This is a genomic window from Streptomyces sp. NPDC060000, from assembly GCF_042737375.1.
Taxonomy (GTDB): Bacteria; Actinomycetota; Actinomycetes; order Streptomycetales; family Streptomycetaceae; genus Streptomyces.
In genome coordinates this window covers 1-57,671 of record NZ_JBHWUU010000038.1, presented here as the reverse complement: position 1 = coordinate 57,671, position 57,671 = coordinate 1, and the positions used below count along the sequence as shown (strand labels likewise).

The window sequence follows — 57,671 nt, the reverse complement described above, 5'->3', positions numbered from 1 at the left end:
CAGTCCCAGTGCCCGCCCGGGTCGGTGTGGTCCGTACCCGGCACCTCCACGTGCCCGATGATGTGCTCGCGGTCGACGGGTATGTCGTACCGCCGGCAGATCGCGGCGGTCAGCCGGGCGGAGGTGGCGTACATCGCGTCGGTGAAGTCCTTGGGCCGGTCCACGAAGCCCTCGTGCTCGATGCCGACACTGCGCTCGTTGTACGCGCGGTTGCCCGCGTGGTACGCCACGTCCAGCTCCCGGACCATCTGCGTGACGTGCCCGTCCTTGCCGACGATGTAGTGCGCGGCCGCACGGTGGCCCGGGTCCTCGAACGCCTTCACCGCGCTGCCGAGGTCGCCCTGCGTGACATGGATGACGACCATGTCGATCCCGTAGTCGTCCGGCCGGTCCGCCCAGCGGAAGTTCGCCTCCGACGCCGCCACCCACCGCGCGCCCCGGAAGTCCACCGCCCCCTCCACCCGCTGCCTGCGCACGCCCGGCAGTCGCCAGTACAGCCGCGCCAGCTGGTCACGCGCCAGCACCCCGGTGCCGACGGCGGCCGCCGCCCCGCCGATCAGCAGGGCGCGCCGCCCGATCCGCCGGTCGGAGTCGCTCTTCTTCTCCCCCATGTCCGTGCCCTTCCTCGCCCCTCGTGATCGTCAACGGATACTCGCGGGCTCCGGTTCCCGGAGACCCGTACCCTGGAACGGTTATGACTGAGACCTCGCAGCGCTCCCGCCCCCTTCGCGTACTCGCCGCCATGTCCGGAGGCGTCGACTCCGCCGTCGCCGCCGCCCGCGCCGCCGAAGCCGGCCACGACGTGACCGGTGTCCACCTCGCACTCTCCGCGAACCCGCAGTCGTTCCGCACCGGGGCGCGAGGCTGTTGCACCATCGAGGACTCCCGCGACGCCCGCCGCGCCGCCGACGTCATCGGCATCCCGTTCTACGTCTGGGACCTGGCCGACCGCTTCCGCGAGGACGTCGTCGACGACTTCGTCGCCGAGTACGAGGCCGGCCGCACCCCCAACCCCTGCCTGCGCTGCAACGAGAAGATCAAGTTCGCCGCGCTGCTCGACAAGGCACTCGCCCTGGGCTTCGACGCGGTGTGCACCGGCCACTACGCGAAGGTCCTGGTCCGCGAGGACGGCACGCGCGAGCTGCACCGCGCCTCCGACATGGCCAAGGACCAGTCGTACGTCCTCGGTGTCCTGGACGACCGGCAGCTGGCACACGCCCTGTTCCCGCTGGGGGACACGCTCACCACGAAGGACGAGATCCGCGCGGAGGCCGAGCGCCGGGGCCTGGCGGTCGCCAAGAAGCCCGACTCCCACGACATCTGCTTCATCGCCGACGGCGACACCCAGGGCTTCCTCGCGAAGCGGCTGGGCAAGGCGGAGGGCGACATAGTCGACGAGTCGGGCGTCACGATCGGCACCCACGAGGGCGCGTACGGCTTCACCATCGGCCAGCGCAAGGGGCTGCGCATCGGCACCCCGGCCGCCGACGGCAAGCCGCGCTACGTCCTCGACATCTCCCCGGTGAACAACACGGTGACGGTCGGCCCGGCCGCCTCCCTCGACGTCGGCGCCCTGACCGCGATCAAGCCCCGCTGGTGCGGCGCCGCCCCGACCGGCCCCGGCACCTACACGGCCCAGCTGCGCGCCCACGGCGGCGAGACCGAGGTGACCGCCGAACTGGTCGACGGCCACCTGGAGGTCACCTTCGCGGAGCCCGTCCGGGGCGTCGCCCCCGGCCAGGCGATCGTGCTGTACGACGACACGCGCGTGGTGGGCTCGGCGACGATCGCGAGCACCGTACGGGTCACGGCCGGGGTGGCCTGACCCGTCGGTCCCGTCGGTCCCGTCAGTCCCGTCGCCCGAAGAACTCCGCCAGCACCGGCGCGAGGACGGTCGGGTCCACCATGTGGGTCTGGCCCGCGAGCGTGCGGTACGTGCCGTCCGGGACCGCGTCCGCGACGGCGCGTGCGGCCTCGCGCAGCCACGGCGGACTCGCCTCGCCGGCCACCGCCAGCACCGGGACGGCGACCGAGGCCAGCCGCTCCCGGGGGACGAGGCCGCCACCCATCACGCTGTCGTCGTGGGCGAGGGTCGGCGCGATGGCCTCCATGCCCGCCCACATCGGTGACTGACGGGCTCCCCGGATCATGTCCTCGGCCAGGCCGGTCAGCCGCAGGAACAGCTCGACGGCGTCGCCGCGCCGTCCCTGCGCGAGCGCCTCGGTGAGGTTCGCGGTGTACTCGGCGCGTCCCCGCGCGTCGTCCTCGTCAACGGCGAACGGCGTCTCGTACACGGCCACCCGCCGCACGGGCAGTCCACTGGCCGCCGCCTCGAGCACCAGCGCGCCGCCCGACGAGATGCCGTACAACGCGGCCTCGCCGCCCGCCGCGTCGATGAGGGCCGCCAGGTCCTCGACCTCGCGTTGCACCGCGTACGGCGCCGTGTCACCGCTCTCGCCACGGCCCCGGCGGTCGTACCGGAACACCGTGCAGCGGTCCGCGAGCAGCCCGGCCAGGGGCGCCATGGTGCCGCCCGTGGACATCGCCCCGCTCACCAGGATGACCGCGGGGCCCTGGCCGGCGCGTGCGTACGCGAGTTCGGTGCCGTCGCGGGAAACAGTCTTCTTGTCCATGCTCATGCAGACTGCCGCACGGCACGGCGGTCATCGGCCTACGACACCTCGGCTTCCGCGACTTCCGCTTCGTAGAAGCAGAGATGGTCCTTGATCTCGGCGACGTCCGGCTTCGGGTCGGGGTAGGCCCAGACGAGGTCCGCCGCGTCGGGCAGCGACCAGTAGGACGCCGTTCCCTTGAAGGGGCAGTACGTATGGGTGTCGGAGGGGGTCAGAAGGTCGAGCCGTACGTCCTCGGCGGGGATGTAGTACCGCACCGGACAGCCGGTCTCGCGCAGGGCGAGCGCCCGGCCGGTCTCGGCCAGCACATGGTCCCCGTGGACGACCCTGAGGCGCCGGTCGTCCCGCTCGATCGTGATCGTGTGTCCGTTGGCCATACCGGAACAGCACGCGCGGGCCCCCGGTTCTTCCCGCGTACCGTGGCTCCATGCGTATCTGCGTCTTCCTCTCCGCCGCCGACCTCGACGACCGCTACACCCGGCCCGCGCGCGAGTTCGCCGAACTCCTCGGCAAGGGCGGCCACACCCTCGTGTGGGGCGGTTCCGACGTCGGCCTGATGAAGGTGGTCGCGGACGGCGTACAGGAGGCGGGCGGCCGGCTGTGCGGGGTGTCGGTGGACTTCCTCGCCGCCACCGCGCGGGTCGGGGCGGACGAGATGGTCGTCGCGCGGGACCTGGCCGAGAGGAAGCGCCTGCTCCTGGAGAAGTCCGACGCCGTTGTGATCATGGTCGGCGGGACCGGGACGCTGGACGAGGCGACCGAGATCCTCGAGCTGAAGAAGCACGGGCACACCGACAAGCCGGTCGTGCTGCTCAACACCGCGGGTTTCTACGACGGCCTCAAGGAGCAGTTCCGGCGCATGGAGGACGAGGGCTTCCTGCCCGTGCCCCTCACCGACCTGGTGTTCTTCGCCGAGGAGCCGGTGGGGGCGCTGGCCTACCTGGAAGCCGTGACATCAGCGGCTACCGCCGTGGGGCAGGGCATCGAGTGACGTGACGGTGATGCGAGCATGGCGGGCATGGCTACTCATGTGATCACCGGAGCCGGTTCCGGCATCGGCGCGGCCGTCGCCCGCCGCCTGCACGCGCGCGGGGACGAACTCGTGCTGCACGCGCGCGACGCGGGCCGCGCGAAGGAACTGGCGGCGGCGTTTCCCGGCGCCCGGACCCTGGTCGGCGACCTGGCCGAGCCCGCCAAGCTGAGCTGGGCCTTCTCCCACCAGACGCTCCCCGACCGGGTGGACTCCCTCCTGCACATCGCCGGCGTGGTCGACCTGGGCCCGGTCGGCGACCTGACCCCGAAGTCCTGGCGCCACCAGCTCGACGTCAACCTGATCGCCCCGGCCGAGCTGACCCGCCACTTCCTGCCCCAGCTCCGCGCCACCCGGGGGCAGGTGCTCTTCGTGAACTCCGGGGCGGGTCTACGGGCGAGCGCCGACTGGTCCGCGTACGCCGCCTCCAAGCACGGCCTGAAGGCGCTGGCGGACGCCCTGCGGGGCGAGGAGCACGGCAACGGAGTCCGCGTCACCTCCGTCTATCCCGGCCGGACCGCCAGCCCGATGCAGGCCAAGGTCCACCAGCAGGAGGGCAAGGAGTACGACCCGGGGGAGTGGATCGACCCCGAGTCGGTCGCGACGACGATCCTGATGGCACTGGACCTGCCCCGGGACGCGGAGGTCAACGATCTGACGGTCCGGCCGGGGCGGTGAGGCGCACCCGGGCTCCGGTGGGGTGCACCGAGGCGCGGTGAGGTCCCCTCGGGGGCGGGACGCGCTCTTGCGCCTACGTAGGCTTCACGTGTGAACGCACACTTCAGTTTCGCCCCCGCCACCGGCATCGGCTCCCTGCCCGGCGGTGACGCCCGCGAGGCCGCCAGGGCCGCCACCGGGTCCTTCGAGAACTTCCCGTTTCTCGCCGAGCTGCCGGCCCGGGGCCCCGGCGCCGACATGATCGGCCGCACCGCCGGGATGCTCGTCGAGCTGTACGCGCGCGTGGAGCCCAGCGGCTGGCGGCTCGGCGACCGCCCGGGACGGGACACCAAGCGGGCCAGGTCCTGGCTGGGGGAGGACCTCGACGCGCTGGAGGAGTTCACCCAGGGCTACGAGGGCCAGGTGAAGGTGCAGGCCGTCGGGCCCTGGACCCTCGCCGCCGCGCTGGAGCTGAGGAACGGCCAGTCGGTGCTCTCCGACCACGGAGCCCGCCGCGACCTCGCCGGCTCCCTCACCGAGGGCCTGCGCCTCCACCTCGACGAGGTGCGGCGCCGCCTGCCCGGCGCGCAACTCGTCCTCCAGCTCGACGAACCCTCCCTGACCGCCGTGCTGCGCGGCCAGGTGCGGACCGCCAGCGGCTACCAGACCCACCGCGCCGTCGACCGGCAGGTCGTGGAGTCCACGCTCCGGGATGTCGTGGGGGTCCACGGTGACAGCCCCGTGGTGGTCCACTCCTGCGCACCGGACGTCCCGTTCGCCCTGCTGCGCCGGGCAGGCGTGGCGGCGGTCTCCTTCGACTTCTCGCTGCTCACCGAGCGTGACGACGACGCGATCGGTGAGGCGGTGGAAGGCGGTACCCGGCTGTTCGCCGGTGTCGTGCCGGGAGTGGACGGCCCATTGTCGGACCCTGCCGGTAGCGTCATGGGTGTCAGGACGCTGTGGAGCAGGCTGGGGCTGCAACCGGGGCTTCTCGCGGAGGCGGTCACGCTCACCCCGTCGTGCGGCCTCGCGGGGGCTTCCCCCGGGTACGCGCGCCAGGCCCTCGCCCACTGCGTCCGGGCGGCGAGATCCCTCGCGGACAACCCAGAGTAACGGGAGGACCACACGGTGGCCGGCGACAGGCAAGCGGAGACGACGGTGCCCAGCGAGGCACGGGAGAAGCACGCGCAGCTGGCTGAGCAGATCGAGGAGCACCGCTTCCGGTACTACGTGAAGGACGCTCCCGTCGTCAGCGACGCCGAGTTCGACAGGCTCCTGCGCGCCGTGGAGGCACTGGAGGAGGAGTATCCCGAACTGCGTACGCCCGACTCGCCGACCCAGAAGGTCGCGGGCGCGTACGCCACGGAGTTCACGGCCGTCCAGCACCGCGAGCGCATGCTCTCCCTCGACAACGCCTTCGACGACCTGGAGCTCGCCGCCTGGGCCGAGCGCGTCCACAAGGACGTGGGCAGCTCCGCGTACCACTTCCTGTGCGAGCTCAAGGTCGACGGCCTCGCCGTCAACCTCACCTACGAGAACGGCCGCCTCACGCGCGCGGCGACCCGTGGCGACGGCCGCACCGGCGAGGACATCACGCCCAACGTGCGCACCATCGCGGAGATCCCCGACCGCCTCACGGGTGACGGAGTCCCGTCGCTGGTGGAGATCCGCGGCGAGGTCTACTTCCCGATGGAGAAGTTCGAGGAGCTCAACGCCCGTCTGGTCGAGGCGGGCGACAAGCCCTTCGCCAACCCGCGCAACGCGGCGGCCGGTTCACTGCGCCAGAAGGACCCGCGCGTCACCGCCTCCCGCCCGCTGCACATGGTCGTGCACGGCATCGGCGCCCTGGAGGGGTACGAGGGCCTCGGCCGGCTGTCCGAGGCCTACGACCTCCTCAAGACCTGGGGCCTGCCCACCTCCCCGCACAACAAGGTGGTCGACGACCTCGACGGTGTACGGGCGTTCATCGCGTACTACGGCGAGAACCGGCACTCGGTGGCGCACGAGATCGACGGAGTGGTCGTCAAGCTCGACGAGATCCGGCTCCAGGGGCGGCTCGGCTCCACCGCCCGGGCCCCCCGGTGGGCGATCGCCTACAAGTACGCGCCGGAGGAGGTCAACACCAAGCTCGTCAACATCCGTGTGGGTGTGGGCCGTACCGGCCGCGTGACGCCGTACGCCCAGGTCGAGCCGGTCACGGTGGCGGGCTCCGAGGTCGAGTTCGCCACCCTGCACAACCAGGAGGTCGTCAAGGCCAAGGGCGTCCTGATCGGCGACACCGTGGTGCTGCGCAAGGCCGGTGACGTGATCCCGGAGATCCTCGGCCCGGTCGTCGACCTGCGTGACGGCAGCGAGCGCGCGTTCGTGATGCCCTCCGAGTGCCCGGCGTGCGGTACGGCGCTGCGGCCGATGAAGGAGGGCGACATCGACCTGCGCTGCCCCAACGCCCGTTCCTGCCCGGCCCAGTTGCGTGAGCGCCTGTTCTACCTGGCCGGCCGCAGGGCGCTGGACATCGAGCACTTCGGCTATGTCGCCGCGGCCGCCCTCACCAATCCGCTGGAGCCGGCCGACCCGCCGCTGCGGGACGAGGGCGACCTGTTCGACCTCACCATCGACCGGCTGCTGCCCATCAAGGCGTATGTCCTCGACCAGGACAGCGGTCTGCCCAAGCGGGACCCGAAGACGGGCGAGGAGAAGATCGCCACGGTCTTCGCCAACCAGCAGGGCGAGCCGAAGAAGAACGCGCTCGCCATGCTGGAGAACATCGCGGCCGCCAGGGAACGCCCGCTGGCGCGCATCCTCACCGGCCTGTCGATCCGTCATGTCGGACCGGTCGCGGCGGAGGCGCTGGCCCGCGAGTTCCGTTCGATCGAGCGGATCGAGCAGGCGTCGCAGGAGGAGCTGGCGGCGACCGACGGGGTCGGTGCCATCATCGCGGCCTCGCTCAAGGAGTGGTTCGCCGAGGAGTGGCACCAGGAGATCCTGCGCAAGTGGAGGGCCGCCGGTGTGCGCATGGAGGAGGAGGGCTCCGGGGAGGACGAGGGGCCGCGTCCCCTCGAAGGGCTGACGGTCGTCGTCACCGGCACCCTCGAACACTTCACCCGCGACGGCGCCAAGGACGCCCTGCAGAGCCGTGGGGCGAAGGTGACCGGTTCGGTTTCGAAGAAGACGTCTTTCGTCGTTGTGGGTGACAGTCCTGGATCGAAATTCGACAAGGCGATGCAGCTCAAGGTGCCGGTTCTGAACGAGGACGGCTTTACCGTGCTGCTGGAACAGGGCCCCGAGGCGGCGGCCGAAGTGGCCCTGCCGACCGAGGAGTAGCGAAGAGTGGCGGTTGAAGGCCACCCGATCGGCGCATACCAGATGCATACGGGTGGCCGGGGCGCATTCGGGCAACCGTCGACGACCGCTGCCCGTGGAAGCCTTCTGCGGCCTACTGTTGAGACGTGCGCCTGCCGTGCCCAGCTGCGGTCGGGGCATCCCCGTGCTCCTGGTGAGCAGGGGAAAGGGTTTTCCAACGCGGCGCCGCCCGGGGTTGTCGGGCAACGGGCCGCGTGGCGTGGGCACCGCCGGCTGTGAGAGGGACGGGAATGGAACCGACCGAGAGCGCCGCCCCGGACGCACGGCTGCGCCGACGCCGGGTCGCCGGCGTCTGGTGGGGAAGCTGGTGGACGGAGCGCTCGGAGCGACAGCCGGGCGCGGAGGCCTACCAGCCGCACAACGCGCCCCACGGTGCGCCCCCCGCCGCGCCCCACAGCGCGCCGCGTTCCGCCCTGGCCACCCGCGTCTCCTCCGGGCCGCATCCGGGGCTGCCCGACACCGAAGCCGACCGGCACCCGACCTGGCCCGCCCTGCCCGCCTCGGTCGTCTCCGCGGCCGCCTTCGCCCTCGGCGCCGGCTTCTACCGCGCCTTCACCGGCCACCACGCGCTCTTCCCGTCCGGCACGGCCGGCTGGGCCCTGGCCGTCCTGGCCGGCGTCATCGTCGGTCACCTGGTCCTGCTCGGCCGCGCCCGCTGGTGGGGCGGCACCGGCTCCGGCGCCGCCCTCACCCTCGCCGTCCTGCTGCTGTACGGCTGGGTGCCGGCCGGTCTGGTCAGCCTCACCGTCGTCGTCCTGGTCGGCATAGCCCGCCGCCACCGCTGGCGGCAGGGCGTCCTGCACGGCGCGGTGGACATCCTCGGCATCGGGGCCGGCGCCCTGCTGCTGGCCGCCTGCGGACGGATACCGTCCGTGGAGCGTCCCTGGACCCCGGACAGCTGGACGGTCTACACCGGTCCCCAGGTGGTCCTGGTGGCCGTCGCCTATCTCGCCGTCACCCGCGTCCTGCTCTGGTACCTGCACGCCCCTCGCGCCGGGGGACTGCCGACCGTCGCCCGTACGGCCCTGGTCAGACAGGGCCTGGTCGCGGTCGCCCTGCTGGGCATCGCCCCACTGGTCTGTGTGGTGGCCGTGGCCAAGCCGATCCTGCTGCCTCTCTTCGCCATCCCGCTCATAGCCCTCGACTCCACCCTGTGGATGGCCCGCGCCCGCGCCGAGGAGCAACTGCGCGACCCGCTGACCGGGCTGCCCAACCGTCAGTGGCTCCTGGAGCGCATCTGGACCGCCCTGGACGACGCCGAGCGCATCGGCGCCCGCGCCGCCCTGATGGTGATCGACCTCGACCGGTTCCGTTCGGTCAACGACACCCTCGGTCATCTCGCCGGTGACCGGCTGCTGCTCCAGATAGCCGAGCGGCTGCGGCTCGCCCTGCCGCGCGGGGCGGAGGTCGCGCGGCTCGGCGGGGACGAGTTCGCCGTCTTACTGCCCGTCGCCGACTCCACCACGTCGGCCTCACGGGTCGCCCGCGGACTGGTCGCCTACCTCAGCTCGCCGCTCGACCTCGACGGGCTCACCCTCGTCCTGGAGGCCAGCGCCGGCGTCGCCGTCTTCCCCGACCACGCCCTCGACGCGGAGGGCATGCTGCGCCGGGCGGACGTGGCGATGTACCAGGCCAAGCGGGACCGTACGGGCGTGGAGGTGTACGAGTCCAAGCGCGACTCCAACACCCCGGACCGGCTCGGACTGCTGGGCGACCTGCGTCGGGCGCTCGACGCGCACGAGGTGCAGCTGCACTACCAGCCGAAGGTCCGCTTCGACGGGCAGGTGGCCGGGCTGGAGGCGCTGGTCCGCTGGGTGCACCCGGAGCGCGGGAGGGTACCGCCGGACGAGTTCATAGCGATCGCCGAGTCGTCCGGGCTGATGCCCCACCTGACGGACTACGTGCTGGAGACGGCGCTCGCCCAGGTCGCGCGATGGCGGGCCCAGGGCCTGTACGTGCCGGTCGCGGTCAACGTCTCCCCCCGCGACGTCCACACCCCGGGCTTCGCCGGCTCCGTCGCGGCCCGGCTGGCCCGGCACGGAGTGCCCGCGGGAGCGCTCCAACTGGAGATAACGGAACACGTCCTCCTGGAGGACCCGCAGCGCGCCGCCGACACCCTCAACGGTCTGACCGGGCACGGCGTGAAGATGTCGCTGGACGACTTCGGAACGGGCTACTCCTCCCTGGTGCACCTGCGCCGGCTGCCGGTGAGCGAGCTGAAGATCGACCGCTCCTTCGTGGCCCGGCTGGCCGTCGACACCGAGGACGCGGAGATCGTGCGCTGCACGGTCGACCTCGCGCATTCCCTGGGCCTCCTGGTCGTCGCCGAGGGCGTCGAGGACGACGAGACCTGGGAACGCCTGCGCGACCTGGGCTGCGACGCCGTCCAGGGCTGGCTGGTGGCCGCGGCGATGCCCCCGGAGGAGACGACCGCCTGGCTACGGGCCCGCGGCTCACGCGGCTGGCAACGCCCCGCGGCGGCCCTCCCGGCGGCGGCGTCCGACGAGTAGCCCGCCCGCCGGTTGCAGCGCGTTTCACGGACATGCCGCCCCGCCCCATAGGATTAGGGCCTGTCGTCACATTCCCGCCTGCCCCGCGACGCCTGGCACGCACGCTCGCCGCGTTGCCGAATCGTCCACGTGGCTCCGCCACGAGGACGCTCCGGCGCCTTGCGATCGCACGCACCGGACGCCGCGGAGCCCGCCCTTCGGGCGGACGACGGGAAAGCGACGACAGGACCTAGGCCCCAACCACACATTCACTCCACCCCAGAGGAACGCTGCATGCCTGGCATCACGCGCGAGGAGGTCGCCCACCTCGCCCGGCTGGCGCGTCTGGAGCTGAAGCCCGAGGAGCTCGAACACTTCGCGGGACAGCTGGACGACATCATCGGCGCGGTCGCCCGCGTCAGCGAGGTCGCCGACCAAGACGTACCGCCGACCTCGCACCCGCTCCCGCTGACGAACGTCATGCGGGCGGACGAGGTCCGTCCGTCGCTCACCCCCGAGCAGGCGCTCTCCGGCGCCCCGGCCCAGGAGCAGCAGCGTTTCAAGGTGCCGCAGATCCTGGGGGAGGACTAACCGCCATGACGGACAACGTCAACATCATCAAGCTCACGGCCGCCGAGACCGCCACGAAGATCGCCTCCGGCGAGCTCACGGCCGTCCAGGTCACCGAGGCGCACCTGGCGCGCATCGAGGCCGTCGACGAGAAGGTCCACGCCTTCCTGCACGTCGACCGCGAGGGTGCCCTCGCGCAGGCGCGCGCCGTCGACGAGAAGCGGGAGCGGGGCGAGAAGCTCGGCCCGCTGGCCGGCGTCCCGCTCGCGCTCAAGGACATCTTCACCACCGAGGGCATCCCGACGACCGTCGGTTCGAAGATCCTCGAGGGCTGGATCCCGCCGTACGACGCGACGCTCACCAAGCGGCTGAAGGCCGCCGACGTCGTCATCCTCGGCAAGACCAACATGGACGAGTTCGCCATGGGGTCGTCCACCGAGAACAGCGCCTACGGGCCGACCGGCAACCCCTGGGACCTCACCAAGATCCCCGGCGGTTCCGGCGGCGGTTCCTCCGCCGCGCTCGCCTCCTTCCAGGCGCCCCTCGCCATCGGCACCGACACCGGCGGCTCCATCCGCCAGCCGGCCTCCGTCACCGGCACGGTAGGCGTGAAGCCGACGTACGGCGCGGTCTCGCGGTACGGCATGGTCGCCTTCTCGTCCTCCCTCGACCAGGGCGGCCCCTGCGCCCGTACGGTCCTGGACGCCGCGCTGCTGCACGAGGTCATCGCCGGGCACGACCCGCTGGACTCGACGTCCATCGACGCGCCCGTCCCGCCGGTCGTCGAGGCGGCCCGCAACGGCAGCGTCGAGGGCATGCGCGTCGGCGTCGTGAAGCAGTTCCGCGGCGAGGGCTACCAGGCCGGCGTCATCCAGCGGTTCGACGAGTCCGTCGCCCTGCTGAAGGAACTGGGCGCCGAGATCGTCGAGCTGGACTGCCCGTCCTTCGACCTCGCGCTGTCGGCGTACTACCTGATCGCGCCGTCCGAGTGCTCGTCCAATCTCGCCCGATTCGACGGTCTGCGCTACGGCCTGCGTACCGGCGACGACGGCAGCCACTCGGCCGAGGAGGTCACCTCCCTCACCCGTGAGGCGGGCTTCGGCCCCGAGGTCAAGCGCCGCATCATGCTCGGCACCTACGCGCTGAGCTCCGGCTACTACGACGCCTACTACGGCTCGGCCCAGAAGGTCCGCACGCTCATCACGCGGGACTTCGAGAAGGCCTTCGAGCAGGTCGACGTGATCGTGTCGCCCACGACGCCGACCACCGCCTTCGCGATCGGCGAGCGCGCCGACGACCCGATGGCGATGTACCTGGCCGACCTGTGCACCATCCCGACCAACCTCGCGGGCAACGCGGCCATGTCGCTGCCCTGCGGTCTCGCCCCGGAGGACAACCTCCCGGTCGGCCTGCAGATCATCGCCCCGGCGCTGAAGGACGACCGGCTGTACAAGGTCGGCGCCGCCGTAGAGGCCGCCTTCGTGGAAAGGTGGGGGCACCCGCTTCTCGAGGAGGCTCCGTCGCTGTGAGCGCACTGAACAAGGCCAAGGGCTTCAAGAAGTCCAAGTCCGGTACGTACCTGTCCATCGCCGGAACCGCGTTCGGCGCGTTCGGCGTCGCCAAGCGGCTCAAGAAGGCCCGCGTCGAGAAGGACACCCTGGTCCTGATCGACGCCACCGTGTCCGCCGTCGCCATCGTCACCGGCCTCGCCATCCTCTACCGCGAGCTGAAGCGGCTGGGCGACGACGACGTCCTGCTGGGCTGAGAGGGAAGTTTCACCGTGACCACCACGACCGACCTGGTGTCGTACGAGGACGCGCTGGCGTCGTACGACCCCGTCATGGGCCTCGAGGTCCATGTCGAACTCGGCACCAGGACGAAGATGTTCTGCGGCTGTTCGACCGAGCTGGGCGCCGAGCCCAACTCGCAGACCTGCCCCACCTGCCTCGGCATGCCCGGCGCGCTTCCGGTCGTCAACGCGATCGGCATCGAGTCGGCGATCAAGATCGGTCTCGCGCTGAACTGCGAGATCGCCGAGTGGTGCCGCTTCGCCCGGAAGAACTACTTCTATCCGGACATGCCGAAGAACTTCCAGACCTCCCAGTACGACGAGCCGATCGCCTTCAACGGCTACCTCGACGTACAGCTGGAGGACGGCGAGACCTTCCGCGTGCAGATCGAGCGCGCCCACATGGAGGAGGACACCGGCAAGTCGACGCACGTCGGCGGCGCCACCGGCCGTATCCACGGCGCGTCCCACTCCCTGCTGGACTACAACCGCGCCGGCATCCCGCTCATCGAGATCGTCACCAAGCCGATCGAGGGAGCCGGCGAGCGCGCCCCGGAGGTCGCGCGGGCGTACGTCCGTGAGCTGCGCGAACTCATCAAGGCGCTCGGCGTCTCCGAGGCCCGGATGGAGATGGGCCAGATGCGCTGCGACGTGAACCTGTCGCTGCGCCCGCACGGCCGCGAGAAGTTCGGCACCCGTTCCGAGACGAAGAACGTGAACTCGCTGCGGTCCGTGGAGCGCGCGGCCCGTTTCGAGATCCAGCGGCACGCCGCCGTGCTGAACGGCGGCGGCACGATCATCCAGGAGACCCGCCACTTCCACGAGGACACCGGGTCGACGACCTCGGGCCGCGTGAAGGAGGAGGCCGAGGACTACCGGTACTTCCCGGAGCCCGACCTGGTGCCGATCGCCCCGTCCCGCGAGTGGGTCGAGGAAATCCGGGGCGGTCTGCCGGAGCTGCCGCTGGCCCGCCGCAACCGGCTGCTCGCCGAGTGGGGCATCTCCGCCGCCGACATGCAGTCGATCACCAACGCCGGTGCGCTGGACCTGATCGTCGCCTCCATCGACGCCGGCGCCGACGCGGCCTCCGCCCGCAAGTGGTGGATGGGCGAACTGGCCCGCAGCGCCAACGAGTCGGGCACCCCGCTCGACGAGCTGGCCATCACGCCGGAGCAGGTCGCCCGGGTCACCGAGCTGGTGAACAAGGGCGATCTGAACGACAAGCTGGCCCGTCAGGTCATCGAGGGCGTCCTCGCGGGCGAGGGCACCCCGGACGAGGTCGTCGAGAAGCGCGGTCTGAAGGTCGTCTCCGACGAGGGCGCGCTCACCACCGCCGTCGAGGAGGCCATCGCCGGCAACCCGGGCATCGCCGACAAGATCCGCGGCGGCAAGGTGGCCGCGGCCGGTGCCCTGGTGGGCGCCGTGATGAAGGCCACGCGCGGACAGGCCGACGCGGCCCGCGTCAAGGAGCTGATCCTGGAGAAGCTGGGCGTCAGCGAGGGCTGAGCTCGAGGTTCTCCCGGCCCAGGGGGGAATGCGTCGCACCGGCGCATTCCCCCCTGGGCGTCTCTCTTCTCAGCCCGACGCGCTACGCTCGCCCGCCATGAGGGCACGAACCGACTCCGACCCGCAGGACGACATACACGACGGCCCGCGCGCCGGAACAACGCGAACGACCGGAACGCTCTGGACGCCCGGAGCGACCGGAACGCCCCGGACGACCGGAACGACCGTGGCCGCGGACGCGGCCGAACCGGTCGACACGGACGCCGACATCGAGGACGCGGACGCCGGCCCCGAGGACAGGGACGCCGACACGGCCGACACGGACGCCGACACGGCCGACAAGGACGCCGACACCGAGGACGCGGACGCCGGCCCCGACGAGGAGCATGGGACCGAGGACGCCCGGCGGGCCCGTTGGACGGCGACCGGCACCGGAGCGCTGCTCACCCTCGCCGGACTCGCGGCGTCCCTCATGCGCCTCACCGGCTCGGCCCCCGCCCTCGTCCCGGCGGCCTACGCCCTCGGCGCCGCGGTCTGCGCCCTCGCCGCCCTTCTCGGCTCCCGCGGCCGTACCCGTCGCGCGCTGTGGCTGCTGATCGCCGGGGTGATGGTGATGGCGATCGGCGACCAGGCGGACTGACACGGGCCAGAGGAGGCCTGACACAGCGGCCGTTACTGTCCTGTGATCTACCTCCCACTCCTGTGAAAAGCCCCACGAACGCGGCAAACGATCAAATTCGCCTGGAAGAGTGACCTCGCATCGCTCATACGTTCTTTGCGGGCTGTTCAGTTCAGGCACGACTGTTCCCGGTCAAAGATCCACAATTCGTCCTCCGGGAGCACGTCAAGTGGCAGCCCTCGCACGCTGGTGTGTTCACAACCGCCTCATGGCGGTCCTGATCTGGCTCCTCGCTCTCGGCGGCACCGCCACCGCCGCGCTCACCGTCGGCTCCGCGTACTCCAACGACTACGAGGTCCCCGGCACCGAGTCCGGCCGCGCCGCCCGGCTGCTCATGGAGGGGTTCCCGGACCTCGGCGGGGACAGCGACACCGTCGTCTGGCACACCACCTCGGGCTCCGTCCGCGCCGCCGACGTCGAACAGACCATGAACGGCGCGCTGGACAGGATCGCCGAGCTGCCGGGCGTGGCCTCCGTGGCCGGCCCCTACGACGGCCGGGGTCGGTCGCGGATCAGCAGGGACGGGCACACCGCGTACGCCACCGTGACCTTCGAGAACCGTGCCGAGGACGTCGGCAGGGGCGAGGCGCAGGCCGTCGTCGACGCGGCGGGAGCCGTCCGGACCGACGGGCTCCAGGTCGAGTTGGGCGGCACCGCGATCGGGCTCAACGAGTCCTCCGGCGGGCATCTCGCCGAGGTCGTCGGCGTGGTCGTCGCGGCGGTCGTGCTGTTCCTCGCGTTCGGCTCGCTCGCCGCCTCGGCCCTGCCCGTCGCCACCGCCCTGGTCGGCGTCGGCACCGCGTACGCCGGCATCGTGCTGCTCGGGCACGCCATGACCGTCGCCGACTTCGCGCCCATGCTCGGCCTGCTCATCGGGCTCGGCGTCGGGATCGACTACGCGCTGTTCATCGTCACCCGGCACCGGCGCGGACTGAAACGGGGGCTCACGGTCACCGAGGCCGCCACCAACGCCGTCGCCACCACCGGACGCGCGGTCGTCTTCGCCGGCGCCACGGTGTGCATGGCCCTGCTCGGCATGCTGATCCTGCGGCTCGGCTTCCTCAACGGCGTGGCGATCGCCGCCTCCCTGACCGTGGTCCTCACCGTCGCCGCGTCCGTGACCCTGCTGCCCGGCCTGCTGTCCTTCATCGGCATGCGCGCCCTCAGCCGCCGCGAACGCCGGCGGCTCGCCGAACACGGCCCCCAGCCGGAACTGCCGACCGGGTTCGCCGCGCGCTGGTCGGCGTTCGTGGAGCGCCACCCCAAGCTGCTCGGCGCGCTCGCCCTCGTCGTCATCGCCGTTCTCGCCCTGCCCGCCTTCTCCCTCCGCCTGGGCAGCTCCGACCAGGGCAACGGCCCGAAGCCGGCCACCACCCGCCAGGCCTACGACCTCCTCGCCGAGGGATTCGGGGCCGGCGTCAACGGTCCGCTGACCCTGGTGACGCGCGTAGAGGGCGGCGAGGACCGGCTCGCCCTCGACAACCTCGACGCCACCCTGCGCATCACCGAAGGCGTGGCCTCGGTGACCCCGGTGACCTTCGGCTCCGGTGGCCGCACCGCCTACCTCACCGTCGTACCGGAGTCCGCCCCGCAGTCGCAGCGGACCAGTGAACTCGTCGACCGGCTGCGCACCGAGGTGCTGCCCCGCGCCGAGGCCGGTACCTCCCTCGATGTGCACGTCGGCGGAGTGACGGCCGGCTACGACGACTTCGCGGACGTCATCGTCGGCAAGCTCCCGCTGTTCGTCGGCGTCGTCATCGGCCTGGGCTGTCTGCTGCTCCTGCTCGCGTTCAGGTCCGTCGGCATACCGCTCAAGGCCGCCGTGATGAACGTGGCCGCCGTCGCCGCCGCCTTCGGGATCGTCGTGGCCGTGTTCCAGTGGGGCTGGGGCAGCGAGCCGCTGGGGCTCGGCCGCGCGGGGCCCATCGAACCCTTCCTCCCCGTGATCATGGTGTCGGTGCTGTTCGGCCTCTCCATGGACTACCAGGTCTTCCTGGTCAGCCGCATGTACGAGGAGTGGCTGGAGACCGGCGACAACCGGCGCGCCGTCCGGGTGGGGCTCGCCGAGACCAGCCGGGTGATCAACTCCGCCGCGGTCATCATGATCTCGGTCTTCCTCGCCTTCGTCCTCAGCGGCGACCGGGTGATCGCCATGTTCGGCATCGCCCTCGCCGCCGCCGTCGCCCTGGACGCCTTCGTCCTGCGCACACTGCTCGTGCCCGCCCTCATGCACCTGCTCGGCAGCGCCAACTGGTGGCTGCCCCGCCGGCTCGACCGGCACCTGCCGCGGATCAGCATCGAGCCGCCCGAGTGCCGTGCCGCCCATGAGAGGCTCACCCGGGTAGTGGAGGCACTGGAGAAGGAGCGGCGGCCGGATGTACGCGATATCGCTGGGTGACGACGGAGCCGAGCTGCGCCCACTGGAGCCCTGGCACGCCGAGGAGTTCCTGGCGCATCTGGAGCGGGGCAGGGAGTTCATCAACCAGTACGTCCCCTTCGGCTCGAAGGCCACCGACGTGACCACCGCGCGGGAGGCGCTGCAGAGATACGCCGACATGCGCGCCGCCGACACCGGTTCACTGCACGGCCTGTGGGTCGACGGCAGGCTCGTGGGCGGCGTGCTCTTCCTGAACTTCGACGCCGAGGACGCGAACTGCGAGGTCGGCTGCTGGCTCGAACCCGCCGGCACCGGGCGCGGTCTGGTCACCCGGGCCATGCGGGTGCTGATCGACTTCGCCGTGGAGCAGCGCGGGATCCAGCGGGTCGAGTGGATCGCCTCCGCGGGGAACACCCCCAGTCTGAACGTCGCCCGGCGGCTGGGGATGACCTGCGACGGCGTGCGTCGGCAGTCGTACCCCTATCGTGGGGTGCGGCACGACCTCGAGGTGTGGTCCGTGCTGGCCCAGGAGTGGCGCGACGCACGCGCGCGCGGCGCTCACAACGATCATTAAGGGACCTCTCAGAGAGCGTCCGTACGGTGCGAGGTATGGGAACCAAGACTGTGGACGAGGCCGGCGCGGAATCCGGTACCGAGCCGAAGCGCGACGAGGAGAAGGTGGACGTCACGAAGACCGGGGCGCCGGACGAAGCGACCGGGACGCAGGCGGATTCCGTCGACGACTCCGTCGACGACGACACCGAGGACGGTGACGAGGTCCTCGCCGAGGAGGGCGTCGGCCGGACGGAAGGTTCCACCGGTGTCGGCCAGGGCGCCGGCGCCGTGGTCTCCGTCGCGCTCGGCGTGGTGTCGCTGACCGGCGGCTGGATCGGTACCGTCGCGGCGGCCCGCGAGACGTTGGTCGGCCAGCTCCAGACCTCGTCGAGCGCCGGCGTCGCCACCCAGATCAAGGAGGTCTACGGCGACGCCTGGCAGACCACCGCGCTGTGGGCCGGCCTGTTCGCGCTGGCCGCGCTGGTCATCGGAGTGGTCGTCCTGGCCCGGCCCGCCTTCGGCGCTCCCGGCAGGCCGCAGGCCCCGTGGATCAAGTCCGTCTCCTGGGCCGGCGTCGCGATCGGCGTCATCGGCCTGCTCCTGGCCGTGCTCAAGTACACCGACGCTCTGCTCGGACTGCCGTCCGCGAGCTGAGTACCCGCAGGTCAACGAGGGGTCTTAGGCGACCGTGAGCCACTTACGGCCGTCCCTAAGGCCCCTCAGGCATGTCTAAGGCCCCCACGGCCCCCGAAGATGCGGAACTCTCCCGATGTGGCGGACCCCCCTGGGAGACGAAGGTTGTGGCATCGCAACGAGCGAAGCCGGAACAACCGATCTCCCAGGGGACACACCATGTACGAGTACGAGCTCCAGCAGGCCCGTTCCGCCGAACTGCGCCGCCGGGCCGATGGCGAGCGACAGGCCCGCGAGGCCGTCCGCGGCCGCCGTGCCGCCCGTCGCGAGGCCGCCGAACGCGCCACCGCCGAACGGTCGGAAGGCGGCGCCGGCAGCGAGTCGCATACCCGCCTCCTCCGCCGGTTCCGGTTCGCCCGGCCGGCGTGAGCGCGGGGGCGGGGGAGGGCGGCCGCACGGGGGTCGGCCGCCCTCCCGCAAGGACCGGGGAGATATCCGCTGTGCCGTCGGCGCACCCGCGTGCGATGCTCGCCTCCGTGGAGACCAGGTCCGTCAGCCCCGTGTTCGTCGGACGCGCCGACGAGTCGGGCACCCTGAACGAGGCGCTCTCCCGTGCCGCCGCGGGAGAGCCACAGGCGCTGCTCATCGGCGGCGAGGCCGGGGTCGGCAAGACCAGGCTCGTCGAGGAGTTCGCCGCGGCCGCCGGCCGCCGGGGCGCCGTCGTCGCACTCGGCGGCTGTGTCGAGATCGGCGCCGACGGACTGCCCTTCGCCCCGTTCTCCACCGCCCTGCGCGCCCTGCGCCGAGCCCTGCCGGACGAAGTGGCCGCCGCCGCGGCCGGCCAGGAGGAGGAACTCGCCCGGCTGCTGCCCGAACTGCGGGAGACCGCCCCCGGACGACGCCACGACGAGGAGGGCATGGCCCGCCTCTTCGAACTCACCGCCCGGCTCCTGGAGCGGGTCGCCGCGGAGCGCACGGTCGTGGTCGTCCTGGAGGACCTGCACTGGGCCGACGCCTCCACCCGCCACCTCCTGTCGTACCTGCTGCGCACCCTGCGCACCGGCCGGCTCGTCGTCCTCGCCACCTACCGCGCCGACGACATCCACCGCCGTCACCCGCTGCGCCCGCTGCTCGCCGAACTCGACCGGCTGCGCACCGTCCGGCGCCTGGAACTGGCCCGCTTCACCCGCGACGAGGTCTGCCGCCAGATCGCCGGCATCCTCGCCGCCGAACCCGACGCCGCCCAGGTCGACGACATCTTCGAACGCTCCGACGGCAACGCCTTCTTCGTCGAGGAACTCGCCGTGGCGGCCCACGAGGGCTGCTGCACCGGCCTCACCGACACCCTGCGCGACCTGCTGCTCGTCCGCGTCGAGGCGCTGCCCGAGAGCACCCAGAAGGTCGCCCGGATCGTCGCCGAGGGCGGCTCCACCGTCGAGTACCGGCTGCTCGACGCCGTCGCCCGGCTCGCCGAGGACGACCTCATCGAGGCCCTGCGCGCCGCCGTCGGCGCCAACATCCTGCTCGCCACCCCCGACGGCGACGGCTACCGCTTCCGCCACTCCCTGGTCCGCGAGGCCGTGAGCGACGACCTGCTGCCCGGCGAACGCTCCCGCCTCAACCGCCGCTACGCCGAGGCCCTCCAGGCCGACCCGAGCCTGGTCCCCGCCGACGAACGGGTCATGCGGCTGGCCAGTTACTGGTACCACGCCCACGACCCGGCGAAGGCCCTCCCCGCCGTACTGGACGCCTCCGTCGAAGCCCGCTCCCGGCACGCCTACAGCGAACAACTGCGGCTCCTGGAAAGGGCGATGGAGCTGTGGGAGGCCGTGCCCGAGGACGTCAGGGCGGCACTGCGCCCCGTCGACTACACGGAGGCCTACCCTCCTCCACTGCCTGAACGGCGTGGGGGGACCCCCAGCGGCTGCGATCCGGCCACCGCTCCGCTGCGCTACCTCGACCTGATGGCCGAGGCCGCCGTCGCCGGCCGCTACTGCGGGGAACGCGAACGCGCACTGAAGATCACCAAACGGGCGCTGCGCCTGCTGCAGGACGAGGACGATCCTCCCCCTGGCTCTCAACTGCGTTCGAGCCGGGGGGACCCCCAGCGCGCCGCCTGGTTCTGGATGCAGCGCTCCCGGCTGACGCACTCCCTGGGCCGGGGCAGCGGCCGAGAGGAACTGGCCACCGCGCAGGAACTGCTGCGCGGTCTGCCGCCCAACGAGGTGCACGCCGAGGTGCTCACCCACATCGCCTGCTGGTCCCTGGTCCATGTGCCGGGCCCCGACGCCTACGGGGCCGCCGAGCGGGCCGTGGAGTACGCCCGCATGGTCGGCGCCCGAGAGACCGAACTCGACGCCCGCCAGGTCCTAGGCGTCCTCATGGTCGACGCCGGCCACATCGAGGCCGGACTCGCGGAACTGCGCGAGGTCAGAGAACGGGCGCTCGCCGAGGGCACCCCCTCCGTCGCGCTGAACGCCTACGTCAACCTCCCCTCCGAACTGGAGGCGGTCGGCCGCTCCCGGGAGGCCGTCCCGATCCTGGAGGAGGGGCTCGCCTTCGCCAAGCGGCACGGGCCGCCCGACACCGAGGCCTGGGTGTGGGGCAACCTCGCCGAGTCCCTGCTCTCCCTCGGCCGCTGGGACGAGGCCGGCCGGGCCTGCGCCGCCGCCGGACGGGTGGGCCGGGGCGTGGCGGTCCGGGGCTGGCACGCCACCCTCCTCGCCGAACTCGCCCTCACCCGCGGCGACCTCACCGAGGCCGACCGCCAACTGGCCGCGGCGCAGGGCTTCTTCGGTTCCCACGAACACGCACCGCAGAACCACCTTCCCGTCACCCGTCTCGCCATCGGACTCGCCGCGGCCCAGGGCCGCCCCCTGGACGCCCGCGCCCACTTCGCCCGCGCCCTCGACCGCGACTTCCAGCCCGGCACCCAGCGCTACGCCTGGCCGCTGCTGCTCGCCGCGGCCTCCGCCGAGGGCGACGCCCGCGCACTGCCCGCCGCCGACCCGGGCCGCGCCGATCTCCTCGACCGGATCCGGGCGGCCGCCCGGAAGCTCGCCACGATCGCCCCCGTCTGGCAGGCCCACGAACGCTGGGTCCGCGCCGAACTCCTGCGCGCCGAGGGCCGGACCGACCCGGACGACTGGTCCGAGGTGGTCGCGGCCTTCGAGTGTCTGGAACGTCCCTACGACCTCGCCCGCACCCGCCACCGCCTGGCCGAGGCGCTCCTCTCCCTCGGCGGCGACGACGAACGCGAGCGGGCCGCCGAGCTCCTCCGCCTCGTCCGCGCGGTCGCCGCCCACCTCGGCGCCCGTCCCCTCACCGAGGCCGTCACCCTTCTCGGCCGGCGCGCCCGTCTGTCCCTGGCCCCCGCCGCGGGCCCGGCGGCCGTACCGGCCGACCCCACCGACCCCCTGGCGACGCTGGGCCTGACCGGCCGGGAGCGCGACGTCCTGCGGCTGGTCTGCGCCGGCCGCACCAACCGCCAGATCGCCGAGGTGCTGTTCATCTCCCCGAAGACGGCGAGCGTCCACGTCTCGAACATCCTGTCCAAGCTCGACGTCTCGGGCCGCGGCGAGGCGGCGGCGGTCGCCCACCGTCTGGGGCTGTTCCCGCCGGGGGCCGAAGAGCGGCTGATCGCGCGACAATGAGGTCGGGCCACAAGGGAGAACGCATGTTCAACGCCTTCGAGGATCTCTTCGCGCCGGGCCGCAAGCACACCCGGGACGAGCAGAACCGGCTGGAACTGACCCGGGAGGACGTCGGCGACGGTGATCCCGGGCGCGGGCCGATAGACCTCGCGTCCGGGAAGGTCGTGGTGCGGCCGTCCGACGCCGAGGCGGAGGCAGAGGCGGCGGAGGGCGCCTGACGCCGCTCAGCTCACCTCCAGCTCCAGGATCCGGTCGTCCCCCTTCTTCGGGTCGCCCCGGCCGTCCGTGTTGCTGGTCGTGACCCACAGCTTGTCGCCGCCCGCCGACACGACCGTGCGCAGCCGGCCGTACTCGCCATCGAGGAAGGCCTGCGGGTCCGCCGAGGCCGCCGTGCCCTTCAGCGGGACGCGCCACAGGCGCTGCCCTTTCAGCCCCGCCATCCAGATCGAGCCCTTGGCGTAGGCGATGCCGCTGGGGGAGGCGTCGTCGGTGTGCCACTGGGCCACCGGATCGCGGAACTTCGAGTCCGTGGACCTGCCCTCGGCCGTCGGCCAGCCGTAGTCGGCGCCCGGCTCGATCGCGTTCAGCTCGTCCCAGGTGTCCTGGCCGAACTCCGAGGCGAACAGGCGTTGCTCGGCATCCCAGGCCAGCCCCTGCACATTGCGATGGCCGTACGAGTACACCGCGGAGTCCGGGAACGGGTTGCCGGCGGCCGGTTCGCCCTCGGGGGTCAGGCGGAGGATCTTGCCGCCCAGGGACTTCTTGTCCTGGGCAAGACCCCGGTCACCGCTCTCGCCCGTGCCCACGTAGAGCATCCGGTCGGGGCCGAAGGCGATCCGGCCACCGTTGTGGATCATGCCTTTCGGGATGCCCCTGAAGACCGTGTCGGGCGCCCCCAGCTGGTCGCCGGCGGGCCGCGCGGGGTCGTAGATCATGCGGACGACGCGGTTGTCCGAGGCCGAGGTGAAGTACGCGTAGACCATGCGGTCCGAGGCGTAGTCGGGGGAGAGCGCGAGGCCCAGCAGGCCGCCCTCGCCGGCCGCCGAGACCCCCGGCACCTCGCCCAGGTCGGTCTTGCCGCCCGTCTTCTCGTCCACCCGAGTGATCGTCCCCTCGTCGCGGGAGGCGACCAGGAGGCCCCCTTCCGGAAGGGGAGCGAGGCCCCAGGGCGTGTTCAGGCCCTCGGCGACCGTGCGCACCACCTTCACCGTGCCCTTCGCGGGCGGGGTCTCCTCGGCGGCCGGGGAGGTCTGCGCCGCCGTACGGCTCGGGGACGCGTCGGCGGAGGCGCGGGGCGACCCCCCGCCGTCGGAGGAGCAGCCGGCGGTCACCAGCAGAACACTCGCGGCCAACACGGCTGAAACAGCTCGACGTTGCACGATCATGGTCCCTTCGGCACGGCGGTTCCCGCGGCGGGCTACACCTGTCCTACGTCGCTCACGCCTCACGGGTTCCCGATCCGGGCCGTCGTGACCCGAAAGCGGTACTGCTCCCAGGGTCCCTGCGGCACTGTTCCCCCGATCCCCGCGGCACTACCCCCACCATCCCCGCGGCACTACTCCCACGATCCCTGGGCCCCCGGCAGCTCCGTGACCTCCGTAAGGTCCCGTGCCGTCAGACGCAGGCCGGACGCCGCCGCGTTCTCCGTCACCCAGCGCTGCTGCTTGGCACCCGGGACCGGGACCACGTGCCGGCCCTGTGCCAGCACCCAGGCCAGGGCCACCTGCGCGGCCGTCACGGTCCCGCCGTGCCGGGCGGCGACCCGGCGCAGACCGGCGACGATCGGCTGGTTCGCGGCCATCATCTCGGCGGTGAAGCGGGGGTGCCGGGCGCGCATGTCGTCCGGCTCGAAGCCCTGGCCGGGGGTCAGTGTGCCGGTGAGGAAGCCGTTGCCGAGCGGCATCGCCGCCAGGAAGCCGACGCCGCGCGACTCGCACCACGGCAGCAGGGTGTCCAGCGCCTCGGGCGACCACACCGACAGCTCCGCCTCCACGGCGCTCACGGGGAAGACCTGCTGGACGCGACGCAACTGACGAATCGTTCCGTCGTACAGGCCACCGGACCGGCGGCCACCCCGGGCCCCCACCGCGCACAGCCCCAGCGCCCGCACCTTGCCCGCCCGGACGAGTTCGGCCATCGCGCCCCAGGTCTCCTCGACCGGGACCTCGGGATCGGCCCGGTGCAGCTGGTAGAGGTCGATGACGTCCGTCTGGAGACGGCGGAGCGAGGCGTCGCAGGCCCGCTTCACATAACCGGGCCGGCCGTTGGCCACGATGTGCTGCTCGCCGACGAGCAGGCCGACCTTCGTCGACACGAACGCGTCCCCGCGCCGCTCCTTCAACGCCCGTCCCACCAGCAGCTCGTTGGTGAACGGGCCGTACATGTCGGCGGTGTCCAGCAGGGACGAACCCGCGTCCAGCGCCCGGTGCACCGCCCTGAGCGACTCGTCGCCCCGCTGCCGCGACCCGCTGTACGCCCAGGTCATCGGCATGCACCCGAGACCGACGGCTCCCACCTCGAGCGCCCCCGCGCCGATCGTCCTGCGCTCCACCTGCTCGTGACCCTTCCTCTTACGACCCCCCAACCTAGCCTCTGCACGCGCGCGTGCCTGACATAGCCTCCTGACCATGAGTGCTGACGTCTGGCTGCCCATCCCGCCGGAAGAGATCGAGGGTCTCCCCCAGGGGCCGAACTACCGCTTCTGGAACGGTGCGGAGGACTTTCCGGCGGACCCGGCCGACTGCGCCTTCTACGTCGTCCCCTACATGAAGCCCGCCGCCCTCGGGCAGCGGCCGCTGCCGGCCATGAGCTCACTGGAGGTCGTCCAGACCCTGTCCGCGGGCATCGACCACGTGGAGCCGGCCCTCGCGTCCCTGCGACCGGGAGTGCGGCTGTGCAACGCGCGTGGGGTGCACGAGGCGAGCACGGCAGAGCTCACGCTCACCCTGATCCTCGCGTCGCTGCGCGGGATCCCCGACTTCGTGCGGGCCCAGGACCGGGGGGAGTGGCTCAGCGGGTTCCGGCCGGCGCTCGCCGACAAGAACGTGCTCATCGTCGGGTACGGCTCCATCGGCTCCGCCGTCGAGGACCGGCTCGTGCCCTTCGAGGTGGCGCGGGTGGCGCGCGTCGCGCGCTCCTGGCGCACGACGGCGCGCGGTCCCGTGCATCCGATCGCCGAACTTCCCGCCCTGCTCCCCGAGGCGGACGTCGTGATCCTCTGCACGCCCCTGAACGAGAGCACGACCGGCCTGGTCGACGCAGGTTTCCTGGCCCGGATGAAGGACGGCGCGCTGCTCGTGAACGTGGCCCGCGGCGCGGTCGTCGACACCAGGGCGCTGCTCGCCGCGGTGGGCGGCGGCCGTCTCACCGCGGCGCTGGATGTCACCGACCCCGAACCCCTGCCCCCGGGGCACCCGTTGTGGAGCGCGCCCGGCGTCCTCGTCAGCCCGCACGTCGGTGGGCCGACCTCCGCCTTCCTGCCCCGGGCCGTGCGCCTGCTGGTGGACCAGTTGGGCCGCTTCGTGAACCGGGAGCCACTGCGCAACGTGATCCTCACGACGGGCGCGGTGAACGGATCGTGACGGCCGGGGCGGTCCGGTAGTCCAATCCGGACACCCTCCGCAGTCCTCCGGATGCGTTCCGTACCTCGTCCGGGCGCATATGCCGATGATCGTCACGCAGCGTAGAGGAACTATGTCCCTGAGTGACGAGACTGGTGTATCGTCCCGACAGGGGCTGCGCCGCGCACGTTCGGCGCCAGGGATGGACATTGCAGACTTGTGAGGGGGGCGACGGGCGATGCACGGCCTATGGACGAACGATCCGACGCGGCGGAACCGTCGGCGGCGACCCTGGCGCTCGGCCGCGCGCCGACCGGGTCACGGCGCCCACCACGGCGCTCACCGTCACAGGTGCGGCGGCCGCGGGAAGCACGCGCCACCGGCGGCCCGGCATCCGAGGCAGCCGGGAGTGACGCGGACCGGGAGGATCCGGTGAGTTCCCCGCCGAGTTCCACGACCCTCCTCGACGGTGCGCTGCGGACGCAGCCGCTGAAGGGGACGCCGCGCATCGCGCCGCCGTCCGCGGGCGGCCCCGGATCGAACCTGGTCCACCAACTGGTGCTCGCACTCCTGTGCGCGGGATACGCCGTCGGCTCCGCACTCGGCTGGGGCTCGGACCGACTGGCGCTGATCATGGGCGACTTCGGGCTGACCGCGGCTGCGGGCATCGCCGCCGTGTCCTGCTTCCTCTACGCGCGCAGCCGGCGCGTCCGCTTTCGACCCGCCTGGCTGCTGTTCTCGCTCTCGTCGGCGATGGCGGCCCTCGGCAACCTGGTCTGGGGGTGGTACGAGGTGGTCCTGGGGCGGCCCGTGCCCAGCCCCAGCTTCGCCGACCTGTTCTTCCTGTGCTTCGCGCCCCCCGCCATCGTGGGGCTGCTCGTGCTCGCCGCCCGCCCCATGACGAAGGCGGGCTGGGTCTGCCTGGCCCTGGACGCCTGGCTGATCGCCGGCTCGCTGCTCACCCTCTCCTGGAGTCTCGCGCTCGCCCAGGCGGCGAAGTTCGACGGGCCGAGCGTGGCGCACGCCGCGCTGTCGCTGGCGTACCCGCTGCTCGACATCGCCCTGGTGAGCATGGTGCTGGTGCTGCACTTCCGGCGCACGCCGGTGAACCGCACGGCGGTCAACACGGCTGTCGGCGCGCTCGCGCTGACCGTGATGTGCGACGCCCTGTTCACCTCGCCGCTGCTGCACAACAACTACCACTCGGGCCAGCTCCTCGACGCGGGCTGGTTCGCGGGCTCGCTGCTCCTGGCGTACGCGCCCTGGGCCGCCTCCCGCAGGCAGAGGTCCGCCGCGGATGGAGGGCACACGCGTGTGGTGCACGAACACGTACCGGGCCAGCGCTCCGGAGGACGCCCCCACGGGCCTGCCCGCCCGGCGGCCACACCGCCCGCGCAGGCATCCGCGCAGCGGCCCGACCAGGCGCCCGCTCAGGTGCCCGCCGAGGCGTCCGCCCAGCCCCCTTCCCAAGGAGGCGACCAGGGCCGGTATCCGGTCACCCGGCCCATCACGGGCTCCCTGGCCGCGCTCACGCCCTATCTCGCCGCCGCCGTCTGCACCCTGGGGATCCTCTACAACGTCCTCAACGGCCGCAGCGTCGACCGCGTGGTCCTGCTGACCGGGGGCACGGTCGTGCTCGCCCTGGTGGTGCGCCAGGGGATCATGCTGCTCGACAACATCACCCTCACCCAGGAACTGGCGCAGAAGGAGAACCACTTCCGCTCCCTGGTACAGGGCTCCAGCGACGTCATCATGATCGCCGCGCCCAGCGGCGTCCTGCGCTACGTGTCCCCGGCCGCCGCCGGGGTCTACGGGCGGTCCGCCGAGGACCTGGTGGGCTCCGAACTGGCGGACCTCATCCACCCCGAGGACCTGGGCTGCGTGGTGCACGAGGTGCGCCGCTTCCTCGCCGCCAGCCCCCAGGAGGAGCCCACCACGCGCATCGAGTGCCGCTTCCGCTCCGGCGATGGGGGCACCTCCCGGCCGGAGGCTGGGGGAGAAACCGGGAGTGGGGGAGGCTGGCTCAACGTGGAGTCGACCGTCAACCGCCATCACGGCGGCCTGATCTTCAACAGCCGGGACGTGACCGAGCGGGTGCGGCTGCAGGCACAGCTCCAGCACAACGCCGAGCACGACCCGCTCACCGACCTGCCCAACCGTGCCCTGTTCACCCGCCGCGTCCAGCAGGCCCTGTCCGGCCGTCGCAGCTCCGACCGGGGCCCCGCGCTGCGCAACACGGCGGTCCTCTTCATCGACCTCGACGGCTTCAAAGCGGTCAACGACACGATCGGCCACGCGGCCGGGGACGCGCTGCTGGTCCAGGCCGCCCGCCGGCTCCAGGACGCGGTCCGCAAGTCCGACACCGCCTCCCGACTGGGCGGCGACGAGTTCGCGGCCCTGATCGTCGGCGACGGCACGCGCGACCGCGCCGCCCGGGAACGCCACATAGTGGAACTCGCCGACCGCCTCAGGCTCACGCTGTCGCAGCCGTATCTCATCGACGGCAACGAGGTCCGCGTCGCCGCGTCCATCGGTGTCGCCTTCGCGGAACCCGGTCTGGGCGCCGGCGAGCTGCTGCGCAACGCCGACCTCGCCATGTATCGCGCCAAGGCGGGGGGCAAGGGCCGGGTCGAGCTGTACAAGCCGCAGATGCAACAGGACGTCGTACGCAAGGCGGAGCTGGCCACGCGACTGCGGGCCGCCCTGCACGACGGAGAGTTCGCGCTGCTGCACCAGCCCGTGGTGCGTCTGGAGGACGGCCGGATCTCGTCGGTCGCCGCGCAGGCCCGCTGGCGCTCCTCGCAAGGGGTGCTCTTCACGCCGGCCGAGTTCCTGCGGGTCGCGGAGGACAGCGACAAGACGGCCGCGCTGGGGCGCTGGGTGCTGGAGGAGGCCGTCGAACAGGCCGCCGACCGGGCCGCGAGCGGGCTCACCCTGCCGGTGGTCGTGCGGGTGGGCGCCCGGCGGCTGCTGGACCGGTCGATGCCGCTGGGCTCCGTGGAAGCGCTGCTGACCCGGCACGGACTGCCGTCGGGCTCGCTGGTGGTCGAGCTGTCCGAAACCGATCCCAGGGTGCCGCTGGACGAGCTGGAGCGCCGCCTGGCGGCTCTGCGGCGCCTCGGGGTGCGGATCGCCCTCGACGGCTTCGGCAGCGGTTACGCGGCCCTCACGGCGCTGCGGCGGCTCCCCGTCGACGTGCTCCGGCTCGACCGCTCGCTGGTCGAGGGGGTCGTCGAGTCCGCGCGGCTGCACAAGATCACCAGCGGGCTGCTGCGGATCGCCACCGATCTCGGGCTGCAGTCCGTCGCCGAGGGCGTGGATCTGCCCGAGCAGGTCGTGGCCCTGCGCGCGATGGGCTGTACGCACGGCCAGGGCATGGCGTTCTCCGGGCCGCTCGACGAGTACCGGCTGCGCCGGGCCCTGGCGACGGGCCGGTATCCGGTGCCGCACGGGCCCGCCGAGCCCGCGTTCGCGGGCGGTGGCGCGGGGGTGTACACCAGTGGTGTCCACGCCGGTGGCGTCGCCGGCGGTGTCACCGCCGTCCTGGGGAGCGGAAGTGCCCTTCGCTCACATAATGAGACTCCCGTCCCACCCACTTGACAGTCGGTGCGCGCCGGGGGGAGGGTCAATGCCATGCGCACCCGAATTCTCGTACTTGGAAAGCGCGTCGGCTGAAGCTGGTGACGCTCCGGATGACCCGGAACTCCCAGCGACCACACCCGGCGCGCTCCCCTCGCTTGCCTTTTGGCACGAGGGGTTTTTTGTTGCACAAAACCCGGCGCGGCTCCCCGCCACACCCGGGAAAACCCCAGTAAGACCCTCAGCCGGACCTTCAGTGAAACCCTCAGTGAAACCCTCAGTATCGAGAAGAGAATGCCGATGACCGAGCAGGCCACCGGGGCCCATCCGCAGCCGCGGCCCCGATCCGGAGGACACTCCGCGACCGTCGAGCACGTGACGGGTGCGCAGTCCCTCATCCGTTCTCTCGAGGAGGTCGGCGCCGACACGGTATTCGGCATTCCCGGCGGTGCGATCCTTCCCGCCTACGACCCGCTGATGGACTCGACGAGGGTCCGCCACGTCCTGGTCAGGCACGAACAGGGCGCGGGCCACGCGGCCACCGGATACGCGCAGGCCACCGGCAGGGTCGGCGTCTGCATGGCCACTTCGGGGCCCGGCGCCACCAACCTGGTGACCCCCATCGCCGACGCCCACATGGACTCGGTGCCGCTCGTGGCGATCACCGGGCAGGTGGCGTCGAAGGCGATCGGCACGGACGCCTTCCAGGAGGCGGACATCGTCGGCATCACCATGCCGATCACCAAGCACAACTTCCTGGTCACCAAGGCCGAGGACATCCCGCGGATCATCGCGCAGGCGTTCCACATCGCCTCCACCGGCCGGCCCGGCCCGGTCCTGGTCGACATCGCCAAGGACGCCCTCCAGGCGAAGACCACGTTCTCCTGGCCGCCCATCATGGACCTGCCCGGCTACCGCCCGGTGACCAAGCCGCACGCCAAGCAGATCCGCGAGGCCGCCAAGCTGATCACCGCCGCCAAGCGGCCGGTCCTGTATGTCGGCGGCGGTGTCCTCAAGGCCGGCGCCACCGCCGAACTTAAGGTCCTCGCGGAGCTGACCGGCGCTCCCGTCACCACCACGCTGATGGCGCTGGGCGCGTTCCCCGACAGCCACCCGCTGCACCTGGGCATGCCCGGTATGCACGGCTCGGTGGCCGCCGTCACCGGTCTGCAGAAGGCCGACCTGATCGTCGCCCTCGGCGCCCGCTTCGACGACCGTGTCACCGGCAAGCTGGACAGCTTCGCCCCGTTCGCCAAGATCGTGCACGCGGACATCGACCCGGCGGAGATCGGCAAGAACCGCACCGCCGACGTGCCGATCGTCGGTGACGCGCGTGAGGTCATCGCCGATCTGGTCCAGGCGGTGCAGAAGGAGCACAGCGAGGGCCAGCGGGGCGACTACACCGCCTGGTGGAAGGACCTGAGCCGCTGGCGCGACACCTACCCGCTCGGCTACGACCAGCCCGCCGACGGTTCGCTTTCCCCGCAGCAGGTCATCGAGCGCATCGGACAGCTCGCCCCCGAGGGCACGATCTTCGCGGCGGGCGTCGGCCAGCACCAGATGTGGGCCGCGCACTTCGTCCAGTACGAGAAGCCCGCCACCTGGCTGAACTCCGGCGGCGCGGGCACGATGGGCTACGCGGTCCCGGCCGCGATGGGCGCCAAGGCGGGTGCCCCGGGCCAGACCGTCTGGGCCATCGACGGTGACGGCTGCTTCCAGATGACCAACCAGGAACTCACCACCTGCGCGCTGAACAACATCCCGATCAAGGTCGCCATCATCAACAACGGCGTCCTCGGAATGGTCCGCCAGTGGCAGACCCTGTTCTACAACCAGCGCTACTCCAACACCGTGCTGCACAGCGGCCCGCAGGCCGCCGCGCCCGACAGTGGCTCCGCCGCGGGCAAGCAGCCCAGCGCCGGCACCCGCGTCCCCGACTTCGTGAAGCTGTCGGAGGCCATGGGCTGCTACGCGATCCGCTGCGAGTCCCCGGACGACCTCGACAAGGTCATCGAGGAGGCGAACTCCATCAACGACCGCCCCGTCGTCGTCGACTTCATCGTCCACGAGGATGCGATGGTGTGGCCGATGGTCGCCGCAGGCACCTCCAACGACGAGATCCTGGCCGCCCGGGACGTCCGCCCCGACTTCGGCGACAACGAAGACGACTGAGCGAGAGAGACGTAGGAAGACATGTCCAAGCACACGCTCTCCGTCCTGGTGGAGAACAAGCCGGGCATCCTGGCCCGGATCGCCGCCCTGTTCTCCCGCCGGGGCTTCAACATCGACTCGCTCGCCGTCGGCGTCACCGAGCACGCCGACATCTCCCGGATCACGATCGTGGTGAGTGTCGACGCCCTGCCGCTGGAGCAGGTCACCAAGCAGCTCAACAAGCTCGTCGAGGTGCTGAAGATCGTCGAGCTGGAGCCGGGACAGGCCGTTCACCGCGAACTCGTTCTGGTGAAGGTGCGCGCCGACAACGAGACGCGCTCGCAGATCGTCGAGATCGTCCAGCTGTTCCGCGCCAAGACCGTCGACGTCTCCCCGGAGGCCGTGACCATCGAGGCCACCGGCAGCAACGACAAGCTGTCCGCCATGCTCAAGATGCTGGAGCCGTACGGCATCAAGGAGCTGGTCCAGTCCGGCACGATCGCCATCGGCCGCGGCGCCCGTTCGATCACGGACCGGTCGCTGCGCGCTCTCGACCGGTCGGCATAAGTACATAACGGGTCTTCGGGACGAACGTATCCGGGCGGCCGGTGATCGCCGACCGCCCGGATACCGAGACCCCGAGACTTCCCTTCCGCCCGCCGTCATACGGTGGGACGCAACACCTGCACCCAAGGAGAGAACCCAAAGTGGCCGAGCTGTTCTACGACGCCGACGCCGACCTGTCCATCATCCAGGGCCGCAAGGTCGCGGTCATCGGTTACGGCAGCCAGGGCCACGCCCACGCGCTGTCGCTCCGTGACTCGGGTGTCGACGTGCGCGTCGGTCTGCACGAGGGCTCCAAGTCCAAGGCGAAGGCCGAGGAGCAGGGCCTGCGGGTGGTGACCCCCGCCGAGGCCGCCGCCGAGGCCGACGTCATCATGATCCTCATCCCGGACCCGATCCAGGCCCAGGTCTACGAGGAGTCCATCGCCCCGAACCTGAAGGACGGCGACGCGCTGTTCTTCGCCCACGGCTTCAACGTGCGCTTCGGCTTCATCAAGGCCCCGGCCGGCGTCGACGTCGCCCTGGTCGCCCCGAAGGGCCCGGGTCACCTGGTGCGCCGCCAGTACGAGGAGGGCCGCGGCGTCCCCGCGATCGCGGCCGTCGAGCAGGACGCGACCGGCAACGCCTTCGCGCTGGCCCTGTCGTACGCCAAGGGCATCGGCGGCACCCGCGCCGGCGTCATCAAGACGACCTTCACCGAGGAGACCGAGACCGACCTGTTCGGTGAGCAGGCCGTCCTCTGCGGTGGCACCTCCGCGCTGGTCAAGGCGGGCTTCGAGACCCTGGTCGAGGCCGGCTACCAGCCGGAGATCGCCTACTTCGAGTGCCTGCACGAGCTGAAGCTGATCGTGGACCTCATGTACGAGGGCGGCCTGGAGAAGATGCGCTGGAGCGTCTCCGAGACCGCCGAGTGGGGCGACTACATCACCGGCCCGCGCATCATCACCGACGCCACCAAGGCCGAGATGAAGCAGGTCCTCGCCGAGATCCAGGACGGCACCTTCGCCCAGAACTGGATGGACGAGTACCACGGCGGTCTGAAGAAGTACAACGAGTACAAGGACGCGGACTCCGAGCACCTGCTGGAGACCACCGGCAAGCAGCTGCGCAAGCTGATGAGCTGGGTGAACGAAGAGGCGTAAGCCTCGTGGACAGGGGCCGGAGCGCGCTGCTCCGGCCCCGTTGTCCATCCCGTCCGACCACGGACGGGTGATCCTTCCGCGGAGGCATGAGGCGACCTTCGTCGCGGCACTACACTGCTGCCTGTATACGCGTTCAGGCCCACAGCGTCGTGCGTCTTCCACGCGGCTAGCCCCTCCCTCCGCCTGCGGCCGTCGGGACGGCCGTCCGCACGCTTTGGACTTGTGAGGACTCACGTGAGCTCGAAACCTGTCGTACTCATCGCTGAAGAGCTGTCGCCCGCGACCGTGGACGCGCTCGGCCCGGACTTCGAGATCCGGCACTGCAACGGAGCGGACCGAGCCGAACTGCTCCCGGCCATCGCCGACGTCGACGCGATCCTGATCCGCTCGGCCACCAAGGTGGACGCCGAGGCGATCGCCGCCGCGAAGAAACTGAAGGTCGTCGCACGAGCCGGCGTCGGCCTGGACAACGTCGACGTTCCCGCCGCCACCAAGGCCGGCGTGATGGTCGTCAACGCCCCCACCTCCAACATCGTGACCGCCGCCGAACTGGCCTGCGGTCTGCTGCTCGCCACCGCCCGCCACATTCCGCAGGCCAACGCCGCGCTGAAGAACGGTGAGTGGAAGCGCAGCAAGTACACGGGCGTCGAGCTGGCCGAGAAGACCCTGGGCGTCGTCGGCCTCGGCCGCATCGGTGCGCTCGTCGCGCAGCGTATGTCCGGCTTCGGCATGAAGGTGGTCGCGTACGACCCCTACATCCAGCCCGCGCGCGCCGCCCAGATGGGCGTCAAGGTGCTGTCGCTCGACGAGCTGCTCGAGGTCTCCGACTTCATCACCGTGCACCTGCCCAAGACCCCCGAGACGGTCGGTCTGATCGGCGACGAGGCGCTGCGCAAGGTCAAGCCGAGCGTGCGCATCGTCAACGCCGCGCGGGGCGGGATCGTCGACGAGGAGGCGCTGTACTCGGCGCTGAAGGAGGGCCGCGTCGCCGGCGCCGGCCTCGACGTGTACGCGAAGGAGCCCTGCACGGACTCCCCGCTGTTCGAGTTCGATCAGGTCGTGGCCACCCCGCACCTCGGCGCCTCGACCGACGAGGCCCAGGAGAAGGCCGGTATCGCGGTCGCGCGTTCCGTGCGGCTCGCCCTCGCCGGTGAGCTGGTGCCGGACGCGGTGAACGTCCAGGGCGGTGTCATCGCCCAGGACGTCAAGCCCGGTCTGCCCCTCGCCGAGCGGCTCGGCCGGATCTTCACCGCGCTGGCCGGTGAGGTCGCGGTCCGCCTCGACGTCGAGGTGTACGGCGAGATCACCCAGCACGACGTGAAGGTGCTGGAGCTGTCGGCTCTCAAGGGTGTCTTCGAGGACGTCGTCGACGAGACCGTCTCGTACGTCAACGCCCCGCTGTTCGCGCAGGAGCGCGGCGTCGAGGTGCGGCTGACCACCAGCTCCGAGTCGGCCGACCACCGTAACGTCGTCACCGTGCGCGGCACGCTCTCGGACGGCGAGGAGGTGTCGGTCTCCGGCACGCTGGCCGGTCCGAAGCACCTCCAGAAGATCGTCGCGGTCGGCGAGTACGACGTCGACCTCGCGCTCGCCGATCACATGGTCGTCCTCAAGTACGAGGACCGGCCGGGCGTTGTCGGCACCGTGGGCCGGGTCTTCGGCGAGGCGGGGATCAACATCGCCGGTATGCAGGTCGCTCGCGCGGTCGCCGGCGGCGAGGCGCTGGCCGTGCTCACCGTCGACGACACCGTGCCCGCGGGGGTGTTGGCGGAGGTTGCCGAGGAGATCGGCGCGACGTCCGCGCGTGCGGTCAACCTCGTCTGAGGTTGCCGCACCTCTGGGGGCTGCCGCCCCCAGGCCCCCGTTTCGGCCCTGAAAGGGGCCTCGTCCTCAAACGCCGGACGGGCTGACTTGGTCAGCCCGCCCGGCGTTTTTGTATGTGGTGTCACTTGCCCTCGACGTGGATCCTCCGCAGCGTCACCGAAGCCGCTGCCGCCGCTCCGGCGAGGAGTACCGCTCCGGCGATCGCCGCGCCGTGCATGCCGTTGGTGAAGGCCTCGCGTGCCGTCGTCGCCAGGGCGTCTCCCGTGCGCCCGGGGAGATGAGCCGCCACCGCCAGGGCGCCGCCGAGGGTCTCGCGGGCCTCGTCCGGGGCCGACGCCGGGATGTCGTGGCGGTAGATCGCCGTACCGATGGAGCCGAGGACGGCCATGCCCAGGGCGCCGCCGAACTCGGTGCCGGTCTCCAGGAGGGCGGACGCGGACCCCGCGCGTTCGACCGGGGCCGCGCTCATCGCCAGGTCCGTCATCTGGGACAGGACCATCACGATCCCACAGGCCAGAACCGCGCAGGCGGTGAGCACCAGCCACATGGAGTCCGTACCGGCGAGGGCAAGAAGCGCGTAGCCGCTCGCCCCGATCGCGAAGCCGGCCGTCACGACGTAGGCCCGGTTGACGCCCTTCTGGACCAGAGAGGTCGCGATCGGGGCAGCCATGCCGATCGGCACCGAGGGGAGCAGGGCCCACAGGGCCGCTTCCAGCGCGCTCTTGCCGAGCACCGACTGGAGGTACTGGGTGGTGAAGAACGCCGAGCCCAGCATGCCGAAGGCGGAGACCATGTTGAGGACGAGCGCGGGGGCGAAACCGGGGCCGCGGAACAGGGCCGGGGAGATCATCGGTGAGGCCGCGGTGCGCTGGCGGTGTACGAAGAGAGCCGCGAAGAGCAGACCGACGGTGACCGGGACGACGTACTCCGCGTGCCAGCCCTCGGAGGGGATCTCCTTCAGGCCGTAGATCACGGGGAGCACGGCGGCCATCGACAGGGGGACGCTCGGCCAGTCGAAGCGGCCGGGAGCGGGGTCGCGGGACTCCGGCAGCAGGATCGGGCCGAGGACGAGCAGCAGGACCATCGCGGGCAGGTTGACCAGGAAGACCGAGCCCCACCAGAAGTACTGGACCAGCAGGCCGCTCACCACCGAGCCGAGCGCGATGCCGGCCGTCATCACCGCGGACCACATGCCGATCGCCTTCGCGCGCTGTCCCGGGTCGGTGAACATCGTGCGGATCAGGGCCATCGTCGAGGGCATCAGGGTCGCGCCGCCGATGCCGAGGACCGCGCGGGCGGCGATCAGGGTCTCGGCGCTGTTCGCGTACGCCGCGATCAGCGAGGCGGCGCCGAAGGCGGCGGCGCCGACCAGCAGCAGCCTGCGGCGGCCGATGCGATCGCCGAGTGAACCCATCGTCATCAGCAGGCCCGCCAGGACGAACGCGTAGATGTCGAAGATCCAGAGCTGCTGGGTTCCGGTCGGCGCCAGGTCCGCGTTGATCGCCGGGATGGCGAAGTAGAGGACGGAGACGTCCATCGAGACCAGGAGCAGCGGCAGCATCAGCACGCCGAGAGCGGTCCATTCACGGCGGCCGGCCCGGGCCGCCGGGGGTGCGGTGGGGCCCGCCGGGTTCGTTGGGTTCGTCGAGTTCGTCGAGTTGGTCATGACGGTGACTGTACGAGCGTATTAAACGCTTGTCTAGAACGAATGTATAAGTCATCCGTGTAAGTCATCCGTATAGGACGGCTGTATGGATCGGAGGTAGGGTGACGGGCATGGGACACCGTGAGGATCTGCTCGAAGGCGCCAAGCGCTGCCTGCTGGAGAAGGGGTTCCTGCGTACGACAGCGCGGGACATCGTCAAGGAGTCGGAGACGAATCTGGCGTCCATCGGCTACCACTACGGTTCGAAGGACGCGCTGATGGCGCAGGCGTACGTCTCGTTGGTCGAGGGCGCGGGCGACGAGTTCGACCCGGGCTGGGGCGCGGAGGGCGACGTGACGGCGCCCGCCGGTTCGCTGGAGCGCTTCCAGGAGGTGTGGGCGAGCATCATCGGCGCGGTGCCGCGGACGCGGGCCATCTGGCTGCTGAGCTTCGAGCTCATCGTCCAGGCGGACCGGCTCCCCGAGGTGCGCAAGCTGCTGGCCGAGGCGCAGGAGGAGGGCCGGTCGGGGATCGTGCCCATGTTCAACGGCGTCCCTGAGGACCAGCTCGACAAGGAGACCGTCGACACGGAGGGCCGGTTCTACCAGACCCTCCTCAACGGGCTCATGGTCCAGTGGCTCTTCGACCCGGACTCCGCGACCGACGCGGCGCAGCTCACCGAGGGGCTGCGGCGGGTGATCGCCGGCGCCGCGAAGGACTGACCCGCCCTGGCCGACCGATGACTACGGCAGCCGGGCCGACGGGACGGCCTTCGGCAGCCGCGCCGCTGGGGCGGCCTACGGCGGTCGGGCGACGGGACGGCCTACGGCAGGCGCGCCGCCTTCAGGGTCATGTGCAGCAGCAGCCGGTCCTCGCCGTCGTCCAGGTCCAGGCCGGTCAGCTGCTCCACCCGGGACAGCCGGTAGTACAGGGTCTGCCGGTGGATCCCCAACTCGGCTGCCGTGCGCCCTGCTTGGCCCGCGCGGTCAAGGTACACCTCGGCCGTGCGGGCGAGTTCGTGGTGGGTGGCGGACAACAGGGTCCGTACGGCGGGGTCCTGGGCGCTCTCGGGGGGCAGGGAGGTCAGCAGCCGGTAGGGGCCGATGGAGGCCCACCGGGCGACCGGGCCGAGGTCCGGCTCCGCCAGCGCCGCCCGCGCCGACGCCGACGCCTCCTGCCAGGCGGCGCCGAGTTCCGCGAGGCCGAGCCGCCCGGCGGCCACTCCCGCCGCGGACCCGTCCGCCCGCTCCAGCAGCCGGGCCGCCGCCGAGGTCGCCGGGGTGAGGGTGTCCGTCGAGCGCAGGCGGACCAGCAGGGCCAGGGACTGGGCTTCCCCCACTGCCTTGAGGGCGCGGGAGGTACCCGCACCCCACGGGACCGTGCAGAGCGCCGTCGCCCCGGGCAGCGTACGGAGGGAGGGCGCGTCGGCCGGGTCGGCGGACGGCCAGGGCGCCACACACACCACCGTGTGCGGGCCGTCCGCGCGGGCGCCGAGCGCGGTCCGCAGCTCCGCCACCGCCATGTCCCGCTGCCAGCCGGGCTGCGCGGTCAGTACCGCCCGCAGCTCCCGGGTGAGATCCGCGCCGTGCTGGGCCTCGTCGGCGAGGAGGGCGCCGATCCGGGCGGTCACCTCCATCGCGGCCGCCAGCTGGGCGTCCGAGGGCCCGGGGTCGTCGTCGAGCAGCCAGACGTAGCCGAGGACGACCCCCCGGTGCCGCACGGGGAGGCAGACGCGTCCCCGGTACACCCCGGCCTCCGGGGTCGGCGGGATCCGGACCGGACCGCTCGCGCGCGTGATGCCGAAACCCTCGAACCAGGTGCGCACGGCGGCGGTGGAGCGCCGGGTCAGGATCGAGCGGGTGCGCACCGGGTCCAGCGCCGACGCGTCGAGTTCGCCCTCGCTGTCGTAGGTGGCGAAGGCGATCAGCTCGAAATCCCGGTTCTCCAGGGTCGCGGGAGCGCCGAGCAGCTCCGAGATGTCGTCCACGAGCTCCTGGTGGTCACCCTGGTAATCGGCTGTCACCCAGGCATTCTCCCGCATTTCCGCACCCCCTTCATACATCTGTCTGAGATCCGCGGCACGGATGCGTGACAGCTGTCGATGGCTCACGATCGGAGGGATCCTTAGGTTTCACGGTGGTTCTCCGTGCCGTTCCCCGATCATCGGGTATCGGCCTCGTATGGGTTGGTATGTGGAGGTTCCCCGTGCTGGGTCCCGTGATTCTCGCCGCGTCGCGCAGCGACCGGATGCGACGCCTGATCTCGGCGGCCCCGGTGACGAAGCAGGTCGTGGACCGCTTCATCCCCGGTGAGGCGGTCGACGACATCGTCCCGATCATCGAGCGGCTCACCGCCGGCGGGCTGGAGCTGACGATGGACGTCGTCGGCGAGGACATCACCACCCCCGAGCAGGCCTTCGCCGCCCGGGACGCCTACCTGGCGCTGGTCGGCCGGCTCGGGGAGCTGGAGCTCGGCGAGCGGGTCGAGATGTCCGTCAAGCTGTCGATGTTCGGTCAAGCCCTCCCGTCGCCCGCCACCGCCCTGCTCGAAGGGCCCTCCGGGCCCGCCCCCGCATTCCGCAACGGTCACGAGTTGGCCCTCGCCAACGTCCGCCCCGTCGTCGAGGCCGCCGCCGCCATCGGCACCACCGTGACCCTCGACGCCGAGGACCACACCACCCTCGACTCGATGTTCGCCATCCACGAGGAGCTGCGGAAGGACTTCCCGCAGACCGGCTGTGTCATCCAGGCCTATCTCTTCCGCACCGAGGCCGACGCCCGCCGCCTCGCCGCGAGCGGCAGCCGGGTACGGCTCGTGAAGGGCGCGTACAAGGAGCCCGCCGAGGTCGCCTACCAGCAGAAGCACGAGATCGACAAGGCGTACGTCCGGATCCTGCGCACGCTGATGGAGGGCGAGGGATACCCGATGATCGGCTCCCACGACCCGCGCCTCATCTCCATCGCGCAGGAGCTCGCCCGCAAGGCCGGACGCAAGCTCGACGAGTACGAGTTCCAGATGCTGTACGGCATCCGCAGCGACGAGCACCTGCGGCTGGCCGCCGAAGGCCACCGCATGCGCGTCTACACCGCCTACGGCACCGACTGGTACGGCTACTTCATGCGCCGCCTCGCGGAGAAGCCGGCCAACCTGCGGTTCTTCGTCCGCTCGATGATCAGCAAGGGCTGAGCCCGCACCCCCCGCTCGAAACACCCGCTCAGAAGGAGTAACGGAAGACATGGACGCGGTAACCCAGGTCCCCACCCCCGTCAACGAGCCGGTGCACGGCTACGCCCCCGGCTCGCCGGAGCGTGCGCGGCTGGAGGCCAAGCTCAAGGAACTGGCCGACAACCCGGTCGACCTGCCCTGCACCATCGGCGGCGAGCACCGGATGGGCGGCGGTGCGCGGTTCGACGTCGTGCAGCCGCACAACCACAAGGCCCGCCTCGGCACCTACGCCAACGCCACCCGGCAGGACGCGCAGGACGCGATCGACGCGGCCCTCGCCGCCGCGCCCGCCTGGCGCGCGATGTCCTTCGACGACCGCGCCGCGATCATCCTGCGCGCGGCCGAGCTGCTCGCCGGCCCCTGGCGCGAGACGCTCGCCGCGTCCACCATGCTCGGCCAGTCGAAGACCGCCCAGCAGGCGGAGATCGACTGTCCCTGTGAACTGGTCGACTTCTGGCGCTTCAACGTCGCCTACGCCCGCCAGATCCTGGCCGAGCAGCCGCCGGCGAACTCCCCGGGCGTCTGGAACCGCCTCGACCACCGTCCGCTCGAGGGCTTCGTCTACGCGATCACGCCGTTCAACTTCACCGCCATCGCCGGCAACCTGCCGACCGCGCCCGCGCTGATGGGCAACGTGGTCGTGTGGAAGCCGTCCCCGACGCAGACCCACGCCGCCGTGCTGCTCATGCGGCTCCTTGAGGAGGCCGGGCTGCCCAAGGGCGTCATCAACCTGGTCACCGGCGACGGCATCGAGGTCTCCGAGGTGGCCCTGGAACACCGTGACCTGGCCGGCATCCACTTCACCGGCTCGACGAAGACCTTCCAGTACCTGTGGAAGACGGTCGGCGCCAACATCGAGAAGTACCGCTCCTACCCGCGTCTGGTCGGCGAGACCGGTGGCAAGGACTTCGTCGTCGCCCACCCGAGCGCGGACCGGGCGGTCCTGAAGACGGCGCTCACCCGCGGCGCCTTCGAGTACCAGGGCCAGAAGTGCAGCGCGACCTCCCGGGCCTACATCCCGGCGTCGATCTGGAACTCCGGCTTCAAGGAGGAGTTCGCGGCCGAGGTCGACTACCTGACCATGGGTGACGTCACCGACCTCGCCAACTTCGTCGGCGCGGTCATCGACGAGCGTTCCTTCGCCAAGAACAAGGCGGCGATCGACCGCGCGAAGGCGGACCCGACCTGCACGATCGTCGCGGGCGGCTCCTACGACGACTCGGTCGGCTACTTCGTCCGCCCGACCGTCGTCGAGTGCACCGACCCGGCGAACGAGGTCTTCACGACCGAGTACTTCGGCCCGTTCCTCGCCGTGTACGTGTACGACGACAGCTCGGCCGACGCGTACGACGCCATGCTGACGCAGATGGAGTCGGTGTCGGACTACGCGCTGACCGGCTCGGTCATCTCGGGCGACCGCGCGGCCGCCGCGTACACGATGGAGAAGCTGCGCTACGCGGCCGGCAACTTCTACATCAACGACAAGTCCACCGGCGCCGTCGTCGGCCAGCAGCCCTTCGGCGGCGGTCGTGCCTCCGGCACCAACGACAAGGCCGGCGCCCCGCAGAACCTGACGCGCTGGACCCTGACCCGCGCCATCAAGGAGACGCTGGTCCCGCCGACCGACTACCCGTACCCGCACATGGGCTGACGCACCGCCGCATGACGTGGAAGGGGGCCGGGCGACTGTCCGGCCCCCTCGCCTATCCCCCTCGGCCGACGAGGTTGCGCTCGAGGAAGTCGCTGATCAGCGCCGCGATCTGGCCCGAATGCGTCTCCAGGGCGAAGTGCCCGGTGGGCAGCAGGTGCACCTCCGCCCGCGGCAGGTCGCGGCGGAACGCGAGCGCACCGGCCGGGACGAAGATCTCGTCACCGGCGCCCCAGACCGCCAGCAGCGGGACCTTGCTGGTGCGGAAGTACTCCTGGAAGGCCGGATAGAGGGCGAAGTTGGAGCCGTAGTCGGAGATCAGGTCGAGCTGGATCTCCGGCTGACCGGGCCGGGCCATGCGGGCGGCGTCGTGTTCGTAGGCGTCGGGGCTCACGAGGTCCTGCTGCTCCGGCGGAACACCGTGCAGGTACTGCCACCTGATCCCCTCCGGGCTGCTGATCTCCCGCACCGGGGCCTCGGTCTGCGGGGTCCGCTCCGCGATCAGCGCCAGTACCGGCGCCCAGGCCTGCGCGCCCAGTCCCTCCTCGTAGGCGTTGCCGTTCTGCGTGATGATCGCGGTCACCCGTTCGGGGTGGGCGAGGGCGAGGCGCAGGCCGATGGGGGAGCCGTAGTCCTGGATGTAGAGCGCGTACTCCTTCAGACCGAGCTGCTCGGTGAACTCCCCGGTGACGGCCGCCAGTTCGTCGAAGGTGTACCGGAAGTCCGCCGGCGCCGCCGACCGGCCGTAGCCGAGGTGGTCGGGGGCGATGACGCGGTTGCGGTCGGCGAGGAGCGGGATCAGGTCGCGGAACATGTGCGAGCTGCTCGGGAAGCCGTGCAGGAGCAGCAGGACCGGTGCGTCGGCCGGGCCCGCCTCCCGGTAGTACACCTCGTGGCCGCGGACGGTGGCGGTGCGGTGACGGACCTGGCGATGGGCTTGGGGGGTCATGGCACGAGTGCACCATGAGACCGCCTAACCGGTCAATAGAGTTTTAGAGGTTAGGTGATCTGGAGGTCGGATGATCGATGTGCCGCGTCGCGAGGGCATGTGAAACCGCAGGTCGGCACCGGGTCGCCCGGTGCGCCGTCTCAGATAGTAGGAAGTCCGAGTAATTGTAGAGACAGGCGCGCGCTCCTCCCTTAGTTTTGTAGGAGCCGAACGTCTCGCTCGATCAAGCGAATGGCGGTCGTGAGCCGGGCCCCCTGCAGGCAACCCCTGCGGCCCCGCTCCCCGCCCCTCCGGCGTCTCGTAACCCTTTCCGCACTCCGTGCTGTTCTCGAAGGAGCCGATTTCCCATGGCCGAGACGACCGTCCGCCGCCGAGTCCGCCACACCTCGCGTACGAGCGAGTCCGACCGCAAGAATGCCGCCGCGGCGCTTCAGCGCGCCCTCGACCGCCGCGACAACGGCGGCGAGACCGGCCACTGAGCCGAGCCGCCCCGCATCCCGGGAGCCGCGCCCGCCCGGGGTGCGGCGTGGGCCCCGAACGGGACTTCGGGCTCCGCGCCGCACCTCGATCCCGCCCGGCTTCCCCACCCGGCTCCATGTCCGCATGGCGGACAGTCCATGTCATCCCATGGGACGGGGAGTAGGGTTCCCGCATGTCTCGCAGCCTCAATCTCGCAGTGATCCCCGGTGACGGCATCGGCCAGGAGGTCGTGGCCGAGGGTCTCAAGATCCTCTCCGCCGTCCTCCCGCAGGATGTGAAGCTGGAGACCAAGGAGTACGACTTCGGCGCCCGGCGCTACCACGCCACCGGTGAGACCCTCACCGACGCGGACGCCGAGGCGCTCAAGCAGCACGACGCCATCCTGCTCGGCGCGATCGGCGACCCGAGCGTCCCCTCCGGTGTCCTGGAGCGGGGTTTCCTGCTCAAGCTGCGTTTCCTCTTCGACCACCACGTCAACCTGCGTCCGTCGAAGCTTCTCCCGGGTGTCGCCACCCCGCTGGCCGGCCAGCCCGAGATCGACTTCATCGTGGTCCGCGAGGGCACCGAGGGCCCGTACACCGGGAACGGCGGCACGATCCGCAAGGGCACCCCGCACGAGGTCGCCACCGAGGTCTCCGTGAACACGGCCTTCGGTGTCGAGCGCGTGGTCCGGGACGCCTTCGCCCGCGCCCAGGCCCGCCCCCGCAAGAAGCTCACGCTGGTCCACAAGAACAATGTGCTGGCCTTCGCCGGTCACCTGTGGACGAACGTCTTCAACCAGGTGGCCGAGGAGTTCCCCGACGTCACCACGGACTACATCCACGTGGACGCCGCGACGATCTACCTCGTCACGGACCCCGCGCGCTTCGATGTCATCGTCACCGACAACCTCTTCGGCGACATCATCACCGACCTCGCCGCGGCCGTCTCCGGCGGCATCGGCGTCGCCGCGAGCGGCAACATCAACCCGTCCGGCGAGTTCCCGTCCATGTTCGAGCCCGTGCACGGCTCGGCCCCGGACATCGCCGGCCAGGGCAAGGCCGACCCCACCGCCACGGTCCTGTCCGTCGCCCTGCTCCTGCGCCACCTCGGCCACGAGGCCGAGGCGGTCCGCATCGAGGACGCCGTCTCCGCCGACCTGGCGGAGCGCGGCTCGCTGCCCGCGCGCAGCACCTCCGAGATCGGTGACGCGCTCTCCGTACGAGTAGCCGGCTGACCCCGCGCTGCGCGAATCCTCTCGAAGCCGCCGGGTCGCATCCGCACCCGGCGGCTTCCGTATGTCCCCCGCCGGGTGTCACCATCAACCCTGGGTCGCATTCCCGCCGTTTTGGTCCTCGTCCGCCGCTTGCGATAATCGAACGCGGAGCCGCGGTATGAGGGAATGCTCGGACGTCCTGGCACCGGCCACCGGCCGTACGGGCGTGAGCGCGGCCCGTCACTACAACCGGTGCTGCATCTTCCGGGGGACAACCCCCGGACCCCCGGCCGAAAGACGCGGGGTGGCCCAGACGCTCGCCAGGAAGCGAAGGACATCTACTCATGACGACGCCCACGATCGAGCTCAAGCCCTCCGCCAGTCCCACCTCCGCCGCCGAGCGGCAGGCGATCCTGGCGAACCCCGGGTTCGGCCGCCACTTCACCGACCACATGGTGACGATCAAGTGGACCGAGGGCCGCGGCTGGCACGACGGCCAGCTCGTTCCGTACGCGCCGATCCCCCTCGACCCGGCCACCATGGTCCTGCACTACGCGCAGGAGATCTTCGAGGGCCTCAAGGCGTACCGCCGTCCCGACGGCTCCGTCGCCACTTTCCGCCCGGACCAGAACGCCAAGCGCTTCCAGCGCTCCGCCCGCCGTCTGGCCATGCCCGAGCTGCCGGTCGAGACGTTCATCGAGGCGTGCGACGCGCTCATCGGCCAGGACAGGGACTGGGTGCCCGCGCACGGCGGCGAGGAGTCCCTCTACCTGCGCCCCTTCATGATCGCGACCGAGGTCGGCCTGGGTGTGAAGCCGGCCAACGAGTACCTGTTCCTCGTCATCGCCTCACCGGCCGGCGCCTACTTCCCCGGCGGAGTGAAGCCGGTCTCCATCTGGGTCTCCGAGGACCACGTCCGCGCCGTGCCCGGCGGCATGGGCGATGCCAAGACGGGCGGCAACTACGCCGCCTCGCTGCTCGCCCAGGCCGAGGCCGCCGCCCAGGGCTGCGCCCAGGTCTGCTACCTCGACGCGGTCGAGCGCAAGTGGGTCGAGGAACTCGGCGGCATGAACCTGTACTTCGTGTACGAGAACAAGATCATCACGCCGTCGCTGACGGGTTCCATCCTGGAAGGCGTCACCCGTGACTCCCTCCTCGCCGTCGCCCGTGACCTGGGCTACGAGGCCGAGGAGGGCCGCGTCTCCGTCGACCAGTGGCAGCGCGACTCCGAGAACGGCACGCTGAAGGAGGTCTTCGCCTGCGGCACCGCCGCCGTGATCACCCCGGTCGGCACGGTCAAGCGCACGGGAGGCGAGTGGCGGCAGGCGGGCGACGAGCCCGGCGAGGTCACCCTCCGGCTCCGTCAGGCCCTGCTGGACATCCAGCGGGGCACGGCCGAGGACAAGCACGGCTGGATGCACGAGCTGGGCTGACCGGCCTGAAGGCCGGCCTGTAGAGGTCGTCCTTTGGCCCGCCCTGTGGTTCGGCTCGGGGCCGCATCGGACTTGAGGTCCGGTGCGGCCCCTTTTGGAGCGAGGGCCGGCTCGGCGCCGAGCGTGCCCGGCTGCTGACCCGCGCGGCCCCGGCCCGCGAGCGCCTCGACGCCTATGTCGAGCTGTACGTCCCCGAGGGCCACCGCGACCCGCACTGGACGCTCTGGCTCGAGGTGTGGAACCGCTCGCAGAACGCCGCCGCCGAGGCGGTGGCCCGGGACCGCCAGGCGGCCATCGAGGGCGCCTGGCACCGCGACCTGGTCGCCCTGCTGGCGGAAGGGGTGTCGCGGGGCGAGTTCCGGCGGGTGGACCCCGACCGGTTCGCCACCCGCCTGCGGGCCCTCCTGCCGTCGGACTGCGCGGCACGGACCGGGAACAGGTCCTCGGGCACGTCCGGGAGTTCCTCGCCGAGACCCTCCTAGCGGACGTGTGAGGACGCGGATCCGTGAGAACGCGGATCCGTGAGAACGCGCTGCTCGCATCCTGAGACACCCGGTGAGCAGACGGACGGTTTGTGCCAGACTGCCGCCGTGCTCTCGTTCGCCACGATTATTGGCAGCAGGCGCGCCGGTCCGCAGTGACCGCTCCGTACGACCAGGTACGAGCGGCCATCGTCGTCCTCGACCCGCGCGCAGACCTCTCGCACCCGCGAGGGGTTTTTCGCTTTTCTGGCCCACCCACAGCCGGGAGCGAGAGCGCGAGGGACCATGGGGGGATGGTGGAGCCGGTCATTCCGGTAACGACCGCGATCCAACACAGGAGCCTTCAGACCATGACCGCAACCAGCGAACTCGACGACTCTTTCCACGTCTTCGACACCACCCTGCGCGACGGCGCGCAGCGTGAGGGCATCAACCTCACCGTCGCCGACAAGCTGGCCATCGCCCGGCACCTGGACGACTTCGGCGTGGGCTTCATCGAGGGCGGCTGGCCCGGCGCCAACCCGCGCGACACCGAGTTCTTCGCCCGCGCCCAGGAGGAGATCGACTTCCGGCACGCCCAGCTGGTCGCCTTCGGCGCGACCCGCCGGGCCGGCGCCAAGGCCGCCGAGGACCCGCAGGTCAGGGCGCTGCTGGAGTCGGGCGCCGCGGTGATCACGCTGGTCGCGAAGTCCCACGACCGGCATGTCGAGCTGGCCCTGCGTACGACGCTGGACGAGAACCTGGCGATGGTGAGCGACACGGTGTCCTTCCTGAAGGAGCAGGGCCGCCGGGTCTTCGTCGACTGCGAGCACTTCTTCGACGGCTACCGGGCCAACCCGGAGTACGCGAAGGCGGTGGTCCGGGCGGCCGCCGAGGCCGGCGCGGACGTGGTCGTCCTCTGCGACACCAACGGCGGCATGCTCCCGGCGCAGATCCAGGCGGTCGTCTCCACGGTCCTCGCCGACACCGGCGCCCGCCTCGGCATCCACACCCAGGACGACACCGGCTGCGCGGTCGCCAACACCCTGGCGGCGGTGGACGCGGGCGCGACGCACGTCCAGTGCACGGCCAACGGCTACGGCGAGCGGGTCGGCAACGCGAACCTGTTCCCGGTGGTCGCGGCCCTGGAGCTGAAGTACGGCAAGAAGGTCCTGCCCGAGGGCCGGCTGCGGGAGATGACCCGGATCTCGCACGCGATCGCCGAGGTCGTCAACCTGACGCCGTCCACGCACCAGCCGTACGTGGGAGTCTCGGCCTTCGCGCACAAGGCCGGCCTGCACGCCTCGGCCATCAAGGTCGACCCGGACCTCTACCAGCACATCGACCCCGAGCAGGTCGGCAACACCATGCGGATGCTGGTGTCCGACATGGCCGGGCGCGCGTCGGTGGAGCTCAAGGGCAAGGAGCTCGGCGTCGACCTGGGCGGCGACCGTGAAGTGGTCGGCCGGGTCGTGGAGCGGGTCAAGGAACGCGAGCTCAAGGGCTACACCTACGAGGCGGCGGACGCCTCCTTCGAACTCCTGCTGCGTGCCGAGGTCGAGGGCAGGCCGCTGAAGTACTTCGAGGTCGAGTCCTGGCGGGCCATCGTCGAGGACCGCCCCGACGGCACCCACGCCAACGAGGCCACGGTCAAGCTGTGGGCCAAGGGCGAGCGCATCGTCGCGACGGCGGAGGGCAACGGTCCGGTCAACGCCCTGGACCGCGCCCTGCGCGTTGCCCTGGAGAAGATCTACCCCCAGCTGGCCAAGCTCGACCTGGTCGACTACAAGGTCCGCATCCTGGAGGGCGTCCACGGCACCCAGTCCACGACCCGCGTCCTGATCTCCACGACCGACGGCACGGGCGAGTGGTCCACGGTGGGGGTCGCGGAGAACGTGATCGCCGCGTCCTGGCAGGCACTGGAGGACGCCTACACGTACGGGCTGCTGCGGGCCAAGGTGGAGCCCGCCGAGTAGGCGGCGCTCGGCAGGGAGTCCTCGGCGAGCAGACTCGCCGAGGATCCCCGCACGGCTCACCGGCAGAGCCGCTCGTCCTACCGCGACTGCCACGTCTCCACGAGATCCGAGCCGCCCATCGGATTGCGCAGGAACGACAGGCCGATGCCCTCGGTCGGCGAGAACAGCTTGCGCAGGGCAGCCTCCCGGGTGGCCGCGGACAGCGCCCGTGATGTTCTCGCCCCTGCCTCTGCTGCCGCCGCTGCCCGTCCGGAAGGCGACGGCGGGCTGGGCCTGGAGACCGCGGACCACGTGCCGCCCGCCGGCGTCGTCCGTGGTGGTGAGCCAGGCCGTGATTTGGAGGTGGGGGACGGGAGGCGTGTCGAGGCGTGAGTGAATGACGGCTTCCGGGGCGCGTCAAGGGGTCGCGCGTTCATCTGTCGAACGAACAACGTCCCTGATCCGGACGGGTGTTACGGCCGTACCAGTTCTGGCGTGAAGTCTTGACGGTGCCACAGGTCACCAGTTAACTCACGACGTGATCCAAGTCTTGAGTGGACCACGAGAGTAGAGGGACGTTCCATGCGAAGAACCGCCCTGCTCGCCTCCGCCGGCCTGCTGGCCGCACTGCTCCCGATGACCACCGCCGCCGGGGCGTCCGGCGCCGACGACCCCGGCCCCGGCCCCGCCCCCGTCCCGGTCGACCGCTTCGAGGGCGAGGTCCCCTTCGCGAGCCCGCCCGCCGAGGGCGTCTTCACCTGGGGCAGCGACACCGACGACCCGCCCGCCCTCCGGCTGACGGCCCGTGCGGACGCCCCCGAGGGCGACAAGGTCCTCACCGGCAGCTACGACATCAGCGGTTACGGCGGCTTCACCCACGACTTCGCCTTCGCGGAGCCCGCCCACGACTGGTCCGCCCACCGGGGCATCCGGTTCTGGTGGGAGGGCCGCGACAACGGCAGGAAGATCGCCTTCGAGATCAAGGACGGCGGGGCGAACGGAGAGGCGTCCGAGCTCTGGACGACCTCCTTCACCGACGACTGGACCGGCTGGAAACAGGTCGAGATCCCCTTCGCCGACTTCACCTACCGCACGGACTACCAGCCCGTCGGCGGCATCGACCAGGTCCTCGGACTGACGCAGATGTGGGGCTACGCCCTCACACTCCCGGCCGGCGCCCAGGGGCAGTTCGCCATGGACGACGTCGAGCTGTACGGCAGGGCCGACCAGTCCTTGCGCGCCTCCGTCACCACCGACGCCGCCGTCCACCCGGTGAAGGAGGGCGGCACCGCCGTGGTGAAGGTCTCCGTCGCCACCACCGGCGCCGCCCCGATCGACGAGCCCGTGACCGTCGGATACGAGAGTGCCGACGGTACCGCCGAGCCGGGCGGGGACTACACCCCGGTCAAGGGCGAGATCACCTTCCCGGCGGGCACGGTGTCCGGCGCGAGCCGCACCATCCGGATCCCGACCCTGCGCGACCGGTCCGCCGAAGCCGCCGAGACGATCCCCCTCGAACTCACGGTGACCGGCGCCAAGGCCCCCGCCGAGACCCCGCAGGTCGTCATCGACGCCCACGGACTGCCGTACCTGAACCCGAAACTGCCCGTGCAGAAGCGGGTCGCCGACCTCGTCTCCCGGATGTCCCTGGAGGAGAAGGCCGGACAGATGACCCAGGCCGAGCGCGGCGCGATCGGCACGGGTGGTGACATCGCCTCGTACGGCCTCGGGTCGCTGCTCTCCGGCGGTGGCTCCACGCCGACGCCCAACACCGCCGGGGCCTGGGCGAAGATGATCGACGGCTACCAGCTCCGGGCGCAGGCCACCCGGTTCCAGATCCCGCTGATCTACGGCGTGGACGCGGTGCACGGTCACAACAACCTCGTCGGCGCGACGGTCATGCCCCACAACATCGGCATCGGCGCCACCCGCGACCCCCGACTGGCCGAGCGCACGGGCGCGGTGACCGCGTCCGAGGTCCGAGCCACCGGAGTCCCGTGGGACTTCGCCCCCTGCCTGTGCGTGACCCGCGACGAACGTTGGGGTCGCTCGTACGAGTCCTTCGGTGAGGACCCGGCGCTCGTCGAGTCCATGGAGACGGTCATCCAGGGCCTGCAGGGCGCCCGCGACGGCCGGGACCTGAAGGACGACGACAAGGTCCTCGCCACCGCCAAGCACTTCGTCGGCGACGGCGGCACCGTGTACGGCTCCTCCACCACCGGCAGCTACACCATCGACCAGGGCGTCACCGAGGTCACCCGGCAGCAGCTGGAGGCCGTCCACCTCGCTCCGTACCGGACAGCCGTGGACCGGGGCGTCGGCTCGGTGATGCCCTCGTACTCGTCGCTCGACATCCTCGGCGACGGCCAGGGCCCGGTGAAGATGCACGCCCGCAGCGACATGATCAACGGTGTGCTGAAGGGCCGGATGGGTTTCGACGGCTTCGTGATCAGCGACTGGAACGCCATCGACCAGCTCCCCGGCGACTACGCCTCCCACGTCCGCACCTCGGTCGGCGCGGGCGTCGACATGATGATGGTGCCGTACTCGTACAGGGACTTCACGTCGACACTGATCGACGAGGCGAAGGCCGGGCGGATCACCGGGCAGCGGATCGACGACGCCGTGTCGCGCATCCTCACGCAGAAGTTCAGGCTGGGCCTCTTCGAGAAGCCGTACGCGGACACGAGCGGCGCGTCGCGGATCGGCTCGGCCGCGCACCGGGCCGTGGCGCGGCAGGCGGCCGCCGAGTCACAGGTGCTGCTGAAGAACTCCGGCGGAGTCCTGCCCCTGAAGAAGAACCAGAAGGTGTACGTCGCGGGCTCGGACGCCGACGACATCGGCAACCAGAGCGGCGGCTGGACCATCACCTGGCAGGGCGCCTCCGGCGACATCACGCAGGGCACGACGATCCTGGAGGGGATGAGGAAGGCCGGCGGCGACGTCACGTACTCCAAGGACGCCTCGGCGCCGACGGGCGGGTACGACGTGGGTGTCGTGGTCGTCGGCGAGACCCCGTACGCCGAGGGCGTCGGCGACGTCGGCAACGGCAACGACCTGGAGCTGACGGCCGCCGACCGGGCTGCCGTCGACAAGGTGTGCGCCGCGATGAGGTGCGCGGTGCTGATCGTCTCCGGACGGCCCCAGCTGATCGGCGACCGGCTCGGCGACATCGACGCGCTGGTGGCCTCCTGGCTGCCGGGCACGGAGGGTGACGGCGTGGCGGACGTCCTGTACGGCAGGCGGCCCTTCACCGGACAGCTTCCGGTGACCTGGCCGAGGTCCGAGGCCCAGCTGCCGGTCAACGTCGGCGACGCGGCGTACGACCCGCAGTTCCCCTACGGCTGGGGCCTGACGACGCTGACCAGGGTGCCGGACGGCGGGGTGGCGACCCTGAAGGGGCTGGCGGCCGCGGCGGCGGCGGCCGAGCGGGCCGGTGCCGACGAACTGGGACGCACACTGGTCGGGAAGGCCCGGCTCATCGTCCAGCGGAAGGTGGGCCAGGCCGTCACAGCGGCGGTCGCGAAGCCCTTCGCCGACGCGGACCACCTGCTGCTGACCGGCCGGTACGGAAAGGCGGTGGAGCGGCTGACGGCGGCGTACCGGGCGGCGCCGTAGCCACGGCGTTCCCAGCCGTCCCACAGGCCTTTCCCGAGGGCTTTCGGGTAGCTTCGAAGTATGAAGGTCGCACTATGGGCCCGAAGCTTCGCAGGACCGCTGATCGCACTGGCGCTCGTCGTCCTGACCGCTCTGGCGGTCCTGACGGCGGGCGTTCCGCGTGCCACCGCGGCCACCGGCGTCTCGGCCGTCGCCGAAGCCCTGCGCGAGAGCCCGGTCTACGTCGACCCGGAGGCGTCCGGCCAGCTCTCCCAGGCGGACGCGCACGCGCTCGAGCAGCAGATCGAGGACGCCGGAAAACCCCTGTTCGTCGCCGTGCTGCCGGCCGGCTACCCCACGGCGGACCTTTTCACGGACCTGCGCACCGCCACCGGTCTCACCGGCCTGTACGCGATCCGCCTCGGTGACCGCTTCGACGCCCGCGCCGACTCCTCGGTCCTGTCCCGCACCGCCGTCCAGAACCTGGTGAGCAGCGTCCGGAACGAGACCGACGCCAACACCCAGCTCACCGACTTCACCGACCGCGCCCTGGTCAACATGGGCGGCTCGGCCCCCGAGAGCTGGGGCTCCTCGGGCGGCGCCGGGGTCTCGTCCACCGCGCTGATCACGGCGGGCGTGGTGCTGGTCGCGGGCGGGGCGGGCGCGTACACCCTCGTACGGCGCAACCGCCGGCGGCGGGCGGAGGAGCAGCGAGCCGCCCTCGACCGGCTGCGGGTCGTCGTGGACGAGGACATCACGGCCTTCGGAGAGGAACTCGACCGCCTGGACTTCCGCCCGTCCGAACCGGGTGCCGACGACGGCATGCGCGCCGACTACGAACGCGCCCTGGACGCCTACGAGCAGGCGAAGTCGTTCATGGCGGCGGCGGGGAAACCCGAGGACGTCCGGGCCGTCACCCGGACTCTGGAGGACGGCCGCTTCTCCCTGGCCCGGCTGGCCGCCCGCCGTACCGGACGGCCGTTGCCCGAGCGCCGTCCCCCGTGCTTCTTCGACCCCCGCCACGGTCCCTCGGTCGGCGACGCCACCTGGACCCCATCCGGCGGAGCCACACGCGAGGTCCCGGTCTGCGCGGCGGACGCCACCCGTCTGGCCGACGGCCGCGACCCCGTGATCCGCGAGGTCGACAGTGAGTACGGCCGCCGCCCGTACTGGGAGGCCGGCCCCGCCTACGGGCCCTGGGCGGGCGGCTACTTCGGCGGCGGCATCCTCCCCGGCCTGCTCGTCGGCACGATGCTCGGCGGCCTCATGGCCACCCCGTCCTACGCCGCCGACTACGGCACCGGCTACGGCGACTTCGGCGGGGGCTACCAGGGCGGCGACGTCTCCGGCGCCGACTTCGACCCGGGTGACTTCGGCGGCGGCTTCGGGGACGGCGGGGGAGGGGACTTCGGCGGGGGCGGCGGCGGGGACTTCGGCGGCGGGTTCTGAGGTCCCGTCCCTCCGGTACCTCACACGCCACGGGCCCGGCGCGCGACGGCGCCGGGCCCGTGGACGTCGTACGACGCGGAGGTGTGCGTCAGAGCGAGGCCGCCGCCGCGGCGATGGCCGAGGCGAAGGTGGAGACCTCGGAGTAGACGCCGGGGGCGTTGGCCCGGGCACAGCCGATGCCCCAGCTCACGATGCCGACCTGGATCCACGCGTTGTCGGCGTCCCGGCGGAACATCGGGCCGCCCGAGTCGCCCTGGCAGGTGTCGGTGCCCCCGGCCGTGTACCCGGCGCAGATCTCGTCACTGGCGACGAGGCCGCTGTAGCCGCTGTACGTCCGACAGGTCGCGTCGCTCACGAACGGCACGGTGGCCTTGAGCAGGTAGCGCTGCTGGGCCCCGCCCTCGGTGGCCGAGCCCCAGCCGGCGATGGTGAAGGTGCCGGTGTTGTACTGCGTGGTGGTGGCGATCTTGAGGGTGGACTGGGTGGTGATGGGCGAGGCGAGCTTGATGAGCGCCCAGTCCTTGCCGTTGCCGTTGTAACCGGGGGCCCGGTAGACGTACGTCGACTTCACCTGGACCCGGCCGGTGGTGGACTGGAGGTCCACGACGCCGGCCGTGGCGGTGATGCCGGTGTTGGCGCCGGTCCCGCTGACGCAGTGCGCGGCGGTGAGCACGATCTGCTGGGTGTAGAGCGCGCCGCCGCAGCCCATGGAGAGCCGGACCATGAACGGGAACTCGCCCTGCGTCGCACGGGTACCGCCGACGACGGGCGAAGGGGCGGCCTGCGCGGCCGAGAGGGGCTGGAGGCTCGCTATCGCGAGCGCGGCCGCGCCGACGGCGGCGAATCTCCTGAGCGCTGTGAGGAGCTTCTTCAAGGTGCTGCCTTCCGTGGGGGGTTGGCTCTGACGTGAGCATGTCAACGCAGATCGCGCACCGCAAAGAAATGTCCATGCGCTGGCATGGCCAGGTCAAATCTGTTGCTGGATTATGGGAACCCCGCAAGCCCTCACGCAAGGGGGCTGATCCAGCCATGGTCAGCTGGCTGGCGGCCGGGCTCACCGGGTTCGGAGCCGGCCGCCAGCACCTCGTGAGCCGCTACCGGTCGTCAGTCCTGGGCCGCGGCCTTCGCGAAGCCGAGCAGCCCCTCGAAGTCGATCGCCCCCGGATCGCCGTGCGTGTTCTCCGGCACGTGCATGTGCCCGCACACCCCCTTGAACGCGTTCCAGCGCTCCCCGCCCATCCGCTGACCGCCCCCGTTCCCCGAGGACTTCGGGTACGCGGGCCACGACGCCGGTCCGCGCAGGGGTACATGGTGGTGGATGTTCATCCAGGCCAGGTACTCGGCGACGGCGCGCAGCGCCCACTCGGGCGCCTTCGGCCAGTAGACGTGGGCCTGGTCGCGGGCCGTCCACTTGGCGTGCAGGTCGGGGTCGCAGGTGCCGACGAGTTCCGCCTGGCAGACGTTCAGGGTGTTGGTCTCGACGCCGCCGCGCTTGTTCATCAGCGCGCGCGAGGAGACGTCGATCTCGAAGTGCTGGTACCACTTCAGCTTCCTGGCGGCGAAGTCCGGCACGGCCGTCAGGTTGGGCGCGACGGCGCCATCCTGGTAGTCGGGCAGCGAACGCCCCTCGGTGGTGTGCAGGACGATGACGTTGACCTCCATGCGGTCACCGCCGAAGTCGTCCTGGTACCAGTGGTCGCGGTTGGCGCCGGGGTAGTGCTGGGGTCCGGTCCTGGTGCTCATGCCTCGCGACTGTGACACGGAGCACACCAAGGGGCCGGGAGCTCTTCGCTTCCGACCCCTTTTGGATGCTTTCCGCCTTATTCGGCGGCGCGCTTAGGCGTTCTTGATCGCCGAGATGTCGAAGTTCAGCTTGATCTTGTCGGAGACCAGAACGCCGCCCGTCTCCAGGGCCGCGTTCCAGGTCAGGCCCCAGTCCGAGCGCAGGATCTCGGCCTTGCCCTCGAAACCGACGCGCTCGTTGCCGAACGGGTCCTTGGCGGCGCCGTTGAACTCCAGGTCGATGGCGAGCGGCCTGGTGACGCCGAGGATGGTGAGATCGCCGGTGATCCGGTAGTCGTCGCCGCCGAGCGCCTCCGTCGAGGTGGAGCGGAAGGTCATCGTCGGGAACTCGTCGGTCTTGAAGAAGTCGGCGGTCTTCAGGTGGCCGTCACGATCGGCGGACCCGGTGTCGATGCTGTCCATCCGGACGTCGATGGAGGCGCTGGACTTCGACGGGTCGGTGCCGTCCAGGTGCAGCGAGCCGGTGAAGTCGTTGAACTTGCCCTTGACGTTGGTGACCATCGCGTGGCGTGCGACGAAGCCGAACGTCGAGTGCGCGGGGTCGATCGAGTAGTCACCGGTCAGCGCGGCGAGCTCGGGGCTCACGGTGGCGGTGGCGGTCGGGTCGGTGTCCTTGCGGCCGAAGATACCCATGACGTGCTCCTTGGGGACGAGATCGAGGATGTTTAATCTTCAACGAGGTCAACCGTAGACCTATTCCGTTCAATGTTCAACTTCTTCTCGGATCGTGTCGCCGTCCGCCGGTCGGAATCGCGGCGCCCGACCGCCGACGGCCGACCGCCGTCCGCCGACCGGGCTCTCCGTTTCACTCCGGGGAGGGCATGTGCGTGGCTGGAATGTGAGCGGGGTCTCAACCCCTGGGTTTGTGAGACCCCTACAAGCCCCAGGCCCTCTGAGCAGTCGGAATGCCTGCATGTCCGGCCGGTTCTGTTCAGGGGTACCAGGAAAACGCGCCGGAGACTGTACGGAGTCGACGTCCCTCTTTCCTTGGTGGGCTTCGTAAGGTCACTACATGACCGTTTTGGAAGAGACGACGGGTGAGCCGACCGCGGTGCCTTCGGAACCCACGGATGCGCGCGGCCGCGTGGCCGAGCTGCACGAGATCCGTGCCCAGGCGCTGGCCGGCCCGAGCGAGAAGGCGACCCAGGCGCAGCACGCCAAGGGCAAGCTGACCGCCCGGGAGCGGATCGAGCTGCTCCTCGACCCGGGTTCCTTCCAGGAAGTCGAGCAGCTGCGCAGGCACCGGGCGACCGGGTTCGGCCTGGAGTCGAAGAAGCCGTTCACCGACGGTGTCATCACCGGCTGGGGCACGGTGGAGGGCCGTACGGTCTTCGTCTACGCCCATGACTTCCGCATCTTCGGCGGCGCGCTGGGCGAGGCCCACGCCACGAAGATCCACAAGATCATGGACATGGCCATCGTGGCCGGTGCCCCGCTGGTCTCGCTCAACGACGGCGCCGGAGCGCGTATCCAGGAGGGCGTCTCCGCCCTCGCCGGCTACGGCGGCATCTTCCAGCGCAACACCAGGGCGAGCGGGGTCATCCCGCAGATCTCGGTCATGCTGGGCCCGTGCGCGGGCGGCGCGGCCTACAGCCCCGCCCTCACCGACTTCGTCTTCATGGTCCGCGAGACCTCGCAGATGTTCATCACCGGACCGGACGTGGTCAAGGCCGTCACCGGCGAGGAGATCAGCCAGAACGGCCTCGGTGGCGCCGACGTGCACGCGGAGACCTCCGGCGTCTGCCACTTCGCGTACGACGACGAGGAGACCTGCATCGCGGAGGTCCGCTACCTCCTGTCGCTGCTCCCGCAGAACAACCGCGAGAACCCCCCGCGGACCGAGTCCACCGACCCGGCCGACCGCCGTGGCGACGTCCTGCTCGACCTGGTCCCGGCGGACGGCAACCGTCCGTACGACATGACCAAGGTCATCGAGGAGATCGTCGACGACGGCGAGTACGTGGAGATCCACGAGCGCTGGGCCCGCAACATCATCTGCGCGATGGCCCGCCTGGACGGTCAGGTCGTCGGCATCGTGGCCAACCAGCCGCAGGCCCTCGCCGGTGTCCTGGACATCGAGGCATCGGAAAAAGCTGCACGCTTTGTCCAGATGTGTGATGCTTTTAACATCCCGATCGTCACTTTCCTGGACGTCCCCGGGTTCCTCCCGGGTGTCGACCAGGAGCACGGCGGAATCATCCGGCACGGCGCGAAGCTGCTCTACGCCTACTGCAACGCGACCGTGCCGAGGATCTCGCTGATCCTGCGCAAGGCCTACGGAGGTGCCTACATCGTCATGGACAGCCAGTCCATCGGCGCCGACCTCACCTACGCCTGGCCGACGAACGAGATCGCCGTGATGGGCGCCGAAGGTGCCGCCAACGTCATCTTCCGGCGTCAGATCGCCGAGGCCGAGGACCCCGAGGCCATGCGGGCCCGCATGGTCAAGGAGTACAAGTCCGAGCTGATGCACCCCTACTACGCGGCGGAACGCGGCCTGGTCGACGACGTCATCGACCCCGCGGAGACCCGCGAGGTCCTCATCAAGTCGCTGGCCATGCTCCAGTCGAAGCACGCGGACCTGCCCTCGCGCAAGCACGGCAACCCCCCGCAGTAACCCCGGCAGATCCCACGGGTAACCCACTGGATCCCCTGCGGAAACCTCATCCACGGAGACTTGCACTCATGAACGCTCCCGACATCCGCGTCGAGAAGGGCCACGCCGAGCCCGAGGAAGTCGCCGCCATCACGGCGGTCCTCCTGGCCCGCGCGGCCGCCCAGTCGTCCCCGACCGAGACCCACCGAGGCCGCCCCAGGGCCGGCTGGCGCCGCCTGGAGCGCGAGGGCGGCTTCCGCGCCCCGCACAGCTGGCACTAGGCGCCGGCGCAGCGTCAAGCCGTAGCAACGCCGGGAAGGGGCCCCTCCGCAGGGAGGGGCCCCTTCTCCGTGCGTGCGACAGGGGCCCGTCCGGCCCGGCGCCGCCGATGACCGCCGTCCCGCGTCCCGCCGTCGCGGCGGACACACGCGTCCCGCCGTCGCGGCGGAAACAGGTGGGCGGCCCCTCCCGAGCCGGGAGGAGC

At 71.2% G+C, this 57,671-nt stretch carries 45 protein-coding genes and 2 pseudogenes (1 of these 47 running past the window's edge); 35 read left to right on the top strand and 12 right to left on the bottom strand.

From position 1 onward, the window contains the following. On the bottom strand, positions 1-611 hold the 5' portion of the coding sequence (locus tag ACFWBB_RS21000; RefSeq protein WP_385274377.1) for an N-acetylmuramoyl-L-alanine amidase. Its footprint begins 49 nt before the window's first position; 611 of the gene's 660 nt are visible here — the first part of the coding sequence; it begins with the start codon at positions 609-611; its stop codon lies off the left edge, out of view. 83 nt (positions 612-694) lie between these two features. Here ACFWBB_RS21000 and mnmA point away from each other — a divergent pair, with 83 nt between their 5' ends. Beyond that, complete coding sequence (gene mnmA / locus ACFWBB_RS20995; protein ID WP_385274374.1) at positions 695-1,825, top strand: tRNA 2-thiouridine(34) synthase MnmA; 1,131 nt, start codon at positions 695-697, stop codon at positions 1,823-1,825. A gap of 22 nt (positions 1,826-1,847) precedes the next feature. Here the strand turns inward: mnmA and ACFWBB_RS20990 are convergent, their stop codons facing one another. Continuing rightward, on the bottom strand, positions 1,848-2,633 hold the full coding sequence (locus ACFWBB_RS20990) for an alpha/beta fold hydrolase (RefSeq protein WP_385274371.1): 786 nt from the start codon (positions 2,631-2,633) through the stop codon (positions 1,848-1,850). A gap of 38 nt (positions 2,634-2,671) precedes the next feature. After that, on the bottom strand, positions 2,672-3,010 hold the full coding sequence (locus ACFWBB_RS20985) for a DUF427 domain-containing protein (protein WP_385274368.1): 339 nt from the start codon (positions 3,008-3,010) through the stop codon (positions 2,672-2,674). Between the two features lie 50 nt (positions 3,011-3,060). Between ACFWBB_RS20985 and ACFWBB_RS20980 the strand changes: the two genes are divergently transcribed. The 16 genes from ACFWBB_RS20980 to ACFWBB_RS20905 all read left to right on the top strand — a co-directional run bounded on the left by ACFWBB_RS20980 (position 3,061) and on the right by ACFWBB_RS20905 (position 22,149). Continuing rightward, positions 3,061-3,624 carry a TIGR00730 family Rossman fold protein gene (locus tag ACFWBB_RS20980; protein ID WP_385274365.1) on the top strand — a complete coding sequence of 188 codons (564 nt, stop codon included), beginning with the start codon at positions 3,061-3,063 and terminating at the stop codon, positions 3,622-3,624. A gap of 27 nt (positions 3,625-3,651) precedes the next feature. Beyond that, positions 3,652-4,341 carry an SDR family oxidoreductase gene (locus ACFWBB_RS20975; RefSeq protein ID WP_385274362.1) on the top strand — a complete coding sequence of 230 codons (690 nt, stop codon included), beginning with the start codon at positions 3,652-3,654 and terminating at the stop codon, positions 4,339-4,341. 90 nt (positions 4,342-4,431) lie between these two features. Beyond that, the gene (locus ACFWBB_RS20970; RefSeq protein WP_385274359.1) at positions 4,432-5,433 is read left to right on the top strand and encodes a methionine synthase; all 1,002 of its coding nucleotides are present in this window, start codon (positions 4,432-4,434) and stop codon (positions 5,431-5,433) included. Positions 5,434-5,448: 15 nt separating this feature from the next. Continuing rightward, positions 5,449-7,641: an NAD-dependent DNA ligase LigA gene (ligA, locus tag ACFWBB_RS20965; protein WP_385274356.1), complete on the top strand. Its 2,193-nt coding sequence runs from the start codon at positions 5,449-5,451 to the stop codon at positions 7,639-7,641. Between the two features lie 269 nt (positions 7,642-7,910). After that, positions 7,911-10,190, top strand: a complete 2,280-nt coding sequence (locus ACFWBB_RS20960) for a putative bifunctional diguanylate cyclase/phosphodiesterase (RefSeq protein ID WP_385274353.1) — start codon at positions 7,911-7,913, stop codon at positions 10,188-10,190. Positions 10,191-10,463: 273 nt separating this feature from the next. Then, the gene (gatC, locus tag ACFWBB_RS20955; RefSeq protein ID WP_007384860.1) at positions 10,464-10,760 is read left to right on the top strand and encodes an Asp-tRNA(Asn)/Glu-tRNA(Gln) amidotransferase subunit GatC; all 297 of its coding nucleotides are present in this window, start codon (positions 10,464-10,466) and stop codon (positions 10,758-10,760) included. Between the two features lie 5 nt (positions 10,761-10,765). Beyond that, positions 10,766-12,268: an Asp-tRNA(Asn)/Glu-tRNA(Gln) amidotransferase subunit GatA gene (gatA, locus tag ACFWBB_RS20950; protein WP_385274349.1), complete on the top strand. Its 1,503-nt coding sequence runs from the start codon at positions 10,766-10,768 to the stop codon at positions 12,266-12,268. Continuing rightward, positions 12,265-12,504 carry a hypothetical protein gene (locus tag ACFWBB_RS20945; protein WP_385274346.1) on the top strand — a complete coding sequence of 80 codons (240 nt, stop codon included), beginning with the start codon at positions 12,265-12,267 and terminating at the stop codon, positions 12,502-12,504. The genes gatA and ACFWBB_RS20945 overlap by 4 nt, the downstream gene beginning before the upstream one ends. 15 nt (positions 12,505-12,519) lie before the next feature. Next, positions 12,520-14,034 carry an Asp-tRNA(Asn)/Glu-tRNA(Gln) amidotransferase subunit GatB gene (gene gatB / locus ACFWBB_RS20940; RefSeq protein ID WP_385274344.1) on the top strand — a complete coding sequence of 505 codons (1,515 nt, stop codon included), beginning with the start codon at positions 12,520-12,522 and terminating at the stop codon, positions 14,032-14,034. A 268-nt stretch (positions 14,035-14,302) separates the two neighbouring features. Further along, positions 14,303-14,674, top strand: coding sequence for a hypothetical protein (locus ACFWBB_RS20935; protein ID WP_385274438.1), 372 nt, complete (start codon positions 14,303-14,305; stop codon positions 14,672-14,674). A 208-nt stretch (positions 14,675-14,882) separates the two neighbouring features. Then, positions 14,883-17,111, top strand: coding sequence for an MMPL family transporter (locus ACFWBB_RS20930; RefSeq protein WP_385274341.1), 2,229 nt, complete (start codon positions 14,883-14,885; stop codon positions 17,109-17,111). Further along, on the top strand, positions 17,089-17,664 hold the full coding sequence (locus ACFWBB_RS20925) for a GNAT family N-acetyltransferase (protein ID WP_385274338.1): 576 nt from the start codon (positions 17,089-17,091) through the stop codon (positions 17,662-17,664). Before ACFWBB_RS20930 ends, ACFWBB_RS20925 begins: the two co-directional genes overlap by 23 nt. A gap of 35 nt (positions 17,665-17,699) precedes the next feature. Then, entirely contained in the window at positions 17,700-18,299 is a 600-nt protein-coding gene (locus tag ACFWBB_RS20920; RefSeq protein WP_385274335.1) for a hypothetical protein, read from the top strand. Between the two features lie 198 nt (positions 18,300-18,497). After that, positions 18,498-18,707 (top strand): hypothetical protein, encoded by a 210-nt coding sequence (locus ACFWBB_RS20915; RefSeq protein WP_385274332.1) that lies wholly within the window; start codon positions 18,498-18,500, stop codon positions 18,705-18,707. A gap of 95 nt (positions 18,708-18,802) precedes the next feature. Further along, positions 18,803-21,931, top strand: coding sequence for an AAA family ATPase (locus ACFWBB_RS20910; RefSeq protein WP_385274329.1), 3,129 nt, complete (start codon positions 18,803-18,805; stop codon positions 21,929-21,931). A 23-nt stretch (positions 21,932-21,954) separates the two neighbouring features. Beyond that, positions 21,955-22,149 carry a DUF6191 domain-containing protein gene (locus ACFWBB_RS20905; protein WP_385274326.1) on the top strand — a complete coding sequence of 65 codons (195 nt, stop codon included), beginning with the start codon at positions 21,955-21,957 and terminating at the stop codon, positions 22,147-22,149. Between the two features lie 6 nt (positions 22,150-22,155). Here the strand turns inward: ACFWBB_RS20905 and ACFWBB_RS20900 are convergent, their stop codons facing one another. Continuing rightward, the gene (locus ACFWBB_RS20900) at positions 22,156-23,316 is read right to left on the bottom strand and encodes a PQQ-dependent sugar dehydrogenase (protein ID WP_385274323.1); all 1,161 of its coding nucleotides are present in this window, start codon (positions 23,314-23,316) and stop codon (positions 22,156-22,158) included. 170 nt (positions 23,317-23,486) lie between these two features. Next, positions 23,487-24,482 (bottom strand): aldo/keto reductase, encoded by a 996-nt coding sequence (locus tag ACFWBB_RS20895; protein ID WP_385274320.1) that lies wholly within the window; start codon positions 24,480-24,482, stop codon positions 23,487-23,489. Positions 24,483-24,558: 76 nt separating this feature from the next. Here ACFWBB_RS20895 and ACFWBB_RS20890 point away from each other — a divergent pair, with 76 nt between their 5' ends. The 6 genes from ACFWBB_RS20890 to serA all read left to right on the top strand — a co-directional run bounded on the left by ACFWBB_RS20890 (position 24,559) and on the right by serA (position 34,751). Then, a complete protein-coding gene (locus tag ACFWBB_RS20890; RefSeq protein WP_385274317.1) occupies positions 24,559-25,512 on the top strand; it encodes a 2-hydroxyacid dehydrogenase in 954 nt (317 codons plus the stop codon). Positions 25,513-25,923: 411 nt separating this feature from the next. After that, positions 25,924-29,091 (top strand): putative bifunctional diguanylate cyclase/phosphodiesterase, encoded by a 3,168-nt coding sequence (locus tag ACFWBB_RS20885; protein ID WP_385274314.1) that lies wholly within the window; start codon positions 25,924-25,926, stop codon positions 29,089-29,091. 273 nt (positions 29,092-29,364) lie between these two features. Next, complete coding sequence (locus ACFWBB_RS20880) at positions 29,365-31,242, top strand: acetolactate synthase large subunit (RefSeq protein WP_385274311.1); 1,878 nt, start codon at positions 29,365-29,367, stop codon at positions 31,240-31,242. A gap of 21 nt (positions 31,243-31,263) precedes the next feature. Next, positions 31,264-31,788, top strand: coding sequence for an acetolactate synthase small subunit (gene ilvN, locus ACFWBB_RS20875; RefSeq protein ID WP_020131429.1), 525 nt, complete (start codon positions 31,264-31,266; stop codon positions 31,786-31,788). Positions 31,789-31,928: 140 nt separating this feature from the next. After that, positions 31,929-32,927, top strand: coding sequence for a ketol-acid reductoisomerase (gene ilvC, locus ACFWBB_RS20870; RefSeq protein ID WP_020131430.1), 999 nt, complete (start codon positions 31,929-31,931; stop codon positions 32,925-32,927). A gap of 234 nt (positions 32,928-33,161) precedes the next feature. Then, complete coding sequence (serA, locus tag ACFWBB_RS20865; RefSeq protein ID WP_385274306.1) at positions 33,162-34,751, top strand: phosphoglycerate dehydrogenase; 1,590 nt, start codon at positions 33,162-33,164, stop codon at positions 34,749-34,751. Between the two features lie 121 nt (positions 34,752-34,872). Here serA and ACFWBB_RS20860 read toward each other — a convergent pair whose 3' ends face one another. Then, positions 34,873-36,417 (bottom strand): MFS transporter, encoded by a 1,545-nt coding sequence (locus ACFWBB_RS20860; protein ID WP_385274303.1) that lies wholly within the window; start codon positions 36,415-36,417, stop codon positions 34,873-34,875. Positions 36,418-36,527: 110 nt separating this feature from the next. Between ACFWBB_RS20860 and ACFWBB_RS20855 the strand changes: the two genes are divergently transcribed. Further along, positions 36,528-37,118, top strand: a complete 591-nt coding sequence (locus tag ACFWBB_RS20855; RefSeq protein WP_385274300.1) for a TetR/AcrR family transcriptional regulator — start codon at positions 36,528-36,530, stop codon at positions 37,116-37,118. Between the two features lie 101 nt (positions 37,119-37,219). On the opposite strand, the gene ACFWBB_RS20850 is transcribed toward ACFWBB_RS20855, so the two are convergent. Continuing rightward, a complete protein-coding gene (locus ACFWBB_RS20850; RefSeq protein WP_385274297.1) occupies positions 37,220-38,437 on the bottom strand; it encodes a PucR family transcriptional regulator in 1,218 nt (405 codons plus the stop codon). A gap of 164 nt (positions 38,438-38,601) precedes the next feature. Between ACFWBB_RS20850 and ACFWBB_RS20845 the strand changes: the two genes are divergently transcribed. Both ACFWBB_RS20845 and pruA read left to right on the top strand, forming a co-directional pair. Continuing rightward, the gene (locus ACFWBB_RS20845; RefSeq protein ID WP_385274294.1) at positions 38,602-39,582 is read left to right on the top strand and encodes a proline dehydrogenase family protein; all 981 of its coding nucleotides are present in this window, start codon (positions 38,602-38,604) and stop codon (positions 39,580-39,582) included. A gap of 49 nt (positions 39,583-39,631) precedes the next feature. Then, a complete protein-coding gene (gene pruA / locus ACFWBB_RS20840; protein WP_385274291.1) occupies positions 39,632-41,272 on the top strand; it encodes an L-glutamate gamma-semialdehyde dehydrogenase in 1,641 nt (546 codons plus the stop codon). Between the two features lie 52 nt (positions 41,273-41,324). On the opposite strand, the gene ACFWBB_RS20835 is transcribed toward pruA, so the two are convergent. Further along, positions 41,325-42,218: an alpha/beta fold hydrolase gene (locus ACFWBB_RS20835; RefSeq protein ID WP_385274288.1), complete on the bottom strand. Its 894-nt coding sequence runs from the start codon at positions 42,216-42,218 to the stop codon at positions 41,325-41,327. Positions 42,219-42,565: 347 nt separating this feature from the next. Here ACFWBB_RS20835 and ACFWBB_RS20830 point away from each other — a divergent pair, with 347 nt between their 5' ends. The 5 genes and pseudogenes from ACFWBB_RS20830 (at position 42,566) to cimA (ending at position 47,763) form a co-directional block, all read left to right on the top strand. Further along, on the top strand, positions 42,566-42,697 hold the full coding sequence (locus ACFWBB_RS20830) for a hypothetical protein (protein ID WP_107085114.1): 132 nt from the start codon (positions 42,566-42,568) through the stop codon (positions 42,695-42,697). A gap of 173 nt (positions 42,698-42,870) precedes the next feature. Continuing rightward, entirely contained in the window at positions 42,871-43,914 is a 1,044-nt protein-coding gene (locus ACFWBB_RS20825; RefSeq protein WP_385274285.1) for a 3-isopropylmalate dehydrogenase, read from the top strand. A gap of 323 nt (positions 43,915-44,237) precedes the next feature. Next, positions 44,238-45,326: a branched-chain amino acid aminotransferase gene (locus ACFWBB_RS20820; RefSeq protein WP_385274282.1), complete on the top strand. Its 1,089-nt coding sequence runs from the start codon at positions 44,238-44,240 to the stop codon at positions 45,324-45,326. Positions 45,327-45,421: 95 nt separating this feature from the next. Beyond that, positions 45,422-45,819: pseudogene (locus ACFWBB_RS20815) on the top strand (TetR family transcriptional regulator C-terminal domain-containing protein); the annotation flags it as partial. Positions 45,820-46,158: 339 nt separating this feature from the next. Beyond that, a complete protein-coding gene (cimA, locus tag ACFWBB_RS20810; RefSeq protein ID WP_385274279.1) occupies positions 46,159-47,763 on the top strand; it encodes a citramalate synthase in 1,605 nt (534 codons plus the stop codon). Positions 47,764-47,864: 101 nt separating this feature from the next. Here the strand turns inward: cimA and ACFWBB_RS20805 are convergent. After that, positions 47,865-48,102, bottom strand: a pseudogene (locus ACFWBB_RS20805) (glucosylceramidase); the annotation flags it as partial. A gap of 222 nt (positions 48,103-48,324) precedes the next feature. On the opposite strand from ACFWBB_RS20805, the gene ACFWBB_RS20800 reads away from it, so the two are divergent. Beyond that, positions 48,325-51,360 carry a carbohydrate binding domain-containing protein gene (locus tag ACFWBB_RS20800; RefSeq protein ID WP_385274276.1) on the top strand — a complete coding sequence of 1,012 codons (3,036 nt, stop codon included), beginning with the start codon at positions 48,325-48,327 and terminating at the stop codon, positions 51,358-51,360. A gap of 60 nt (positions 51,361-51,420) precedes the next feature. Next, the gene (locus ACFWBB_RS20795) at positions 51,421-52,788 is read left to right on the top strand and encodes a hypothetical protein (RefSeq protein WP_385274273.1); all 1,368 of its coding nucleotides are present in this window, start codon (positions 51,421-51,423) and stop codon (positions 52,786-52,788) included. 88 nt (positions 52,789-52,876) lie between these two features. Here ACFWBB_RS20795 and ACFWBB_RS20790 read toward each other — a convergent pair whose 3' ends face one another. The 3 genes from ACFWBB_RS20790 to ACFWBB_RS20780 form a co-directional block, all read right to left on the bottom strand. Next, on the bottom strand, positions 52,877-53,662 hold the full coding sequence (locus ACFWBB_RS20790) for a S1 family peptidase (RefSeq protein ID WP_385274270.1): 786 nt from the start codon (positions 53,660-53,662) through the stop codon (positions 52,877-52,879). A gap of 230 nt (positions 53,663-53,892) precedes the next feature. After that, complete coding sequence (locus tag ACFWBB_RS20785; protein WP_385274267.1) at positions 53,893-54,531, bottom strand: hypothetical protein; 639 nt, start codon at positions 54,529-54,531, stop codon at positions 53,893-53,895. A 93-nt stretch (positions 54,532-54,624) separates the two neighbouring features. After that, a complete protein-coding gene (locus ACFWBB_RS20780; protein ID WP_385274264.1) occupies positions 54,625-55,224 on the bottom strand; it encodes a YceI family protein in 600 nt (199 codons plus the stop codon). A 379-nt stretch (positions 55,225-55,603) separates the two neighbouring features. Here ACFWBB_RS20780 and ACFWBB_RS20775 point away from each other — a divergent pair, with 379 nt between their 5' ends. Together ACFWBB_RS20775 and ACFWBB_RS20770 are read left to right on the top strand one after the other, a co-directional pair. After that, a complete protein-coding gene (locus ACFWBB_RS20775) occupies positions 55,604-57,208 on the top strand; it encodes an acyl-CoA carboxylase subunit beta (RefSeq protein ID WP_385274261.1) in 1,605 nt (534 codons plus the stop codon). Between the two features lie 68 nt (positions 57,209-57,276). Further along, positions 57,277-57,468, top strand: a complete 192-nt coding sequence (locus ACFWBB_RS20770) for an acyl-CoA carboxylase subunit epsilon (protein ID WP_385274258.1) — start codon at positions 57,277-57,279, stop codon at positions 57,466-57,468. Positions 57,469-57,671: the final 203 nt, after the last annotated feature.

Coding starts and splice junctions, on each gene's coding strand:
- gatC (WP_007384860.1), top strand. CDS start 10,464: ATGCCTGGCATCACGCGCGAGGAGGTCGCCCACCTCGCCCGGCTGGCG.
- ACFWBB_RS20975 (WP_385274362.1), top strand. CDS start 3,652: ATGGCTACTCATGTGATCACCGGAGCCGGTTCCGGCATCGGCGCGGCC.
- ACFWBB_RS20850 (WP_385274297.1), bottom strand. CDS start 38,437: ATGCGGGAGAATGCCTGGGTGACAGCCGATTACCAGGGTGACCACCAG.
- ACFWBB_RS20890 (WP_385274317.1), top strand. CDS start 24,559: ATGAGTGCTGACGTCTGGCTGCCCATCCCGCCGGAAGAGATCGAGGGT.
- ACFWBB_RS20795 (WP_385274273.1), top strand. CDS start 51,421: ATGAAGGTCGCACTATGGGCCCGAAGCTTCGCAGGACCGCTGATCGCA.
- ACFWBB_RS20820 (WP_385274282.1), top strand. CDS start 44,238: ATGACGACGCCCACGATCGAGCTCAAGCCCTCCGCCAGTCCCACCTCC.
- ACFWBB_RS20770 (WP_385274258.1), top strand. CDS start 57,277: ATGAACGCTCCCGACATCCGCGTCGAGAAGGGCCACGCCGAGCCCGAG.
- ACFWBB_RS20775 (WP_385274261.1), top strand. CDS start 55,604: ATGACCGTTTTGGAAGAGACGACGGGTGAGCCGACCGCGGTGCCTTCG.
- pruA (WP_385274291.1), top strand. CDS start 39,632: ATGGACGCGGTAACCCAGGTCCCCACCCCCGTCAACGAGCCGGTGCAC.
- ACFWBB_RS20880 (WP_385274311.1), top strand. CDS start 29,365: ATGCCGATGACCGAGCAGGCCACCGGGGCCCATCCGCAGCCGCGGCCC.
- ACFWBB_RS20900 (WP_385274323.1), bottom strand. CDS start 23,316: ATGATCGTGCAACGTCGAGCTGTTTCAGCCGTGTTGGCCGCGAGTGTT.
- ACFWBB_RS20830 (WP_107085114.1), top strand. CDS start 42,566: ATGGCCGAGACGACCGTCCGCCGCCGAGTCCGCCACACCTCGCGTACG.
- ilvN (WP_020131429.1), top strand. CDS start 31,264: ATGTCCAAGCACACGCTCTCCGTCCTGGTGGAGAACAAGCCGGGCATC.
- ACFWBB_RS20925 (WP_385274338.1), top strand. CDS start 17,089: ATGTACGCGATATCGCTGGGTGACGACGGAGCCGAGCTGCGCCCACTG.
- ACFWBB_RS20855 (WP_385274300.1), top strand. CDS start 36,528: ATGGGACACCGTGAGGATCTGCTCGAAGGCGCCAAGCGCTGCCTGCTG.
- ACFWBB_RS20915 (WP_385274332.1), top strand. CDS start 18,498: ATGTACGAGTACGAGCTCCAGCAGGCCCGTTCCGCCGAACTGCGCCGC.
- ACFWBB_RS20825 (WP_385274285.1), top strand. CDS start 42,871: ATGTCTCGCAGCCTCAATCTCGCAGTGATCCCCGGTGACGGCATCGGC.
- ACFWBB_RS20785 (WP_385274267.1), bottom strand. CDS start 54,531: ATGAGCACCAGGACCGGACCCCAGCACTACCCCGGCGCCAACCGCGAC.
- ACFWBB_RS20780 (WP_385274264.1), bottom strand. CDS start 55,224: ATGGGTATCTTCGGCCGCAAGGACACCGACCCGACCGCCACCGCCACC.
- mnmA (WP_385274374.1), top strand. CDS start 695: ATGACTGAGACCTCGCAGCGCTCCCGCCCCCTTCGCGTACTCGCCGCC.
- cimA (WP_385274279.1), top strand. CDS start 46,159: ATGACCGCAACCAGCGAACTCGACGACTCTTTCCACGTCTTCGACACC.
- gatA (WP_385274349.1), top strand. CDS start 10,766: ATGACGGACAACGTCAACATCATCAAGCTCACGGCCGCCGAGACCGCC.
- ACFWBB_RS20910 (WP_385274329.1), top strand. CDS start 18,803: ATGCTCGCCTCCGTGGAGACCAGGTCCGTCAGCCCCGTGTTCGTCGGA.
- ACFWBB_RS20985 (WP_385274368.1), bottom strand. CDS start 3,010: ATGGCCAACGGACACACGATCACGATCGAGCGGGACGACCGGCGCCTC.
- ACFWBB_RS20990 (WP_385274371.1), bottom strand. CDS start 2,633: ATGGACAAGAAGACTGTTTCCCGCGACGGCACCGAACTCGCGTACGCA.
- ACFWBB_RS20905 (WP_385274326.1), top strand. CDS start 21,955: ATGTTCAACGCCTTCGAGGATCTCTTCGCGCCGGGCCGCAAGCACACC.
- ACFWBB_RS20835 (WP_385274288.1), bottom strand. CDS start 42,218: ATGACCCCCCAAGCCCATCGCCAGGTCCGTCACCGCACCGCCACCGTC.
- ACFWBB_RS20800 (WP_385274276.1), top strand. CDS start 48,325: ATGCGAAGAACCGCCCTGCTCGCCTCCGCCGGCCTGCTGGCCGCACTG.
- ACFWBB_RS20980 (WP_385274365.1), top strand. CDS start 3,061: ATGCGTATCTGCGTCTTCCTCTCCGCCGCCGACCTCGACGACCGCTAC.
- ACFWBB_RS20960 (WP_385274353.1), top strand. CDS start 7,911: ATGGAACCGACCGAGAGCGCCGCCCCGGACGCACGGCTGCGCCGACGC.
- ACFWBB_RS20860 (WP_385274303.1), bottom strand. CDS start 36,417: ATGACCAACTCGACGAACTCGACGAACCCAACGAACCCGGCGGGCCCC.
- ACFWBB_RS20920 (WP_385274335.1), top strand. CDS start 17,700: ATGGGAACCAAGACTGTGGACGAGGCCGGCGCGGAATCCGGTACCGAG.